51 protein-coding genes, 1 tRNA gene and 1 pseudogene (2 of these 53 cut by a window edge) are annotated in these 57,487 nt (G+C 64.2%); 33 read left to right on the top strand and 20 right to left on the bottom strand.

Annotated features, from left to right (window positions below):
• The 3 genes from AWB79_RS07630 to zwf all read right to left on the bottom strand — a co-directional run.
• Positions 1 to 1,092, bottom strand: partial view of a bifunctional transcriptional regulator/glucokinase gene (locus tag AWB79_RS07630; protein WP_061166781.1) — the 5' portion only. The gene continues 831 nt to the left of window position 1, outside the view; 1,092 of the gene's 1,923 nt are visible here — the first part of the coding sequence; its start codon is at positions 1,090 to 1,092; the stop codon falls past the left edge of the window.
• Entirely contained in the window at positions 1,073 to 1,783 is a 711-nt protein-coding gene (gene pgl, locus AWB79_RS07635; RefSeq protein WP_061166782.1) for a 6-phosphogluconolactonase, read from the bottom strand. Before pgl ends, AWB79_RS07630 begins: the two co-directional genes overlap by 20 nt.
• 128 nt (positions 1,784 to 1,911) lie before the next feature.
• Entirely contained in the window at positions 1,912 to 3,372 is a 1,461-nt protein-coding gene (gene zwf / locus AWB79_RS07640) for a glucose-6-phosphate dehydrogenase (RefSeq protein WP_061166783.1), read from the bottom strand.
• 606 nt (positions 3,373 to 3,978) lie between these two features.
• On the opposite strand from zwf, the gene AWB79_RS07645 reads away from it, so the two are divergent.
• The 8 genes and pseudogenes from AWB79_RS07645 to AWB79_RS07675 all read left to right on the top strand — a co-directional run bounded on the left by AWB79_RS07645 (position 3,979) and on the right by AWB79_RS07675 (position 15,089).
• Entirely contained in the window at positions 3,979 to 5,232 is a 1,254-nt protein-coding gene (locus AWB79_RS07645) for an ABC transporter substrate-binding protein (protein WP_061166784.1), read from the top strand.
• A gap of 196 nt (positions 5,233 to 5,428) precedes the next feature.
• Complete coding sequence (locus tag AWB79_RS07650) at positions 5,429 to 6,355, top strand: carbohydrate ABC transporter permease (protein WP_332459660.1); 927 nt, start codon at positions 5,429 to 5,431, stop codon at positions 6,353 to 6,355.
• Positions 6,345 to 7,202, top strand: a complete 858-nt coding sequence (locus AWB79_RS07655; RefSeq protein WP_061166786.1) for a carbohydrate ABC transporter permease — start codon at positions 6,345 to 6,347, stop codon at positions 7,200 to 7,202. Before AWB79_RS07650 ends, AWB79_RS07655 begins: the two co-directional genes overlap by 11 nt.
• Before the next feature lie 34 nt (positions 7,203 to 7,236).
• The gene (locus tag AWB79_RS07660; protein ID WP_061166787.1) at positions 7,237 to 8,355 is read left to right on the top strand and encodes an ABC transporter ATP-binding protein; all 1,119 of its coding nucleotides are present in this window, start codon (positions 7,237 to 7,239) and stop codon (positions 8,353 to 8,355) included.
• Positions 8,356 to 8,471: 116 nt separating this feature from the next.
• On the top strand, positions 8,472 to 10,586 hold the full coding sequence (locus AWB79_RS07665) for a prolyl oligopeptidase family serine peptidase (RefSeq protein ID WP_061166788.1): 2,115 nt from the start codon (positions 8,472 to 8,474) through the stop codon (positions 10,584 to 10,586).
• Between the two features lie 465 nt (positions 10,587 to 11,051).
• Positions 11,052 to 11,150, top strand: a pseudogene (locus tag AWB79_RS41000) (ESPR domain-containing protein); the annotation flags it as partial.
• A gap of 27 nt (positions 11,151 to 11,177) precedes the next feature.
• Complete coding sequence (locus AWB79_RS07670) at positions 11,178 to 13,604, top strand: YadA family autotransporter adhesin (protein WP_061166789.1); 2,427 nt, start codon at positions 11,178 to 11,180, stop codon at positions 13,602 to 13,604.
• A 198-nt stretch (positions 13,605 to 13,802) separates the two neighbouring features.
• The gene (locus tag AWB79_RS07675; protein WP_061166790.1) at positions 13,803 to 15,089 is read left to right on the top strand and encodes a mechanosensitive ion channel family protein; all 1,287 of its coding nucleotides are present in this window, start codon (positions 13,803 to 13,805) and stop codon (positions 15,087 to 15,089) included.
• A gap of 10 nt (positions 15,090 to 15,099) precedes the next feature.
• On the opposite strand, the gene AWB79_RS07680 is transcribed toward AWB79_RS07675, so the two are convergent.
• Positions 15,100 to 16,311: a Bcr/CflA family multidrug efflux MFS transporter gene (locus tag AWB79_RS07680; protein WP_061166791.1), complete on the bottom strand. Its 1,212-nt coding sequence runs from the start codon at positions 16,309 to 16,311 to the stop codon at positions 15,100 to 15,102.
• Positions 16,312 to 16,473: 162 nt separating this feature from the next.
• Between AWB79_RS07680 and AWB79_RS07685 the strand changes: the two genes are divergently transcribed.
• The 4 genes from AWB79_RS07685 (at position 16,474) to AWB79_RS07700 (ending at position 20,174) form a co-directional block, all read left to right on the top strand.
• Positions 16,474 to 16,956, top strand: coding sequence for a hypothetical protein (locus AWB79_RS07685; RefSeq protein ID WP_061166792.1), 483 nt, complete (start codon positions 16,474 to 16,476; stop codon positions 16,954 to 16,956).
• Positions 16,957 to 17,110: 154 nt separating this feature from the next.
• The gene (gene hemL, locus AWB79_RS07690; RefSeq protein WP_061166793.1) at positions 17,111 to 18,394 is read left to right on the top strand and encodes a glutamate-1-semialdehyde 2,1-aminomutase; all 1,284 of its coding nucleotides are present in this window, start codon (positions 17,111 to 17,113) and stop codon (positions 18,392 to 18,394) included.
• Positions 18,395 to 18,421: 27 nt separating this feature from the next.
• On the top strand, positions 18,422 to 19,516 hold the full coding sequence (gene ribD, locus AWB79_RS07695) for a bifunctional diaminohydroxyphosphoribosylaminopyrimidine deaminase/5-amino-6-(5-phosphoribosylamino)uracil reductase RibD (protein ID WP_061166794.1): 1,095 nt from the start codon (positions 18,422 to 18,424) through the stop codon (positions 19,514 to 19,516).
• Between the two features lie 43 nt (positions 19,517 to 19,559).
• Positions 19,560 to 20,174, top strand: coding sequence for a riboflavin synthase (locus AWB79_RS07700; RefSeq protein WP_061166795.1), 615 nt, complete (start codon positions 19,560 to 19,562; stop codon positions 20,172 to 20,174).
• Between the two features lie 7 nt (positions 20,175 to 20,181).
• Here AWB79_RS07700 and AWB79_RS07705 read toward each other — a convergent pair whose 3' ends face one another.
• A complete protein-coding gene (locus AWB79_RS07705) occupies positions 20,182 to 20,577 on the bottom strand; it encodes a hypothetical protein (RefSeq protein ID WP_061166796.1) in 396 nt (131 codons plus the stop codon).
• 180 nt (positions 20,578 to 20,757) lie between these two features.
• Between AWB79_RS07705 and ribBA the strand changes: the two genes are divergently transcribed.
• Genes ribBA through AWB79_RS07725 form a run of 4 tightly spaced genes read left to right on the top strand, consistent with a single transcriptional unit; the run spans position 20,758 to position 24,103 of the window.
• A complete protein-coding gene (gene ribBA, locus AWB79_RS07710; RefSeq protein WP_061166797.1) occupies positions 20,758 to 21,921 on the top strand; it encodes a bifunctional 3,4-dihydroxy-2-butanone-4-phosphate synthase/GTP cyclohydrolase II in 1,164 nt (387 codons plus the stop codon).
• Positions 21,922 to 21,973: 52 nt separating this feature from the next.
• A complete protein-coding gene (gene ribH, locus AWB79_RS07715; RefSeq protein ID WP_061166798.1) occupies positions 21,974 to 22,477 on the top strand; it encodes a 6,7-dimethyl-8-ribityllumazine synthase in 504 nt (167 codons plus the stop codon).
• Positions 22,474 to 22,908, top strand: a complete 435-nt coding sequence (gene nusB, locus AWB79_RS07720) for a transcription antitermination factor NusB (protein WP_061166799.1) — start codon at positions 22,474 to 22,476, stop codon at positions 22,906 to 22,908. The genes ribH and nusB overlap by 4 nt, the downstream gene beginning before the upstream one ends.
• Before the next feature lies 1 nt (position 22,909).
• Positions 22,910 to 24,103 carry a pyridoxal phosphate-dependent aminotransferase gene (locus tag AWB79_RS07725; protein ID WP_061166800.1) on the top strand — a complete coding sequence of 398 codons (1,194 nt, stop codon included), beginning with the start codon at positions 22,910 to 22,912 and terminating at the stop codon, positions 24,101 to 24,103.
• A gap of 70 nt (positions 24,104 to 24,173) precedes the next feature.
• On the opposite strand, the gene AWB79_RS07730 is transcribed toward AWB79_RS07725, so the two are convergent.
• On the bottom strand, positions 24,174 to 25,322 hold the full coding sequence (locus tag AWB79_RS07730) for a lytic transglycosylase domain-containing protein (RefSeq protein WP_061166801.1): 1,149 nt from the start codon (positions 25,320 to 25,322) through the stop codon (positions 24,174 to 24,176).
• A 115-nt stretch (positions 25,323 to 25,437) separates the two neighbouring features.
• Between AWB79_RS07730 and AWB79_RS39375 the strand changes: the two genes are divergently transcribed.
• The 4 genes from AWB79_RS39375 (at position 25,438) to AWB79_RS07750 (ending at position 29,186) form a co-directional block, all read left to right on the top strand.
• Positions 25,438 to 25,608 carry a hypothetical protein gene (locus AWB79_RS39375; RefSeq protein WP_157695711.1) on the top strand — a complete coding sequence of 57 codons (171 nt, stop codon included), beginning with the start codon at positions 25,438 to 25,440 and terminating at the stop codon, positions 25,606 to 25,608.
• Positions 25,609 to 25,921: 313 nt separating this feature from the next.
• Positions 25,922 to 27,517: a UbiD family decarboxylase gene (locus AWB79_RS07740; protein ID WP_061166803.1), complete on the top strand. Its 1,596-nt coding sequence runs from the start codon at positions 25,922 to 25,924 to the stop codon at positions 27,515 to 27,517.
• On the top strand, positions 27,517 to 28,512 hold the full coding sequence (locus AWB79_RS07745; protein ID WP_061166804.1) for an asparaginase: 996 nt from the start codon (positions 27,517 to 27,519) through the stop codon (positions 28,510 to 28,512). The genes AWB79_RS07740 and AWB79_RS07745 overlap by 1 nt, the downstream gene beginning before the upstream one ends.
• 5 nt (positions 28,513 to 28,517) lie before the next feature.
• Complete coding sequence (locus tag AWB79_RS07750) at positions 28,518 to 29,186, top strand: LysE family translocator (RefSeq protein ID WP_061166805.1); 669 nt, start codon at positions 28,518 to 28,520, stop codon at positions 29,184 to 29,186.
• A gap of 109 nt (positions 29,187 to 29,295) precedes the next feature.
• Here the strand turns inward: AWB79_RS07750 and AWB79_RS07755 are convergent, their stop codons facing one another.
• Entirely contained in the window at positions 29,296 to 29,598 is a 303-nt protein-coding gene (locus AWB79_RS07755) for a hypothetical protein (protein WP_061166806.1), read from the bottom strand.
• 1,360 nt (positions 29,599 to 30,958) lie between these two features.
• Here AWB79_RS07755 and AWB79_RS07760 point away from each other — a divergent pair.
• From AWB79_RS07760 to trmB, 3 genes are all read left to right on the top strand, one after another.
• Entirely contained in the window at positions 30,959 to 31,519 is a 561-nt protein-coding gene (locus AWB79_RS07760) for a YggT family protein (RefSeq protein WP_061166807.1), read from the top strand.
• Between the two features lie 52 nt (positions 31,520 to 31,571).
• Positions 31,572 to 31,646 (top strand) — tRNA-Gly (locus AWB79_RS07765).
• Between the two features lie 76 nt (positions 31,647 to 31,722).
• Positions 31,723 to 32,466 carry a tRNA (guanosine(46)-N7)-methyltransferase TrmB gene (gene trmB / locus AWB79_RS07770; protein WP_061166808.1) on the top strand — a complete coding sequence of 248 codons (744 nt, stop codon included), beginning with the start codon at positions 31,723 to 31,725 and terminating at the stop codon, positions 32,464 to 32,466.
• A gap of 68 nt (positions 32,467 to 32,534) precedes the next feature.
• Here the strand turns inward: trmB and AWB79_RS07775 are convergent, their stop codons facing one another.
• The 3 genes from AWB79_RS07775 to AWB79_RS07785 form a co-directional block, all read right to left on the bottom strand.
• Complete coding sequence (locus AWB79_RS07775) at positions 32,535 to 33,368, bottom strand: undecaprenyl-diphosphate phosphatase (protein ID WP_061166809.1); 834 nt, start codon at positions 33,366 to 33,368, stop codon at positions 32,535 to 32,537.
• Between the two features lie 63 nt (positions 33,369 to 33,431).
• Entirely contained in the window at positions 33,432 to 34,025 is a 594-nt protein-coding gene (locus AWB79_RS07780; RefSeq protein ID WP_061166810.1) for a DUF1439 domain-containing protein, read from the bottom strand.
• 88 nt (positions 34,026 to 34,113) lie between these two features.
• Complete coding sequence (locus AWB79_RS07785; RefSeq protein WP_061167016.1) at positions 34,114 to 34,392, bottom strand: YkgJ family cysteine cluster protein; 279 nt, start codon at positions 34,390 to 34,392, stop codon at positions 34,114 to 34,116.
• A 147-nt stretch (positions 34,393 to 34,539) separates the two neighbouring features.
• Here AWB79_RS07785 and hemN point away from each other — a divergent pair, with 147 nt between their 5' ends.
• From hemN to AWB79_RS07835, 10 genes are all read left to right on the top strand, one after another.
• The gene (gene hemN / locus AWB79_RS07790) at positions 34,540 to 35,922 is read left to right on the top strand and encodes an oxygen-independent coproporphyrinogen III oxidase (RefSeq protein WP_061166811.1); all 1,383 of its coding nucleotides are present in this window, start codon (positions 34,540 to 34,542) and stop codon (positions 35,920 to 35,922) included.
• Between the two features lie 158 nt (positions 35,923 to 36,080).
• On the top strand, positions 36,081 to 37,460 hold the full coding sequence (locus tag AWB79_RS07795) for an amidase (RefSeq protein ID WP_061167017.1): 1,380 nt from the start codon (positions 36,081 to 36,083) through the stop codon (positions 37,458 to 37,460).
• Positions 37,461 to 37,591: 131 nt separating this feature from the next.
• Positions 37,592 to 38,110 carry a disulfide bond formation protein B gene (locus AWB79_RS07800; RefSeq protein WP_061167018.1) on the top strand — a complete coding sequence of 173 codons (519 nt, stop codon included), beginning with the start codon at positions 37,592 to 37,594 and terminating at the stop codon, positions 38,108 to 38,110.
• Between the two features lie 266 nt (positions 38,111 to 38,376).
• Complete coding sequence (gene xdhA, locus AWB79_RS07805) at positions 38,377 to 39,897, top strand: xanthine dehydrogenase small subunit (protein ID WP_061166812.1); 1,521 nt, start codon at positions 38,377 to 38,379, stop codon at positions 39,895 to 39,897.
• On the top strand, positions 39,894 to 42,254 hold the full coding sequence (gene xdhB / locus AWB79_RS07810; RefSeq protein ID WP_061166813.1) for a xanthine dehydrogenase molybdopterin binding subunit: 2,361 nt from the start codon (positions 39,894 to 39,896) through the stop codon (positions 42,252 to 42,254). Before xdhA ends, xdhB begins: the two co-directional genes overlap by 4 nt.
• Before the next feature lie 53 nt (positions 42,255 to 42,307).
• Positions 42,308 to 43,324 carry a xanthine dehydrogenase accessory protein XdhC gene (xdhC, locus tag AWB79_RS07815; RefSeq protein WP_061166814.1) on the top strand — a complete coding sequence of 339 codons (1,017 nt, stop codon included), beginning with the start codon at positions 42,308 to 42,310 and terminating at the stop codon, positions 43,322 to 43,324.
• Positions 43,325 to 43,364: 40 nt separating this feature from the next.
• Positions 43,365 to 44,387, top strand: a complete 1,023-nt coding sequence (locus tag AWB79_RS07820) for an adenosine deaminase (protein WP_061166815.1) — start codon at positions 43,365 to 43,367, stop codon at positions 44,385 to 44,387.
• Positions 44,388 to 44,403: 16 nt separating this feature from the next.
• Positions 44,404 to 45,774, top strand: a complete 1,371-nt coding sequence (locus AWB79_RS07825; RefSeq protein WP_061166816.1) for an NCS2 family permease — start codon at positions 44,404 to 44,406, stop codon at positions 45,772 to 45,774.
• 30 nt (positions 45,775 to 45,804) lie between these two features.
• Positions 45,805 to 47,133: a guanine deaminase gene (gene guaD / locus AWB79_RS07830; protein ID WP_061166817.1), complete on the top strand. Its 1,329-nt coding sequence runs from the start codon at positions 45,805 to 45,807 to the stop codon at positions 47,131 to 47,133.
• A 153-nt stretch (positions 47,134 to 47,286) separates the two neighbouring features.
• Positions 47,287 to 47,730 (top strand): hypothetical protein, encoded by a 444-nt coding sequence (locus AWB79_RS07835; protein WP_061166818.1) that lies wholly within the window; start codon positions 47,287 to 47,289, stop codon positions 47,728 to 47,730.
• An 82-nt stretch (positions 47,731 to 47,812) separates the two neighbouring features.
• On the opposite strand, the gene AWB79_RS07840 is transcribed toward AWB79_RS07835, so the two are convergent.
• The 10 genes from AWB79_RS07840 to AWB79_RS07885 all read right to left on the bottom strand — a co-directional run.
• Positions 47,813 to 48,424: a hypothetical protein gene (locus AWB79_RS07840; RefSeq protein WP_157695712.1), complete on the bottom strand. Its 612-nt coding sequence runs from the start codon at positions 48,422 to 48,424 to the stop codon at positions 47,813 to 47,815.
• Between the two features lie 400 nt (positions 48,425 to 48,824).
• Positions 48,825 to 49,253, bottom strand: a complete 429-nt coding sequence (locus tag AWB79_RS40920; RefSeq protein WP_198398986.1) for a hypothetical protein — start codon at positions 49,251 to 49,253, stop codon at positions 48,825 to 48,827.
• Positions 49,254 to 49,515: 262 nt separating this feature from the next.
• Positions 49,516 to 50,580 carry a 2-aminoethylphosphonate aminotransferase gene (locus tag AWB79_RS07850; RefSeq protein ID WP_061166821.1) on the bottom strand — a complete coding sequence of 355 codons (1,065 nt, stop codon included), beginning with the start codon at positions 50,578 to 50,580 and terminating at the stop codon, positions 49,516 to 49,518.
• On the bottom strand, positions 50,580 to 51,761 hold the full coding sequence (aepY, locus tag AWB79_RS07855) for a phosphonopyruvate decarboxylase (protein ID WP_061167019.1): 1,182 nt from the start codon (positions 51,759 to 51,761) through the stop codon (positions 50,580 to 50,582). The genes AWB79_RS07850 and aepY overlap by 1 nt, the downstream gene beginning before the upstream one ends.
• The gene (gene aepX, locus AWB79_RS07860) at positions 51,754 to 53,451 is read right to left on the bottom strand and encodes a phosphoenolpyruvate mutase (RefSeq protein ID WP_061166822.1); all 1,698 of its coding nucleotides are present in this window, start codon (positions 53,449 to 53,451) and stop codon (positions 51,754 to 51,756) included. Before aepX ends, aepY begins: the two co-directional genes overlap by 8 nt.
• Before the next feature lie 17 nt (positions 53,452 to 53,468).
• Entirely contained in the window at positions 53,469 to 54,233 is a 765-nt protein-coding gene (locus AWB79_RS07865; protein WP_061166823.1) for a phosphocholine cytidylyltransferase family protein, read from the bottom strand.
• 24 nt (positions 54,234 to 54,257) lie between these two features.
• A complete protein-coding gene (locus AWB79_RS07870; RefSeq protein ID WP_061166824.1) occupies positions 54,258 to 55,274 on the bottom strand; it encodes a flippase-like domain-containing protein in 1,017 nt (338 codons plus the stop codon).
• Positions 55,271 to 56,083, bottom strand: coding sequence for a 2OG-Fe(II) oxygenase (locus AWB79_RS07875; protein ID WP_061166825.1), 813 nt, complete (start codon positions 56,081 to 56,083; stop codon positions 55,271 to 55,273). The genes AWB79_RS07870 and AWB79_RS07875 overlap by 4 nt, the downstream gene beginning before the upstream one ends.
• Positions 56,080 to 56,778, bottom strand: a complete 699-nt coding sequence (locus AWB79_RS07880; protein ID WP_061166826.1) for a CDP-alcohol phosphatidyltransferase family protein — start codon at positions 56,776 to 56,778, stop codon at positions 56,080 to 56,082. The genes AWB79_RS07875 and AWB79_RS07880 overlap by 4 nt, the downstream gene beginning before the upstream one ends.
• Positions 56,779 to 57,016: 238 nt before the next feature.
• Positions 57,017 to 57,487, bottom strand: the 3' portion of a protein-coding gene (locus AWB79_RS07885) for a DUF4136 domain-containing protein (protein ID WP_061167020.1). 252 nt of this gene lie beyond the right edge of the window; 471 of the gene's 723 nt are visible here — the last part of the coding sequence; its start codon lies off the right edge, out of view — the gene reads right to left on this strand; the stop codon is at positions 57,017 to 57,019.

Consider the following 57,487-nt stretch of genomic DNA (forward strand, 5'->3'; position numbering starts at 1 on the left):
ATCGGCCACGCGCCGCTCGGCCGGCGTCAATGCGTCGCGCATCTGGCGGATGCGCTCGAACACCGCCGACGAACCGCTGTTTGCGCGGTTCGACAATTGTTCCGAGAGAATCGCGGAGACGCCGAGAAACGCCGGATATTCCGCCGTGATGATGTACGTGGGAATCCCCGACAGATATTGCTGAAAACGCCCCTTGGCCTCGAAGCGCTCGCGAAACGGCGACTTGTGGAACAGTTCGCCCAGCTTGAGCACGATGCCCCCGCCGATGTAGATGCCGCCCAGCGCACCCAGCGTCACCGCGATGTTGCCGGAGAAAGTGCCGAGAATCGCGCAGAAGCAGTTCACCGCTTCGAGTGCGAGCGCTTCGCCTTCCTGCGCGCGGGTGGTGACGTCGGCGGCGGTGAAGGCGTCGGCGACCGTGACCGCGTCGCGCTCAGCGAGCGCGCGGTAGATCAGCTCGAGCCCCGGCCCCGCGCACACGCGCTCGAACGACACGTGCGGAAACTTGCGGCGCGCATAGCGCATCACGATGTCTTCGCGTTCGTCGAACGGCGAGAAGGTCGCGTGGCCGCCTTCGCTGCCGAGCGCGATCCAGCGGTCGTCAGCGGGAATCAGACCCGAAACGCCGAGACCCGTGCCCGGCCCAAGCAGACCGATCACGCTGTTCTGCCGGCGCGAGCCGCCGCCGACCTGCTCACGCTGCGTATCGGTGAGACCCGGCAGCGCCATCGCGAGCGCGGTGAAGTCGTTCACGACCAGCAGCGTGTCGAAGCCGAGCGCGCGGCGCGTCGCCTCGATCGAGAAACTCCAGTCGTGATTGGTCATCTTCACGTGATCGCCGTCGACCGGATTGGCGATCGCGACCGCCGCATGATTCACGCGGCCGACCTTGGTGTCCTTCAGGTATTGCTGCATCACTTCCGCGATGCCGGGGTAATCCGCTCCCGGATACACGCGGATCTGTCCGATCTCGCCGGGCGCCGTCTCGAGCGCGAAGCGCGCATTCGTGCCGCCGATGTCGGCCAGGAGCCGCGGTCCGTCGGCGTGCTGGTTGGCCGCGGCGGCCGTCTTGCTATGCACACCAGTAGACATCGAGCTTCACTCCCTGAGCGTGGACCAACGTCGAGATGGCGTTCTTTTGCGGTGCGGCGAGCGCCGCGTTGAGTACATCGAGTTTCTTCTGCCCGGCAATGAACAGATACAACTGGCCGACCTGCGTGAGCGCGGACATCGACAGGCTCACGCGCGCATGCGGCGCCGCGCCCGGATGCACGGCGACGAAGCGATCCGGCGTGGAAATGGCGAAGTCCCATTCGGGCGCGTCGGCGAAGATCGAGGCGGTGTGACCGTCCTCGCCCATGCCGAGCACGGCGACATCCGGCAGGCGGCGGCGCGCGTCGGCGTTCAGTTCGGCGATGTGCGTCTCGAGCGGCTTGTTTGTATCGACCAGCGGCAGGAAGTACGCCGACTCGGCCGCGTTCTGCAGCAGGGTGTTGCGCGCGAATTCCGCGTTGCTCGCCGGATCGGTTTCGGGCACCCAGCGGTCGTCGACCAGCGTCACGTCGATGTGCGCCCAGTCGAGCGGTTCATGCGAGAGCGCCTGCAAGAACGGCTTCGGGCTCGTGCCGCCCGATACCGCGAGCGTCGCGCGAGCGGTTTGTCCGGTGGCGTCGGCCGATGCCGCGCCCCTCGCCGCGAGGGACGCCTTAAGCGCGTCGCTCACGGCTTTCGCCAGCGCGTCCGAATGGGCGCGCGGGTCGTCGAAAGTGCGAAGCTCGATCACTGCTCCTCCTGCCTGTTCTGGTTTATCGATCCGCTGCGTGTTCGCGTCGTCGCGACATCGAACCGAGCGGTCTCCTGTATCCCCGCGTGCGCCGCGCGCCTCGTTCGGGCGCCGTCGGCGTCACGACGTCAATTCTCTTCTTCGAGCCAGCACGTGCCCGCCTGCGCGAGCATCGCGCTCGATGCCGCCGGCCCCCACGTGCCCGACGCGTATGGCTTGGGCTTCGTCGTGGACGACGCCCACGCGTTCAGGATCGGCTCGACCCAGCGCCACGCCGCCTCCTGCTCGTCGCGCCGCACGAACAGCGCGAGCCGGCCGTTGATCACGTCCAGCAGCAGACGCTGGTACGCCTCCATCTGTCCTTCCTTGAAGAACTGGTCGAAGGCGAGATCCAGATGCACGCTCGCGAGATTCATGCCCTCCCCCGGCTGCTTCGCCAGGCAATACAGGCGGATGGACTCGTTCGGCTGCAGCCGGATCACGAGCCGGTTCGCGCCTGCCCGCAACGGCATGGAGCCGAGCGACGAATGCGGCACCGCGCGGAAATTCACGACGATCTCGGCGACCCGGTCGGCGAGCCGCTTGCCCGTGCGCAGGAAGAACGGCACGCCCGCCCAGCGCCAGTTCTCGATCTCGACCTTCAGCGCGACAAACGTCTCCGTGGTGCTGTCGCCGCGCACGCCCGGTTCGGTCGCATACGCCGGCACGGCAGTGCCGCGGATCACACCCGCGTGATATTGCCCGCGCACGGCGACGCGGCTGATGTCGCGCTCATCGACCGGCTTCAGCGCGCGCAGCACGCGCAGCTTTTCGTCGCGCACGGAGTCTGAGTCCATCGAGTGCGGCGGCTCCATCGTCACGATGGAAAGCAGTTGCAGCAGATGGTTCTGCACCATGTCGCGCAGCGCGCCCGTATTGTCGTAGAAGTCGCCGCGCGCTTCCACGCCCAATTCCTCGGCGATGGTGATCTGAATGCTCTCGACCCACTCGCGCCGCCACAACGGCTCGAACAGCGCATTGCCGAAACGCAGCGCGAGCAGGTTCTGCACCGGCTCCTTGCCGAGATAGTGATCGATCCGGTAGATCTGCTCTTCCTGAAAAATTTCGCCGACGGCGTCGTTGATCGCGTTCGACGACTTCAGGTCATAGCCGAGCGGCTTTTCCAGCACGATGCGCGAATTCAGGTTCAGGCCGACATTGGCGAGCGCGCGGCAGATCGGCACGAACAGCGACGGGCCGGTGGCCAGATAGAACACGCGCGTGCCGTCGTACTGCGCGAGCGCATCGCGCAGCATCGCGAAGTCCTCCGGGCGGCCGAGATCGAGTCCGACGTACTGAAAGCGCTCCAGAAAGCTGCGCCATACAGCTTCATCGACGCCGTGCTTCGATACGTGCGGCTTCACGTGATCCTCGACCCAGGCCCGGTATTCGCCTTGCTCCTTGGCTTCGCGCGCGACCGAGACAATCCTGCCCGCTGGATTGAGCATGCCCGCGCGATGCGCCTCGAAGAGCGCGGGAAGAATCTTGCGCATGGAGAGATCGCCGGTGCCGCCGAAGAGTACGAAGGTGAAATTCGAATCGCTTTGCATGAGTCTGAACGTGGGTTGCAGGACTGGATGTGAGACGAAACGGGGCGGTCGCCCATGAGACCACCCGACGCCCGACAAGCGGGCCGTAGTCCGATAAAAATTTTTTTGACACTGAATTGTAGTTTAACTACAATCCAAATCAAGAGGAAATGTGATCGACAGAAAAATCGCCGGGTGAACAAGAGAAATCTGATTACACGTGCTTTTTTCGTCGAATCTGCTGAACGCATGTTAACGGAGCACGCGGCTCGCCGCTTTTTACAGAAAGCGCCCCGTCCGGTTCCTTCAGAGCATGCGCCGGGCCTCGCGCCTCGCCGTTCGCCGCGCTCGTAATTCCGGGCTCGCGCGGCCGGGCAAAAATCAAAAGAGGAGACAAGCCGTTGCGATTCAATCCACTCATCTCTTGAGAGCCGTGCGGCCGTACATCGGTTTGCCGGCTATGCACGCGCGTCGCGTTTCAGCGAGCCTCGCGCCTGCCGCTTCCCGCCGACACCGCCGATTTCCGGCCATCCAGTTTTGCCGTTTTTTAACCACCGCTTCCTAATACGCTTCCGGCGGCATCGGGAGCCAATCGTTTCTTGTTCAGGTGTCTGGAGGAGATAAACAATGAAAGTCCGTAAGCTCATGGGCGCGCTGTGCGCCGCAGGTCTTCTGTGCGGCGCGACGGCGTCGGCGGTTCAGGCTGCCGAGGCCGTTTCGGTGCTGCACTGGTGGACGTCCGGCGGTGAATCGAAGGCTGTCGGCGTGCTCAAGGACGACATGACGAAGCAGGGCTATCAGTGGAAGGACTTCGCGGTCGCGGGCGGTGCGGGTGCGGCCGCGATGACCGCGCTGAAGACGCAGGTGATCTCGGGCAACGCGCCGTCGGCGGCGCAGATCAAGGGTCCGCTGATCCAGGAATGGGCGGAGCAAGGCGTGCTGGTGCCGATCGATTCCGTCGCGGGTGACTGGAAGAAGAACCTGCCGCCGGAAATCGACAAGATCATCCACGCCGACGGCCACTACGTCGCCGCGCCCTTCTCGGTGCACCGCGTGAACTGGCTGTACATCAACAAGGCCGCGCTCGACAAGGCCGGCGGCAAGGTCCCGACCAACTGGAACGAATTCTTCCAGGTCGCCGACAAGATGAAAGCGGCGGGCATCATGCCGATCGCGATGGGCGGCCAGCCGTGGCAGGACCTGACGCTGTGGGAAGACGTCGTGCTGTCGCAGGGCGCGGACTTCTACAAGAAGGCGATCGTCGATCTCGACCAGAAGACGCTGACCTCGGACAAGATGGTCCAGGTGTTCGACACGGTCCGCAAGATCCAGGGCTACTTCGACAGCGGCCGCACCGGACGTGACTGGAACCTCGCCACGGCCATGGTCATCAACGGCAAGGCCGGCATGCAGTTCATGGGCGACTGGGCGAAGGGCGAATTCGCCGGCGCGAACAAGAAGGCGGGCACGGATTACATCTGCGCCCCGGTGCCGGGCACGGAGAAGGCCTACACCTTCAACGTCGACTCGTTCGTGTTCTTCCAGCAGAAGGGCCAGAAGGCCGCGACCCCGGGCCAGCTCGCGCTCGCGAAGACCATCATGACGCCGGACTTCCAGGAGCAGTTCAGCCTGAACAAGGGCTCGATCCCGGTGCGTCTGGGCGTCTCGATGGATAAGTTCGACGACTGCGCCAAGAAGTCCTACGCTGATGAACAGACGGCGATCAAATCGGGCGGCTATGTTCCGTCGCTCGCGCACGGCATGGCTCAGGGCGATGCCGTCGCCGGCGCCATGACCGACGTCGTGACCAAGTTCATGAATTCGTCGCAGGATTCGAAGAGCGCGGTCGCGGCTCTCGCGAACGCCGCCAAGACGAAGTAAGGCGGTTACCGTCCGGCGCGTGTGCACATGCACGCGCCGGGCGGGCGCAGGACAGAGCAGGACTGCGTCTGTAACGTCGCATCATTCAGCGCCAGCAGGCATTCGCCACAGAAGCGCCAATCAGTGCAACTAAACGCACCGATAGTTCACTCATCGCGCCGGCACATCTTCCAGGAGTCGAGTCGTGACTGCCTCCATCACCGCGGACAAGAAACCGCAAAATCCGCCCCGTCGCGCCTCACCGACGGCGGCGCTCGCCGATCGCCTGATCCCGAAGCTGGTGCTCGCTCCCAGCGTTCTGATCGCGCTCGTTTTCGTGTACGGCTTCATTGCCATTACAGGGTATCTGTCGCTCTCGGAATCGCGGCTGATGCCGCGTTATGACTTCGCCGGCTTCGACCGGTACAAGCAGCTCTTCGCCAACGACGTCTGGTGGACTTCCGCCGCCAACCTCGGCTGGTTCGGCATTCCTTTCATCGGTATTTGCGTCTTTCTCGGGCTGTTCCTTGCGATCCTTCTGGACCAGAAGATCCGCAACGAAGGCGCATTGCGCGCGATCTTCCTCTACCCGATGGCGCTCTCGTTCATCGTGACGGGCACCGCGTGGCAGTGGATTCTGAATCCGGGCCTCGGTCTGGAGAAAGTGTTTCATGACTGGGGCTGGACGAGCTTCTCGTTCAACTGGCTCGGCGACCCGGACAAGGCGATCTTCTGCGTCGTGATCGCGGCCGTGTGGCAATCGACCGGCTTCGTGATGGCGCTGTTTCTCGCCGGACTGCGCGGCGTGGACAGCGAAATCTTCAAGGCCGCGCAAGTGGACGGCGCGACGCTGCCGACCATCTATCGCAAGATCGTGATTCCGAGCATGCGTCCGGTGTTCTTCTCCGTGCTGCTGATTCTCTGCCACATCACGATCAAGACCTTCGACCTGGTTGTCGCGTTGACGGCGGGCGGTCCGGGCACCTCGTCGTCGCTGCCCGCGATCTTCATGTACACGTTCTCGTTCAACCGTGGCCAGCTGGGCGTGGGCGCGGCGTCGTCGATGATGATGCTCGCCACCGTGGTCGCGGTGCTCGTGCCGCTCATGTATCTCGAATCGAGGAGCACTCGCAATGCAGCCTAAGATGACTTTGAGCCGCGCCGTCATCTACGCGGTGCTGATCCTTTTCGCGCTCTACTTCCTGTTTCCGATCTACGTGATGCTCTCGACGTCCTTCAAGGATCTCGATCAGCTTCGCACGGGCAACCTGCTCACGCCGCCGACGCACTTCACTTTCGCGCCATGGGTGAAGGCGTGGCAGGAAGCGTGCACCGGCGTGCGTTGTGACGGCATGCAGCCGTTCTTCATGAACTCGGTGCGCATGGTGATTCCGGCCGTGCTGATCTCGTCGTTCGTCGGCGCGTTCAACGGCTATGTGCTCACGCACTGGCGTTTCCGTGGCGCGGACGGCCTGTTCACGATGCTGCTGGTCGGCTGCTTCATCCCCTTCCAGGCGATCCTGCTGCCGATGGCGCGCCTGCAAGGCTTTCTCGGCCTCTCGAACACGACCACCGGCCTCGTGCTGGTTCACGTGATCTACGGCATCGCGTTCACAACGATGTTCTTCCGCAACTTCTACGTGAGCATCCCGGCTGAACTGGTAAAGGCGGCGCGCATCGACGGCGCAGGCTTCTTCACCATCTTCACGAAGATCCTGCTGCCGGTTTCCCTGCCGATCTTCATGGTGTGCCTGATCTGGCAATTCACGCAGATCTGGAACGACTTCCTGTTCGGTATCGTGTTCTCGGGCGTGGATTCCATGCCGATCACGGTCGCGCTGAACAACCTCGTGAACACATCGACGGGCGTGAAGGAATACAACGTCGACATGGCGGGCGCGATCATCGCCGCATTGCCGACGATTCTCGTCTACATGATCGCCGGACGTTATTTCGTGCGCGGGCTGACGGCCGGCGCGGTGAAGGGTTAATCGACCTCGGTCGACAGAGATATAGAGGATTCACATGGCAAGCCTTTCCATCCGTGACGTGTACAAGACCTACCCGAACGGGGTGCCGGTACTCAAGGGCGTCAACATCGACATCGAGGACGGTCAGTTCCTGATCCTCGTCGGCGGCTCGGGCTGCGGCAAATCGACCTTGCTGAACATGATCGCCGGTCTCGAAGACGTGACCCAGGGCGACATCATGATCGACGGCAAGACGGTGAACAACCTGTCGCCGAAGGACCGCGATATCGCGATGGTGTTCCAGTCCTACGCGCTCTACCCTTCCATGAGCGTGCGCGACAACATCTCGTTCGGCCTCAACATCCGCAAGGTGCCGAAGGACGAGCAGAAAAAGATCGTCGATCGTGTTTCCGAGACTTTGCAGATCGGTCATCTGCTGGATCGGAAGCCCGGGCAGCTGTCGGGCGGTCAGCGTCAGCGCGTGGCGATGGGCCGCGCTCTAGCTCGCGATCCCGTGATGTTCCTGTTCGATGAGCCTTTGTCGAACCTCGACGCGAAGCTTCGCATCGAAATGCGTTCGGAAATCAAGCTGCTGCATCAGCGCCTCGGCACGACGATCGTGTACGTGACGCACGATCAGATCGAGGCGATGACGCTCGGCGACCGCATCGCGGTGATGAAGGACGGCATCGTGCAGCAGTTCGGCGCACCGCAGGAAATTTACGATTCGCCGTCGAACCTGTTCGTCGCGGGCTTCATCGGCGCGCCGCCGATGAACTTCATCACCGGCAAGCTGGTGGATTCGGGTTCGGGCGTCGGTCTGCAGCTCGATACGGGCGTGTCGCAGAAGGTGCTGAACCTGCCCTTCGATGCGGCGCGTCTGCGCGGCAAGGTCGGTCAGGACGTGATTCTCGGGCTGCGTCCGGAACGCATCACCGATTCGCGCAGCGCGCACGACGTGTCGGACACGAGCCTGCAGCCGATCGAAGTCCGCGTCGACGTGATCGAGCCGACGGGCCCGGACACGCTCGTGTTCGCGCATGTGAACGGCAAGCGGATCGTGTCGCGCGTGCATCCGGCGTCGAATCCGCAGCCGCTTTCCAACATGACGCTGCTGTTCGACGTATCGAAGGCGGTGTTGTTCGATCCGCAAACGGAAGAGCGGTTGGCCTGAAGTCACGGGTTGGTCGCAGTCGGGCTGAGTGAATGCGCCACGGTTCGCCGTGGCGTTTTTCATGACAGGGCGTTACAGGCACAATCGACCTTTTGCATTTCGACTCCCTGCGCCGCATGACTTTTCTCGACCAGCATCCCGACCTCGCCTGGCCCGCCGCCGATGGCGCCGATCCCTTCATCGGACTCGAAGCGCTCGACGACGCCCGCGCACAAGCCTGGGTCGATGCCCAGAACCGCCGCACCGAAGCCGCATTCGGCGACACCGCCGACGCGCGTGCGCTCGCGGAACGGCTCGAAACCGCTTACACGTCGAAGGACCGCATCGTCACCTGCTCGCGGTACGGCGACTGGGCCTACAACACCTGGCAGGATGACGCGCATCCGCTCGGCATCGTGCGCCGCACGCCGTGGAGCGCGTGGCTTGCCGGCGCGGCCGTCTGGGAGACCATCCTCGATGTCGACGCGCTCGACCTGAACGCCGACAGCCGCGACGACACGCGCTGGGCGCTCGCCGACTTCGACATGCGCTATCCGGACTACGAACGCGCGCTCGTGAGCCTGTCGCCCGGCGGCTCGGACGCGTGCATCGTGCGCGAGTTCGATATCGCATCGAAAAGCTTTGTCGCAGATGGCTTCGTGCTGGCCGATGTCGGCAAGCACGACATCTCGTGGATCGACCGCGACACGGTCTATGTCGGCTGGGACGACAGCAAGACCAATCCGCACCCCGCTCTCACGACCTCCGGCTTTCCGCGCCAGGCGCGCCGCTGGCAGCGCGGCACGCCGCTCGCCGATGCGCCCGTCGTGTTCGAGGGTGCGCGGCGCGACGTATCGGCCGGTGTCGACTACGATCCGATCGAGAAACTGCATCTCGCCTCGCGCGCGGTGAGCTTCTACGACACGCTCAATTACTGGCTCGACGAGACATCGAACGAATGGCGCCAGTACGATTTGCCGACGCACGCCGAAATCGAGCACTGGAACGGCTGGCTTTTCGTCACGCCCCGCAAGCACTGGAACGCGGGCGGACGCCGCCATGCGCCTGGCGCGCTGATCGTCATCCGCCGCGATGCGTTTCTCGCCGGTTTGCGCCATTTCACCACGCTGTTCACGCCGACGGAGCGTCTGGTGCTCGCGGGCATCGACTTCACGAAGCACTGGCTGATCGTCTCTCAGATGGACGACGGCACGCCGCGCGTCGGCCTGCTGCGCCCGCCCGTGCAGTACGACGCGGCGTGGGAATCGCGCGAATTCGCGCTGCCCGACGCGAGCCAGTCCTGGGTCGATTCGATCGACGGCGAACGCGACGACACCGTGCTCGTTCACGTCGAGCATTTTCTGACGCCGCCGTCGCTCTATCACGCGGATCTCGCGAACGACGCGCCGTGGCAGCTGCTTGCGCGCCTGCCCGCGCAATTCGACGCGACGGGTCTCGCCGCCGTGCGCCGCCACGCGATCGCGCCGGACGGCGAGCGCGTTCCGTATTGGCTGATCGGCCGAGACATCGAGACGAGCACGCACGCGCGCCCATGCCTGCTCTATGGCTACGGCGGATTCGAAGTGGCGCTGGACCCCGGCTATGACGCGACCACCGGCATCGCGTGGCTCGAGCGCGGCGGGCTGTACGCGGTCGCGAACATCCGCGGCGGCGGGGAGTTCGGACCGGCATGGCATCAGGCCGCGCTGCGCGAGAAGCGCCAGATCTCATTTGACGATTTCATCGCGGTCGCGCAGGCGCTTATCGACACCGGCGTGACCACGCCCCGGCAACTCGCGATTCGCGGCGGCAGCAATGGCGGCCTGCTGACCGGTGTGTGCATGGTGCAGCGGCCGGCGTTGTTCGGCGCGGTGCTCTCCGAGGTGCCGTTGCTGGACATGGCGCGCTTTCACCTGCTGCTGCAAGGCGCATCGTGGATCGACGAATACGGCGACCCCGACGACACCGACGATCTGCGTCACCTCATGGCCTACTCTCCCTATCAGAACGTGAAGGCGCAGGTCGAATATCCGCCGGCGCTGTTCACGTCGTCGACGAGCGATGACCGCGTGCATCCCGCGCACGCGCGCAAGATGGCCGCGAAGATGCAGGCGCAGGGACATCAAAACGTGTGGTATCAGGAAACCGGCGACGGCGGTCACGGCGCGGGTGTCGAGCCTGAAGCGATCGCGCAGGCGGAAGCGGCGGCGTTCACGTTCCTCGTCGCCAGCATTGGTCCGCTCGTGAGTTGAGCGCACCCGGACCCGGAAGCGCTGCTTTCTGAATCGCCCGACGGCCCGCCCACTGCGGGCCGTTCTTTTTTCGTGCCTGGAAACTGAAGCGGATCTCAAGTCTTCGATTTGATTTGCCTCTTAATATCCGTGCGCATTATTAATTCACGGAGCATCTAGATAATCCACTCCTTAATTGATTATAGACGCACGGAATATTCATCGATATCGATCCCAAATATGCCTTTATATCGACTTACTCGCCGAAGAAGCCCAACCCCGCATAAAACCGCACGCCACCCGCCAGAAGCCTGCCTGGCGGACCGCCCACAAAACAACATTACGGCCAAACCAATACCCAACAGGCAACGACTTTAACGGCTAGACAGCAATATTTCATTATTTCAATTTCGGAGATTCCTTATTCTGAGAAACAGGAATGAAACTGCACCATAGAGCCTCCTTCGAGAAGCTTTAACTAAAAAAATGAATAAATCCTTTCGCGTCATCTTTAACGAAAGCACAGGCACTTTCGTTGTCGCTCCCGAAACTGCTGCTGCCACCGGCCGAACCTCGCGTCACGTCCGGACAATCCGTCCGTTCGAAACTGCCGTGGCAGCGCTCGTTGCCGGTCTGATCGGCGTGCCAGTTCAGGCACAGGTTTCCATCAACGGCATGTCCGGCTCCGCCACCAACGCCAATTCCGGCACCAGCTACAACCAATTCCTCTACCGCGACAGCATCTATTACCCTGGCTCGACGTGGAACTCCGCCACGTCGCTGGGCTTCTCGACGGTCATCGGCGACTTTGCGCGCACGGCGTCGAACACAACTGACGACGCTATCTTCGGTCGCGATGGCAGTGCCCTCAACGGACGTGGCGGCGAGACTGCTCTCGGTTCCATGTCGCTCGCGAGCGGCGAAACCGCCACCGCGCTCGGCACTTGGGCTCAGGCCACGCGCGCGTTCTCGCTGGCAGTCGGCGGCAATGCCACGGCATCGGGCATCGGCGCGATGGCGCTCGGCCGTGAGGCGCTCGCGTCAGGACACTACAGCATCGGAGAAGGCTTTCTCGCCACGGCCACGGGCGTCGGCTCCATTGGCGTGGGCGCGTCGGCGAACGCGAGCGGCGCGCGCTCGATCGCCATCGGCACATCGGGCCAACTGACAACCGGTGACACGGCGGCCGATGCAAGCTTCCGCGGAACCTCCTCGGCGCGCGCTTCGGGCGCGGATTCCGTGAGTATCGGAACCAATGCGGCGGCGACGGCCGACAACAGCGTCTCGCTCGGCAAGGGCGCGATCGCAAGCGCCATGAACTCCGCCGCCCTGGGTGCGGGATCGACGACCACGGCAAATCTGACCGCGAGTGGTTACAACCCGGGTTCGGGCGTGCTGTCGGGCATCGCGTCGACGGCGAGCGGCGAGATCTCGATCGGCTCCCCTGCCAACGAGCGCCGTCTGACCAACGTCGCGGCAGGCGCGGCGGCAACGGACGCCGTGAATGTGAGCCAGTTGCAGTCGCAAAACGCCAAAGTCGACAAAACGGGCGCCGATATCGCCGCCACGCTCGGGGGCGGCACGACTTACGATCCGGCGACCGGAACCATCTCCGGAACGCGATATACGGTCGCGGGCGGCGCACAGTCGAACGTCGGCGAGGCGCTCCGCGCACTCGACAGCGCCACGGTGCAGTTCAATGGGCTCGGCGGCGCGGCGAACGTCAAAGGACAAAAGATCGTGAATGTCAGCGGGGGAACGATCTCCGCCAGCAGCACGGACGGCGTGAATGGCTCGCAACTCTACGGCGTGAGCTACTCCGTGGCGAGCGCGCTCGGCGGCGGTTCGGCCGTGAATCCGGATGGTTCCATTTCCCAACCGAATTACACGGTGGGCGGCAAGGCATTCCGCAACGTCGGTGACGCGCTCAGCGACATCGACACGCGCACAGCGGGCAACACCACTGACATCAACGATATCAATAACATCCTGAACAACATCACGAAGGGTGGAACCGGCATCAAATATTTCCACGCCAACTCGACCCTGGCCGATTCCCAGGCAAGCGGAGCCGATGCGGTGGCGATCGGCGGCAACGCCCGGGCTGGCGCGGTGAACTCGGTCGCGCTGGGCTCGAACTCAATCGCCGATCGCGTCAATACCGTGTCCGTGGGTGCTGCGGGCGCAGAGCGGCAGATCACGAACGTCGCGGCCGGCACCGCGGACACAGACGCGGTCAATGTCGCACAACTGAGGGCGTCCGGCCTCGTCGGCCCGGATGGCAAGACCAATGCCGCAGTCACGTACGACCGCAATGGCGACGGCTCGACCAACTACGGCAGCATTTCGCTCGGCAACGGCGCAGCCGGCGGCACGGTCATCCACAATGTTGCAGCCGGCGTAGCGAACACGGATGCCGCCAACGTCGGTCAGGTCAACGCGATGTTCGAGCAGGTCAGGAACGCCGCCGCGACAGGCAACCCCATGTTCGCGGCGGACGGGAACCGCGATACCGAAGCGGCGCTCGCGAGCGGCGCGCGTTCGACGGCAATGGGCGCGAATGCGGTCGCGGCTGCAAGCAACGCCGTCGCGATCGGAGCGGATTCGGTTGCGAGCCGCAATAACACGGTGTCCGTGGGCTCCGCCAGCAATGCGCGCCAGATTACCAACGTCGCGGCCGGAACCCAGGGCACGGATGCAGTGAACCTGGATCAACTGAACGCATCGATGACCAAGTCGGCCAGCCAGGCTCAGAACTACACCGACCAGCGTTTCAACACCCTGCAAAACAACATCAACGACGTCGCGAAGAACTCGTATGCCGGTATCGCGGCGGCCATGGCCATGCCGAACCTCACGCCTGCCACGCCGGGCAAGACGATCGTTGCAGCGGGCGCGGCCGCATACAAGAACGGTTCCGCGGTCGCCGCTGGCGCAACCTATCGATCAGCGAGCGGAAGGTGGTTGACGAACGGCGCTGTATCCGTCACCAACACAGGGGACGCCGGCGTGCGTGCTCAGGTGGGCTACGAGTTCTGACCATCGAGCCGGGGGAAGCACGAGCAGTCCGTGCTCCCCTCGCCTCCATTCGTTGCCTCTGTGGTCCGCCGTGACATTTCTTCACGGACGATCGAGCCGTTCGCGCAACCGCGATACGCGCGTTTTGGGAACGGTCTGATCGCTCAGGCAAATCGGATTGAGCAGGATTGCCCGCCGAGCAATACGCGACGCCCGACCATGCTCAATTCGATTCTGCCAACCATCCTATTCTTCGACCACGCAACCTATGCACGCGCGTGCCACCAGGCGCTCTGCGGCGCCTCGCCCAACGAGTTCACCGCACTCGGGCTGATCGCGGCGATCGGCTGCATCGGCGCGTATTTCATCCTGCACTGGCTACGCAAACGCCTCTGGGCGGATTGGCGGCGAGTCTACGTCGTATGTCTTTATTTCGTGCCGCCGCTCTGCGTGCTACTTCTGTTCGCGCTGTCAGTGGCGATTCTGGGCGAGTGGCCAAGCACTGCGCTGTTGTCGATCGTCTCGCTCGGCACGAGCCTTCTGTTCACCATGCAGATTCCTGCGGTCGCCCTCGAACTCGTCTTTCGTCCAGTACGGCCGCTGCGCCTGTCGCTGCGCTGCCTGACCGTGCTTCTCGCGGCGAGCGGGTTCTTCGCGCTTTCACAGCCCGAACGCGACATCAATGAGGTCGTGGCAGCCGCACGCGCGCTCGACATCGACATCGGCTTCTTCAGGCTCAATCTGGCCTCGCTGGCGGAGGGGGTGGCGACGGGCGTGGTCGTCGTGGTGATTGCGCACGGCACGGTCAACTGGCTCGGCGCCAGGCTGCGCAGCAGCATGCACCTGCCACCGAACTTCTCGTTGGCGATCCGCCGCATTCTCGACATCACCGTCTGGACGATCGCCGCCACCATCGTGCTGCAACGCGCGGGCATCGACGTGAAGGCAATCGCGACCTTCGTGGGCGCGCTGGGCATTGGCCTCGGGCTCGGCCTGCAGCGGCTCGCCGCTAGCTACGTGAGCGGTCTGATCGTGTTGTTCGAACAGTCGGTGCGCGTGGGGGACGTCATTTCGGCGGGCGGCATCAAAGGCCGCGTCACGCAGATGACCGTGCGCTACACGACGCTGATGGGCGCTGACGGCGTCGAAGCGCTCGTGCCGAACGACGCGCTGACCCTCAACACCGTGCTGAACCAGTCATGGTCCGATGACAACCTGCGGCTCTCGAGCTCCGTGCATATCGATATCGCCAGCGACGTCGCAATGGCGAAGCAGATCGTCGTCGGCGTCCTGCGAGAACAGGCGCGCGTGCTCGCCGAGCCGCAGCCGGCTGTCTATGTTGCCGATATCGCGGACGGGCGAATCCGGCTCGAAGCGCAGTTCTGGGTCGCCGATCCGGCCAACGGCCAGCTCAATCTGATCTCGGACATCAACGAAGTCGTGCTGCGGTCATTCGGCGAGCATCGCATCCGGCTCGCCCCGCCGCTGCCCAGGCTTGCAACTTGACGCGGCGCGCTCACACCTTCACCGGCGCAGCATGCGAGCGCAACACCAGCGTGCGCCCGCCGAAGGTCAGCACGCCGGACACGCCGATCACGACGCCCATGCCGTGCGGCGAGACATCGTGGAACAACCCGACCGCGAGGCTCGCGACCGCGCCGAGCGCGAGCTGCATCGCGCCGAACACCGCGGCGGCGGCGCCGGCGTTGCGCGGATAGCGGTGCATCAGTTCGGTCGTGCAGTTGGCGGACAGCAGGCCGACCACGCCGACCACGAAAAACAGCGAAAAGACGATCGACCAGAGTCCGCCCAGCCCCGTCAGCGACACGAACGCGACGACCAGCGCCGCGACGACGCTCACGAACGACGCCGCCGATATCATCTTCATCGCGCCGAGCCGCCCCACCAGTTTCGTGTTCAGCACATTCCCCGCGATGATGCCGACGATATTCAGGCCGAACAGCAACCCGTAGTGCTGCGGCTTCACGTGAAAGTAGTCGATATAGACGAACGGCGTCGCGGTGATATACGCGAACATCGACGCGAAGGCCATGCCGCCGCACATCATGTGGCCCCAGGTGACCGGATCGGTCAGCAGATGACCGTACGCCGCGAACGACTTGCCCACCGCCGCGCTCGCGCGCTTTTCCTTGGGCCAGGTCTCGGGCACGCGCAGGAACGCGGTCACCGCGCACGTCAGGCCGAACAGCGTCAGCGCGACGAACACCACACGCCAGCCACCCAGCAGCAGCAATTGCCCGCCAATGAGCGGCGCGAGCAAGGGCCCGATGGACGTGACGATGGAGAGCATCGAGAGCACGCGGGCGGCGTCGGTCGGCTCATGGGCGTCGCGGGCGATGGCGCGCGCGAGCACCGAGGCCGCACCCGCGCCGAGCGCCTGCAGAAAGCGGATCAGGATGAGCGCATCGATCGAGAACGCGATCGCGCAGCCGATGCTCGCAAGCGCGTACAACGCGATGCCGCCGAGCAGCACGGGGCGTCGGCCGTAGGCGTCGGAGAGCGGTCCGTACAGCAGCATGCCGAACGAAAAGCCGAACATGAAGCTCGTCAGCGTGCTTTGCGCTGCGGCCGGGCTCGTGCCGAAGGAAGCGGCGAGCGACGGCAGGCTCGGCAGATACATGTCGATCGACAGCGGGCCGCAGGCGGCGAGCGCGCCGAGCAACAGGATCAGCCGGCCATCGGGCCGGCGCCGGGTGGTGTCGGGCATGGGGTTCGCAAGACGGGATGGATGAAGGGCGACGCGGCGCTCAGGCCACGTAAGCGAGCGCTTATTGTACGTGACGGTGCGCGACGCATCGTCGGGATCCGGCCCTCTGCAGCGCGTTACGCTAAGCTCTTCCGCACTTTCGCCTTCCGTCCGATCGATCCGATGACCGCCTTTCTGCTGATCTGGAGCCCCAAAAAATGGCCCTGGCCCGAGTTGCCGGACCTCGCGCGGCGCGTGGCCGACGGTGTCGCCGTCGCCGATGTCTGGGGCTGCGGGACGGCGCGCGGGCTGATGCCGGGCGATCGCGTGTTCGTGCATCGCGTGTCCCAGGAGCCGAAGGGCGTGTTCGCGTCGGGCTGGGTGACGCGCGCGCCGTACGAGGTGCCCGATACGGGCAGCAAACGCGGCTATCGGCTGTGCATCGACTTCGCGTACGACTGGCTCGTCGACGCCCACGAGAAAGTCGTCGTCACGCGCGACGAGCTGCGCGCACATCCGTTCTCGGTGCAGACCTGGGACGCGCAGATGTCGGGCACGCTCATCAAGCCGATGGCCGAAGGCGCGCTCGAAAAACTGTGGACGGAACGCACGGGCCGGCGCTCACGGTCCCCCTCGGCATCCGCGGCGCCTCCACCATCGGCCTAGGTCCGACGCGGCCCCTTCGCATCGACTCCGGTACAATTTCAGCCATGTTTTGTCGCGTCGGAGCGCGCGTCTTGCGCGCCGCGCCGCCGCGTTTCGGGCGACGCGCCCGTCCCTCGCGTTTCCCGCATCCACTTATCAGCGCAGGCCTTCATCCATGTCCAAGAATCAAGTCCTCTTCGAACGCGCCCAGCGAACCATTCCCGGCGGCGTGAATTCGCCGGTGCGGGCGTTCCGCTCGGTCGGCGGCACGCCGCGCTTCATCGAGCGCGCGGAAGGCGCGTATTTCTGGGATGCAGAGGGCAAGCGCTATATCGACTACATCGGCTCGTGGGGTCCGATGATCGTCGGCCACGTTCACCCCGAAGTGCTCGAGGCCGTGCAGCGCGTGCTCGTGCACGGCTTTTCGTTCGGCGCGCCGACGGAAGCCGAAATCGAGATCGCCGAGGAAATCTGCAAGCTCGTGCCGTCGATGGAACAGGTGCGGATGGTGTCCTCCGGCACCGAGGCGACCATGAGCGCGCTGCGTCTCGCGCGCGGCTTCACGAACCGCAGCCGCATCATCAAGTTCGAGGGCTGCTATCACGGTCACGCGGACAGCCTGCTCGTCAAGGCGGGCTCGGGCCTGCTCACGTTCGGCAATCCGACTTCCGCGGGCGTGCCGGCCGATATCGCCAAACACACCACGGTGCTCGAGTACAACAACGTCGAGCAACTGAACGAGGCGTTCGCCGCGTTCGGCAATGAAATCGCGTCGGTGATCGTCGAGCCGGTCGCGGGCAACATGAACCTCGTGCGCGCGACGCCCGAATTTCTGAACGCGCTGCGCGAGCGCTGCAACGAGTATGGTTCCGTGCTGATCTTCGACGAAGTGATGTGCGGCTTCCGCGTCGCGCTCGGCGGCGCGCAGGAGGTCTACGGCATCAAGCCGGATCTCACGTGCCTGGGCAAGGTGATCGGCGGCGGCATGCCGGCGGCGGCGTTCGGCGGCCGGCGCGACATCATGGCGCATCTGGCGCCGCTGGGCGGCGTCTATCAGGCGGGCACGCTGTCGGGCAATCCGATTGCGGTGGCGGCGGGCCTCAAGACGCTGCAACTGATCCAGCGCCCCGGCTTTCACGACGACCTCGCAAAGCAGACCCGCAAGCTCGTCGACGGCCTCACCGCCGCCGCGCGCGAGGCAAAGGTGCCCTTCTCGGCCGATTCGATCGGCGGCATGTTCGGCCTGTACTTCATGGATCAGGTGCCGGGCAGCTTCGCGCAGATCCAGCAAGGCGACACGAAGCGCTTCAACGCGTTCTTCCACGCGATGCTCGACGCGGGCGTGTACTTCGCGCCGTCGGCGTTCGAGGCCGGATTCGTATCGAGCGCCCATGACGATTCGATCATCGACGCGACCATCGACGCCGCGCGTGGCGCGTTCGCGTCGCTCGCCGCTTAACGTCACCTCACGCCGCGGGCCGCGCCGATGTTCTCGCAAACCGACTTCACGCACATGGAGCGCGCGCTCGCGCTCGCCTCGAAGGGCATGTACACGACGACGCCGAATCCGCGCGTCGGCTGCGTGCTCGTCAAGAACGGCGAAGTAATCGGCATGGGCTTCACGCAGCCCGCCGGGCAGGATCACGCCGAAGTACGCGCGCTGAAGGACGCGCGCGCTCGCGGCAAGGACCCGCGCGGCGCCACTGCCTACGTGACGCTCGAACCGTGCAGCCATTTCGGGCGCACGCCGCCCTGCGCGCACGCGCTCATCGACGCGCGCGTCGAAAAGGTCATCGCCGCGATGGAAGACCCGAACCCGTCGGTTTCAGGTCGCGGTCTCGCGATGCTGCGCGACGCGGGCATCGACGTGCGCTGCGGGCTGCTCGCGAACGAAGCGCATGAAATGAACATCGGCTTCGTGTCGCGCATGACGCGCCGCCGGCCGTGGGTGCGCATGAAAGTCGCGGCCACGCTCGACGGCCGCACCGGCCTGCCCACCGGCGAAAGCCAGTGGATCACGGGCGAGGACGCCCGCGCCGACGGCCACGCGTGGCGCGCCCGCGCCTGCGCGATCCTCACGGGCATCGGCACGGTGCGCGAGGACGACCCGCAACTGACCGTGCGCGCGGTGGACACGCCGCGCCAGCCGCAGCGCGTGCTGATCGACAGTCGCCTCGACGTGCCGATGCAGGCGCGCATTCTCGACGGCGCGCCGCTCTGGATCTTCCATTCGGCGAACGCCGAAGCCGCCCGCATCGACGCACTGCGCGAGAAAGGCGCGGACCTGATGGAGCTTTCCAACGAGCACGGCAAGGTCGATCTGCCCGCCATGCTCACCGCGCTTGCCGATCGCGGCATCAACGAACTGCACGTGGAAGCGGGCCACAAGCTCAACGGCTCGCTCCTGCGCGAAGGCTGCGTCGACGAACTGCTGATCTATCTCGCGCCGAGCCTGCTCGGCAGCGCGCCCGGCATGTTCGATTTCGCGCCGCCGGATACCCTCGATGCGCGGCCACATCTGAAGTTTCATCGCATCGACCGGCTCGGCGACGATCTGCGCATACTCGCCCGCAACGCCTGAGCAAACGTCACCCGGTAATCAGCACCGACAAGGAAGGAAACCGATGTTCACAGGAATCGTCGCGGCAGTAGGCCGCATCGAAAACGTCACGCCGCTGGGCGCGGAGCCGGAAGCCGGCGTTCGCCTGACGGTCGCCGCGGGCAGTCTCGATCTTGCCGACGTCGAACTCGGCGACAGCATCGCGATTCAGGGCGCGTGCATGACGGTGATTCAAAAATCAGCAAACGCGTTCGATGTCGAAGTGTCGCGCGAAAGCCTCAACAAGACGGCCGGGCTGGGCGACGCCGGCGCGCAGGTGAACCTGGAAAAGGCGCTGCGCGCGCACGACCGGCTGGGCGGCCATCTCGTCTCGGGTCACGTGGACGGTCTCGGCGTCGTGTCGAAGTTCGAACCGGTGGGTGAATCGCACGAGTTGCGCGTGGTGGCCCCGAAGGACATCGGCAAGTATCTGGCCTACAAGGGCTCGGTGACCGTGAACGGCGTCAGCCTCACGGTGAATGCCGTCAGCGACCGCACCGACGGCTGCGAGTTCTCCATCAACCTCATTCCGCACACCGTGGAAGTCACGACGCTCAAGGCGCTGAAGCCCGGCGCGAAGGTCAATCTGGAGATCGATCTGATCGCGCGTTACGTCGAGCGCATGATGAACGCGAAGTAAGCGGCACTCATTGCCGCATGCGGATCGACAGCAGATAGACGGTGTCGTCGACCAGCAGGTAAAAAAGCACGTAGTGATCGGGCGGCGTGTGACCGAACGTGTACACGCGCAACTCGCCGCCCGCCGCCTTTCCGCGTTCGAGCAGGTCGGTGAGAAGCGGGCTGGCGACCGCCCGCTCGAACGGACCCTGTTTCTCGTCGACGAAGCGGCAACCGATTCGCGGCGTGCCCTGCAGCAGCGGAATCGTCTGCTTATTCAACAGGTCGAGCAGAGCATGGTACGCCGTTGGCCGCCCCGCCTCGGATAACTGCCGCTCGATATCGAGGAGTCGCGCCGCGAAATGCGTGGTGATGCGCAGTGCGGCGACGCGGTCCGCCGCTTCCGGTGCTGAGATGCCGATCATTTAAGTCACGCCTCGATAGTTGGAGTCCGGCCAGTTTCCCAGCCGCGCCGCCTTCGCACCATTCGTCCGAACGGCCTAGGAAAACTCCACACGACCCGGGCCACCGATTTCAGCAACGGTCCATCGGCCGTGGCGTAAAATACGCGCTTTCCCCAAACCGGACCCGCACGGGACGTCATCATGTCGCTCGCCTCCACTCCTGAGATCATCGCTGAACTGAAAGCCGGCCGGATGGTGATCCTCGTCGACGAAGAAGATCGCGAGAACGAAGGCGATCTCGTCATCGCCGCCGAATTCGTCACGCCCGAGGCCATCAACTTCATGGCGAAGCACGGCCGCGGCCTCATCTGCCTCACGCTCACGCAGGAGCGCTGCAGGCAATTGAACCTGCCGCTGATGACGCATCGCAACGGCACGCAGTACGGCACGGCGTTCACCGTGAGCATCGAAGCGGCAGAAGGCGTCACGACCGGCATTTCGGCCTCGGACCGCGCCCGCACGATCCAGGCAGCCGTCGCGCACGACGCCCGCGCCGAGAACATCGTGCAGCCGGGCCATGTGTTCCCGATCATGGCGCAGCCGGGCGGCGTGCTGGTGCGCGCGGGACATACGGAAGCAGGCTGCGATTTCACCGCGCTCGCCGGCCTCACGCCCGCCGCCGTGATCTGCGAAATCATCAAGGACGACGGCGAGATGGCGCGGCTGCCCGATCTCATTGAGTTCAGCCAGCAGCACGGCATCAAGATCGGCACGATCGCCGATCTGATCCACTATCGCAGCCGCACCGAATCGATCATCGAAAAAGTCTGCGAGCGCACCATGCAGACCGCGCACGGCCCGTTCCGCGCGGTGCTGTATCGCGACGAGCCGACGCATTCGCCGCATATCGCCCTCGTGCGCGGCTCGCCGCATCCGGATCGCGCAACGCCGGTGCGCGTGCACGAGCCGCTCTCGGTGATCGATCTGCTCGAAATCGACTCGTCCACACACTCATGGACCATCGACGCCGCGATGAAGGAAATCGCCGCGCGCGATCTCGGCGCGGTCGTCATGCTCAACTGCGGCGACACGAAGGAGCATCTCGTCGACGTGTTCCGCGCCTTCGACCAGAAAGAGAAGGCGGCGGAACTGCAACGCCGCCCGATCGACTTCAAGACTTACGGCATCGGCGCGCAGATCCTGCGCGACCTGGGCGTCGGCAAGATGGAAGTGCTCGCGAATCCGCGCAGACTCGGCAGCATGTCGGGCTATGGGCTCGAAGTCACGGGCTTCATTCCGATGCCCGGCGGCCCCACGACCGCCGCGCCCGCCGAGCCGCCCGTCACCCAGTTGCGCTCGGCCTGAGACCGCCGGCCACTCAACCCAATCCCAGACCATTCCACGCGAAGGACAATTCATGGAAATCGGACAATACCAGCCGAACCTCGACGGTGACGGCTTGCGCATCGGCATCGTGCAGTCGCGCTTCAACGAACCGGTGTGCAACGGCCTGGCCGACGCGTGCATCGAAGAGCTGGAACGCCTCGGCGTGATCGGCCAGGACGTGCTGCTCGTCACCGTGCCGGGCGCGCTGGAAATTCCGCTCGCGCTGCAAAAGCTGGCGGAATCCGGCCAGTTCGACGCGCTGATCGCACTCGGCGCCGTCGTGCGCGGCGAGACTTACCACTTCGAACTGGTGTCGAACGAAAGCGGCTCGGGCATCTCGCGCATCGCGCTCGACTTCGGCATTCCGGTGGCCAACGCCGTGCTGACGACCGAGAACGACGAGCAGGCCGTGGCCCGCATGACCGAAAAAGGCCGCGACGCCGCGCGCGTGGCGGTCGAAATGGCGAATCTGTCCGTCGCGCTCGAGCAGCTCGGCGGCGATGATGAAGACGAAGAAGACGAGGACCGTGCATGAAGAGCGCACGACGCCGGTCGCGCGAACTCGCGACGCAAGGGCTTTACCAATGGTTGCTGTCGGGCGCGCCCGCCGGTGAAATCGACGCGCAGTTGCGCAATTCGCAAGGCTTCGACAAGGCCGACCGCGAGCATCTCGATGCGATCCTGCACGGCGTGATCAAGGAATCGGACGATCTCTCCGCGCAGTTGCAGCCGTGCCTCGACCGCCCGATCGAGCAGTTGTCGCCGGTCGAGCGCGCGGTGCTGCTGGTCGCGGCGTTCGAGTTCAAGCATCACATCGACGTGCCGTATCGCGTCGTGATCAATGAAGCGGTCGAGCTGACGAAGACCTTCGGCGGCTCGGACGGCTACAAGTACGTGAACGGCGTGCTCGACAAGCTCGCCGTCGCGATGCGCCCGACCGAAGCGCAGGCGCGCGGCCGTCACTGACATGAACCAGGCGTCAGAGCCGTTGATGCGCCTCGCATCCCGCGTCGGTCAGATCGAGCCCTTCTATGTGATGGAGCTGATGAAAGAGGCTCAGGCGCTCGAGCGCGGGGGCCGCGACGTCATCCACATGAGCATCGGCGAGCCGGATTTCACGGCTCCGGAGCCGGTGACGCACGCCGCCGCCGAAGCATTGAAGCGCGGCGTCACGCAGTACACCAACGCGCTCGGCATCCACGCGCTGCGCGAAGCGATCGCGCGGCATTATCGCGATACCTTCGGCCTCACGGTCGATCCGGAGCGCATCGTCGTGACGGCGGGTGCGTCAGCGGCGCTGCTGCTGGCGTGCATGGCGCTCGTCGACAACGGCGACGAAGTCCTGATGCCCGATCCGTGCTATCCGTGCAACCGGCACTTCGTATCGGCGGCGGATGGCAAGCCGGTGCTGATTCCGAGCGGTCCGGCCGAACGGTTCCAGCTCACGGCCGCGCACGTCGAGGAAAACTGGAGCGACAAGACGCGCGGCGTGCTGCTTGCGTCGCCTTCGAATCCCACCGGCACGTCGATCGAGCCGGACGAGTTGCGGCGCATCGTCGACACGGTGCGTGCACGCGGCGGCTTCACGATCGTCGACGAGATTTACCAGGGATTGAGCTACGACGCGAAACCCGTCTCCGCCCTCTCCTTCGGCGACGACGTCGTCACCGTGAACAGCTTCTCGAAGTATTTCAACATGACCGGCTGGCGGCTCGGCTGGCTCGTCGTGCCGCAGGCGATGGTCAGCGCGGTCGAGAAGCTCTCGCAGAATCTGTTCATCTGCGCGTCGGCGCTGGCGCAGCACGCGGCGCTCGCGTGTTTCGAGCCGGAGACGATCGCGATCTACGAAGCGCGCCGGCTCGAGTTCAAGCGGCGGCGCGACTACATCGTGCCGGCGCTGCGCTCGCTCGGTTTCGGCGTGCCGGTCGTGCCGGACGGCGCGTTCTACGTCTACGCCGATACGACGACGGTTCATCACCCCGCTGCCGGCAATAGCGACGCCCTCACGCATTCGATGCTCCACGACGCGGGCGTCGTACTCGTGCCGGGCGCGGACTTCGGCTTTCATGCGCCGGAGCGCTACATCCGTCTTTCGTATGCGACCTCGCACGCGAAGCTGGAGGAAGCGGTGCAGCGGCTGGGCTCTCTTTTCAGCCGATAAAACGCGGGCGCAGAGAAAGAAAAAGGCACCCGAGGGTGCCTTTTTTCATCTGAAGTTCCGCGCGCGATTGTTAAGCGCCGAATTCCGCCGACGCCACATGCTTGGCGTCGCTATCGCCATCGTCCTGCGACGCGGACTTCTTCGACGTATCGATCGTGACGTGCACGCGCTTGTCCGCCGCCGCCGACGCCAGAACCTGCTTCGGCGCGGCCTGGACCGGCGCCTGTGGCGCGTTGATCGGCACGTTGCGGCCGCGCGCGACATCGCGCAGACGCGAACGCTCGGCCATCACCTTGGCGCCGTAGCCGCCATCGTCCTGCGTGCTCGAGCCGACGTAATAGCGCAGGCCGCCCGCCACCGAGCCGCCGCGCGCGATGCAATCCTTCAGCACCAGCGCGCCGACCTTGATGTTCGCGAGCGGATCGAGCGCCGCGTGCGAGCCGCCGAAATACTCGAACTTGTCGGAATGGACCTTCGACATCACCTGCATCAGGCCCTGAGCGCCGACGCCGCTTTCCGCATACGGATTGAAACCGGATTCGATCGCCATCACTGAGAGCAGCAGGAGCGGATCGAGGCCGACTTCGCGACCGGTGTCGAACGCAGCGCGGACCAGATCGGCGACCGGCTCTTCCGCCACGCGATAGCGGCGCGCGATGAAGTTCGCCACCAGCTTCTGCTCACGCGAGGAGACCAGCACGCGGTCGTCGCGCGCATCGGCTACGACGCGTTGCGCCGGAATCATGCTCGCGAGCATGCCGACGGAGGGCATGGTGCGCGGATCGAGACCGTTCGGCGAGACAGCGAGGCTGATGCCGCCGGTGAGTTGATGCGTGCTCGCGTCGTCGGACGCGGCGGCGCCGAGCGAGGGCGTGAGTGCGCCCGGCGCATTTTTCCCCGCCGCAGGCGCGTTGGCTGCGAGATTCACCGGCAGCATCGGATCGCTGGGCTGACGATGCACCGCCGAGAACGGCGGAAGCGGCTGGCCCGCGAGCAGCCGCGCCGGACCGGCCTGGACCGCCGCCGACACGAACGGCATGATCCTTGCGGCGAACGTGGTGCGCCACGACGGCAGCAGCCAGAGCGCGAGCGCCGTGACCATGGCCGCGCCGCCGACCACGGCGAAGAGATGGTGACTCAAACGGCGTCCGCGACGTAGCACTACGCGTATGATCTGCGCGGCGCGGGTGTCGGAACCCCACCAAACTGATGCGTTCATCGATACTCCCAATGTTGCATGATTTGCGCAGATGAATACGAATGAAGCACGTATTCGAAACACAAATCAGACACCGCCGGCTCAAGGCAAGCGTAAGCGGCATCGGGGATACGGCATGAGCCGTCTGGAAAGCCGATCCGGCAAGCGTCACCGGTTTGCGCGGCACGAACAACATGCCCTGAGTGCGCAGATGGCCTTCCACGCGAAAAAACCGGCGCGAGAAACGCCGGCAGTGACAACCAACAGCCATGAATCGCCGGGCAGGAGCGGCGCAGGCGACGCATGAGCGTCTGAAAAACCTGAGGCAGCGGTAAAAAATTTCAAAACCTGCAATAGATGCCAAGCGATTCTAACAGGGTTTAATGATCCGTCAATGCTATAGACTTCAGTTTCAATTACTTACAGTTATATTGAACAGTGTTCAGCGTCCGGAACGCACGTCGGTTGGGGCGTGGCCAGCGGATTTTGCTGAATGTCCCCGAACGCACGGACGCCGACGCAGGTAAAATCGACAATCGCTTGGCGCGCAGCCGTCCCGTCCTTCGAGTCCAGCGCCTCAAGCGCCTTCGAGTCTCCTCCGAGTCCCTTGACGACCATCGATGAAATACAAAGATCTGCGCGACTTCACCGCCCGCCTCGAAGCGCTCGGTGAACTGCGCCGCATTCGGCAGCCCGTTTCCCCCGTTCTCGAAATCACCGAAGTCTCCGACCGCGTGTTGCGTGCGGGCGGGCCAGCGCTTCTGTTCGAAGCACCCACCGGCCATTCGATGCCCGTGCTCGCGAACCTGTTCGGCACGACGCGGCGCGTCGCGCTCGGCATGGGCATCGAAACCGAGGCGCAGACTGGTTCCGATGTGAGCCTCGGCAGCGATGTCGCCGCGCTGAGTTCGCTGCGCGATGTCGGCAGGCTGCTTTCCGCGCTCAAGGAGCCGGAGCCGCCCAAGGGTCTGAAGGACGCGGGCAAGCTGCTGTCGCTCGCCAAGGCCGTGTGGGACATGGCGCCCAAGTCGGTGAGTTCGCCGCCTTGCCAGGAAATCGTGTGGGAAGGCAAGGATGTCGATCTCGGCCGTCTTCCCATACAAACCTGCTGGCCCGGCGACGCCGGACCGCTGCTCACCTGGGGACTCACCGTCACACGCGGACCGAACAAGCCGCGTCAGAATCTCGGCATCTACCGGCAGCAGCTGATCGGGCGCGACAAGCTCATCATGCGATGGCTCGCGCATCGCGGCGGCGCGCTCGATTTCCGCGAATTCGCGCTGGCCAATCCCGGCAAGCCTTATCCGGTCGCGGTCGTGCTCGGCGCCGATCCCGCGACGATTCTCGGCGCCGTCACGCCGGTGCCCGATTCCCTGTCGGAGTATCAGTTCGCGGGCTTGCTGCGCGGATCGCGCACCGAGCTCGCCAAATGCATCACGCCAGGCGTCGATACATTGCAAGTGCCCGCGCGCGCGGAAATCGTTCTCGAAGGATTTATTTATCCGCACGAAGGCAATGTGCCGCCCGTGCCCGCCGGCGCACCGCCGCGTCCGTCAAGTGGCGCTGCAGCGAAATACGAGCACGCGCTCGAAGGCCCTTACGGCGATCACACCGGCTATTACAACGAGCAGGAATGGTTTCCGGTGTTCACCGTCGAGCGCATTACCATGCGTCGCGACGCCCTCTTCCATTCGACCTACACCGGCAAGCCGCCGGACGAGCCCGCGGTGCTCGGCGTCGCGCTGAACGAAGTGTTCGTGCCGCTGTTGCAGAAGCAGTTCACCGAAATCACCGACTTCTATTTGCCGCCCGAGGGTTGCAGCTATCGCATGGCGATCGTGCAGATGAAGAAGAGCTACCCCGGCCACGCGAAGCGCGTGATGTTCGGCGTGTGGAGCTTTCTGCGTCAGTTCATGTATACGAAGTTCATCGTCGTCGTGGATGAGGACGTGAACGTGCGCGACTGGAAGGAAGTCATCTGGGCTATCACCACCCGGGTCGATCCGACGCGCGACACCGTGATGGTCGACAACACGCCGATCGACTATCTCGACTTCGCCTCGCCGGTCGCGGGTCTCGGCTCGAAGATGGGACTCGACGCGACCAACAAGTGGCCCGGCGAAACCAGCCGCGAATGGGGCCGCCCGATCGTCATGGACGAAGCCGTGAAGCGGCGCGTCGATACTCTCTGGACTGAACTCGGACTGGATAAATAATGATCGCTGCCACGCTCTATCGAGGTGATGTCATCGAGAACACGCACGCGGCGCATGTCGCCGTCGTCGATGCGGATGGCCGTCTCGTGCATTTCTTCGGCGATCCGTCTCGCGTGACTTTGCCGCGCTCGGCGGCGAAGCCCGCGCAGGCGCTGGCCGTCATCGAGACCGGCGCGCTCGAGCGCTTCGGCTTCACCGACGAAGACCTAGCGCTGATGTGCGGCTCGCACAGCAGCGAGCCGCGCCATATCGAACGCGCCCGCGCGATGCTCGCGAAGTCGAACGCGAGCGAAAGCGATCTGCGTTGCGGCGGCCATCCGCCGATTTCGGATGCGGTCTATAAAGACTGGATCAGACGCGACTTCACGCCGACGCCCGTGTGCAGCAATTGCTCCGGCAAGCACGCCGGCATGCTCGCGGGCGCACGCGCGATGAACGCGCCGCTCTCCGATTACCACTTGCCCGGGCATCCGTTGCAAGCGCGCGTCAAACGGACGATGGCGCAGGCCATCGACCTGAGCGAAGACAAAGTGCAATGGGCCATCGACGGCTGCAATCTGCCGACGCCCGCGTTCCCGCTCGAACGTCTCGCGCGGCTCTACATGAAGATCGCAGCGGCGCCGGAAGGCTCCGCGCTGGCGCGCATTCATCGTGCGATGACGTCGCATCCGGAACTCGTCGCGGGAGAAGGACGCTTCTGCACGCTGCTGATGCAGGCGTTCGGCGGCGCGCTCGTCGGCAAGACCGGCGCGGATGCGAGCTATGCGATCGGCGTGCGTGGTCCCGAAGGGGCGCGCGGCATCGCGGTGAAGGTGGAGGACGGCAACACGGCCGTGCTCAACGCGGTCGTCATGCATGTGCTCGATCTGCTCGACATCGGCTCGCGGCAGCAACGTGACGCCCTCGCCGCCTTCCGCGATCCGCCACTGCGCAACACAATGAACGTGCCGACCGGCCGTCTCGACGTGAGCTTCACGCTTCAAAACCATCAATAACAAACATGCATTCGTGGTCGTTGCTGTCGGACGGATTTTTTCTGTCGCTGTCGCTGTGTCTGGATATCGGGATCGCCAATGTCGCGATCATTTCGCTCGCGCTGTCGCATGGATTCAAGCCGGGACTCGTGCTCGGCCTGGGTACCTGTTTCGGCGATCTGTTTTACGCGGCGCTCGCGCTCGCGGGCATGTCGGCGCTGCTGCAGTTCGAGACCGTGCGCTGGGTCGTGTGGATCGGCGGTGCGATCGTCCTGCTCTTTCTGACCTGGAAGATGGCGCGCGAGGCGCTCTATCCCGCTTCCGCGCCGCCCGTCGAAGGTGAGGCGGACCTGAGCGCGCCGCGCCCGAAGCACTGGAAAAGCTTCGTGCGCGGATGTCTGCTCGCGGTGTCGTCGCCGAGCGCGATCCTCTGGTTCGCGGCGGTGGGCGGCGCGCTCATCGCAAAGGCCGGCGCGACGAGTCCCGTCTCGGCCTCCGTGTTTCTCACTGGCTTCTTCTGCGGCGGGCTCGGCTGGACACTCCTCATCTGCTCGCTCGCGAGCCACGGCAGAAAGCGCGCCGGCACGCAGCTCCTGCGCGCCTGCCACGTGATGTCCGCCGCGCTCTTCGCCTACTTTGCGTATAGCGTGATCGTCAACGGCTACCGCGATCTGATCGTCAACGCGGCATCGTGATAATTCATTCTCGCGCGACGAATTGCGATCGTTTTTGCGGTGGACGTCACAAATGAAAAAAGGCGATGCACGCATGCATCGCCTTTTTTGATTTCGAACCGCCTGCCGATCAATAACGATAGTACGGCCCGTGGCGGTAATAACCGTGATGCCGGTAGTACGGACGGCCATAGTAGCCGTACCCGCCATAGCCGCCGACGACCACAGCGGGCGGCGGCGCATACACGACAGGCGGAGGCGGCGCGACATACACCGGCTGCGGCGGAGCCATGTAAACCGGCGCGGGAGGCGCCGCGTAGACCGGATAGGCGGGCACCCCGATACCCACGCCGATTGACACATGCGCCTGCGCTGCGCCGACCAACCCCACGCCGAGCGCGCCAGCGACCAGAAAACCACCGAGCTTTTTCACTTTCGTTCTCCTCGTCGCTTCCCGTGTCTGCCGATCCAGGCGGCTCACGAGCGACGGTATGAATCGAATTTAACGAAAAAGCGCGGATCTCGTTGACGGCATTTGTTGCAAATTGCAAGTTCTTTAACCGGCCGACGGTTAGAAAAGGAAAGCAATGCGCGTCGATTGTCTCCTATAGACCGTTCGGCGGACCTCGGCAGAACGTAATACGCATGAGTCGCGGCGCGCTGTGAAAAGCACGTAACGTCTATTTACAAATGAAAGGAAAAGCCCCGCCGGACGAACGTCCGGCGGGGCTTCCAAAGCGCTCGCGCCGTGTGGCTGAAAAACCGCGAATCAGCCCACTTTCACATAAGCGAATTCACGCGTGACATTCGGCGGCACATACGCTCCGCTTATCACGACGCGTGGGGTGAGGCGCTTTTTCTGATCCCACCACCGGCGCCGCTGGGTCTGGCTCAAGAATCGCAGATGCTTTCGATAAGAGAAAATGCTCATACGACCTCCGAACGTAGCGAATGAAACCTCGGGGAAAACCGACAGACTTGCAGTGACGCCTTTCCCGCTGAATCCGTATTCTCTTTAGTATTTGCGCCCTGTTCGTTCACCGATGTTCGCCAGGAAACCAACTCCCGGCCTCGATGTGCGTTGAACCACATTCAGCAGAGAGCATGTCGTTCCGGCACGAAAGCGACTTTCACACCGCGCCCGTTCTGCTTCCCCGCATGCGTTGCAATGTCCCGTTGTCGCGCGCATTTCAAAATGAGTTGCCGTGCGCTTCGGGGTTTCGCTCTTTCATTTTCCGTTGCCATATCCTGCCAGTTTTGCGTGAAATGCGCTTTTCGAGACCGTCTCGCTTTGGCAACACTAGGGTTTTCCGATGCACGTGTTTGCGCAAGCATTTACCTTACGTTATGCTTTCTCGCCCTTTCTCCCTGTCGACGCATCAAACGCGCGTGGCGCGTGCGACAACGCCCCCAAGCTGTCTCGAAGCCGTGTTAAGGTGACGTCCGGCACCCATCGGGCAAGCCCGACGGGCGGGGAACGCAGGCTGCCGCAATCAGAAAATCGCGAAGTTCATCGAAAGGAAAACGCGAAAACGGGCGAACGCGCAGGCGCCGTTCTGCCGTTGCGCGCGGCGATGACTTCGGCACGACACTCAAGTCCAGAGAACGAACAATGATCAAGGTCAGCATTCATGATCCGCGCGGCCCGGACGGCCGCTCCGACACCACGCGCGTCCCTCGTCGCACACGAGGGCGGCACGGCGTGCGCTAGCGCGACTGTCGCCCCTCACCTGTTTCGCTCATTCGACCTGGCGCAAGTCAAGACACTGCGCACGATTTCTAGAGGACCCGAGATGTTCGGCGATATCGCCCGTTTTCTGCTCAATACCGTTTTCACCCTGTTCGGTGCGGCGCTTCTGCTGCGCGCATGGATGCAGGTCGTGCGCATGCCGCCCTACAACCCGGTTTCGAATGCCGTGATGCAGGCGACCAACTGGATCGTGTTGCCGCTGCGCAAGATCCTGCCGGGCGGCAAGATCGATTGGGCCAGCATTCTCGCCGCGCTGATCGCGGCGGCCGTTTATGAAGTGCTGATGGTGCTCGTGGCGGGCATCGATCCGACGATCATGCTGCCCGGACTCGCCGTGTCGGCGGTGCTGGACGTCGTCAAGTGGGCGCTGAATCTGATCATCTGGATGACGATTCTCATGGCGCTGCTGTCGTGGCTCAATCCGCAGTCGCCGGCCATGCCGCTGCTCTATCAGATCACCGCGCCGTTCCTGGATCCGTTGCGGCGCATCCTGCCGCGTCTGGGAGGCATCGACATTTCGCCGATCCTGCTGTTCGTCATCGTGCAGGTGTTGCTGATGGTCGTGACGCGCGTCGAGTATTCGCTGAAGTTCATCGGCATCTGAAAGGCGCGCGATTGCGCCTCGGGACGCGTTGCGCTTACAATATGCGGCTCACGCGGGCGTCGTATAATGGCTATTACCGTAGCTTCCCAAGCTACTGACGTGGGTTCGATTCCCATCGCCCGCTCCAGAATCACCGCGAAAGCCGCCCTAAGTCATGCTTGGGCGGCTTTTTAGTTTTCAGCATCGCATTCCAACGTTTCGCCATGAACCACGATCCCCGGAACGAAGCCGACCACAACGGCGACAACGTCCAACCCGATACGAACGCAGAGACGACGCTGCATCATCGCCGCATCCGCAGCTTCGTCACCCGCGCGGGGCGTCTTTCCCCCGGTCAGCAACGCGCCATCGACGAGTTCGGCCCGCGCTTCGTCGTGCCTTATTCGCCCGGACTGGCCGACTGGGACGCGCATTTCGGCCGGAAGGCGCCGCGCGTGCTCGAGATCGGCTTCGGCATGGGCGCGACCACGGCGGAAATCGCGGCGGTGCGCCCCGGAGACGACTTCATCGGCGTGGAAGTGCACGAGCCGGGCGTCGGCGCGTTGTTGAAGCTGATCGGCGAGCAGGCGCTCGGCAATATCCGCATCCTTCAGCATGACGCCGTTGAAGTGCTCGAGCACATGATCGCGCCGGACAGTCTCGACGGCGTGCACATCTACTTCCCCGACCCGTGGCACAAGGCGCGCCATCACAAGCGCCGGCTGATCCAGCCGAAGTTCGTCGCGCTGCTCGTGTCGCGCATAAAGCCGGGCGGCTATATCCATCTCGCGACCGACTGGCAGAACTACGCCGAGCAGATGCTCGAAGTGCTGTCCGCCGAGCCCGCGCTCGCAAACACCGTCGACGGCTACGCGCCGCGCCCGGACTTCCGCCCGGTCACCAAGTTCGAGCGGCGCGGCCTGCGGCTCGGCCACGGCGTCTGGGATCTGATGTTCCGGCGCCGCTGAAAAGCGTCATGGAAAAGCAAAACGCCACGGCATGCCGTGGCGTTTTGCTTTGGAGCGATGCGCGAAATTCAGTCGGCCCAGCTCAGTCCGCCGCTGTAGCCGACGATCAGGATCAGCAGGCCGAAGCCGATGCGATACCACGCGAACGCCGTGAAATCGTGCGACGCGACGTAGCGCAGCAGCCAGCGCACGCAGACGAACGCGCTCACGAACGCCGCCACGAGCCCGATGGCGAACAGCCCGATATCGTCGGCGGTGAGCGCGCGCCAGTACTTCGCCATTTCGTAGATCGTCGCGCCGAAGATGATCGGAATGGCGAGGAAGAACGAGAACTCCGTTGCGACGCGCCGTTCCAGCCCGAACAGCATCCCGCCGATGATCGTCGCGCCGGAACGCGAGGTGCCCGGAATCAGCGCGAAGCATTGCGCGAGGCCGACCTTGAAGGCGTCGGCGAGCGAGAGATCATCGACCGAGGTCACGCGCGCCGCGGCGCCACGCTCGCGCTGACGCGCTTCGGCCCACAGGATCACGATGCCGCCGACGATCAGCGCCACGGAAACCGGCACCGGCGAGAACAGCACCGACTTGATGTGCTTCTCGAACAGCAGGCCGAGCACGACGGCCGGGATGGTCGCGATGATCACGTTCACCGTGAAGCGCCGCGCGTCGCTGCGCGCGGGCAGCCCCGTGACCACGGAGGCGATCTTCGCGCGAAATTCCCAGCAGATCGCGAGGATCGCGCCAAACTGGATCACGACGTCGAAGGTTTTCGACTGTGCGTCGGTGAAATTCAGCAAGCTGCCCGCCACGATCAAATGCCCCGTGCTCGAAACCGGCAGAAATTCGGTCAAGCCCTCCACGACGCCTAGAATCAGCGCCTTGATCATTAGTATCCAGTCCATCCTTCAGCCCTTGTTCGCCGTTGCCGCTGTGAGTTGTGGAGCACATTGCGCAGCGATTTCGATTTACTTCTCGACGATCTGCACACGTATGCCGTTTGTAAGGACTGTGATTGTACCGGGTTCGTAAGACACTCCGGCGAACTGGAGTTCCTCGGGCTTGAAGGTGTGAATCGGATAGCGGTCGAGCAGTTGCGCCGCGAGTTGCGCGCCCACCGACGCGATCTGCTGGTTGTACTGCGCGGCGTCGCCGGAAAACTGTGCGTCGTCAACTGTCGGGGAGACGAGGATGACGGAGCGGCTCGGCGCATCGTAGCCGAGCTGGGTCGACAGCGTGAATGCGCCGTTCACCGGATTCGGCATGAAGGGCGATGCGAGTCGCGCATCGACGCGCACCGTCACGCGGTTGCGGTCAGGCGCCATGCCGACGACCGGATTGCTCAGGACGACGTCGAAAATCTGCGAAGCCGTGCGTTGCAGCGGGAACTTGCGCGCGACGGCGGCCTGGACCTGCTGCGTCGAAAATGTGTAGTGGTCCGGAATGAAGGGGAATATCGAGTTCGATGCGGCAAAGGCCGTCGAGGTGAAAGCGAGTGCGGGGAGCGACATCAATCCTGCCAGCACGATCCGGCGCCGCAGCGGCGCGACGGGTTCCGTCATGCGTGATCCTCCAGTTCTTTTTGTTCAGGTCTGCGCGGCGCGGAGCGCCTGGCGTCATTCGTGGGTTGGTCCATTGGACCGTGAAATCTCAGTGCGGTTGCGTCAGTCGCTCCAACCTCTCGATCCACACCATCGCCTGCTCCCGCGTTTCCCCGCACATCTCCACGGATGGCTGCAGGCCGCCGCAACAGGCCGGCCTGCGCGGATCGCCGAAAATCCTGCAGCGCAGATCGTCGTCGAGCTGCACGCAGCGTTCGCCCGCGCGCTTGCCTTCCGGCATGCCCGGAATGGGACTCGAAATGGAAGGTGCGATACAGCACGCGCCGCAACCCTCGCGGCAGGCATGAGGCGATGAATCGATCGGCATGACGCTACTGAAAAATGACAGCGAAAGCGACATTCTCCCATGCCGCACCTTTGCGTTTCGTCAAAGCGCAATGATCGGCTGCGACCTTATCACGCAAGAACGGCGCGCAACGTCGCCTTACACTCGGTCGATCCCCAGAGGCACACCATGACTCCCGCCGCAACGCTCTTCCGCCCCGACCTCCTCGAACGCTACAACTCGAACGGCCCGCGCTACACGTCCTATCCGACCGCCGTCCAGTTCACCGATTCCTTCGACCCCGCGCACTATCGCGAAGCGGCACGGCAAGGCAGCGCGGCTGCCGATCTCTCGCTCTATTTCCACATTCCGTTCTGCGACACCGTCTGCTTCTACTGCGGCTGCAACAAGGTCGCGACGAAGAACCGCGCGCACGCGCGTCCCTATCTCGATCGCATGAAACGCGAACTGGCGCTGCAGGCCGCGCTCTTCGACACGTCGCGCCCGGTCACGCAGCTTCACTGGGGCGGCGGCACGCCGACCTTCCTCTCGCACGACGAGATGTCGGAACTCATGGCCGCTACCCGCGAGCACTTCAATCTCGTGCCCGACGAGCGCGCCGAATATTCGATCGAAGTCGATCCGCGCGAGGCGTCGGCGGACACCATCGCGTTGCTGCGCGAACTCGGCTTCAATCGCCTGAGCCTGGGCGTGCAGGACTTCGACGAGCGCGTGCAGCGCGCCGTCAACCGCATCCAGCCGCGCGCGCTGACCGAAACCGTGCTCGACGCCGCGCGCGCGAACGGCTTCAAGTCGGTGAGCGTCGATCTGATCTACGGCTTGCCGCATCAGAGCGTCGAGAGCTTCTCGGAGACGCTCGACGCGATCATCGGCATGAAGCCGGATCGCGTCTCCGTGTTCGGCTACGCGCACATGCCCACGCTCTTCAAGATGCAGCGGCAGATCGATGAAAGCGCGCTGCCCTCGCCCGCCGAGCGGCTCGCGATTCTCGAACGCGTAATCGCGCGCATGAGTGAGGCGGGTTATGTGTACATCGGGATGGATCACTTCGCGCTGCCCGGCGACGAACTCGCGCGCGCCCACGCAGCCGGCACGCTGCAGCGCAATTTCCAGGGCTACAGCACGCACGCGGATTGCGATCTGATCGGCATCGGCGCGTCGTCGATCGGCAAGGTCGGCCAGGTCTATGCGCAGAACGCGCGCGAGCTGCCCGACTACGCCGCGGCGATCGACGCGGGCCAACTCGCCATCGCGCGCGGCGTGCGCCTCTCCGCCGACGACGTGCTGCGCCGCGATGTGATCATGCGCATCATGTGCGGCGGCGAGCTGCGTTTCGACGATGTCGCACAGGCCCACGGCGTCGAATTCCCCGACGCTTTCGCCAACGAACTCGCGCGCCTCGCGCCGATGGCGGGCGACGGTCTCATCGACCTCTCGCGCGACGCGCTGCGCGTGCTGCCCGCCGGACGCATGCTGGTGCGCAACGTCGCATCGGTATTCGACCGCTATCTGGGTCAGGCGAGTCTCACGCGCTTCTCACGTACGATCTGAAACGATCCGCATCGGCCTCGGTGGCTTAGAATGACAGCCACCCCGGGCGGCCTCGTTTTCGCTTCGAGACAAGGCGCGCCCATCCATTCACTGCCGCGATGCGAAGCGCCAGGCGCGGGCCGGCCTTCTCGCACGCGGCCACGCCACTGCACGACGCCATGCCGACCACTTCGCCGCAGTTCGCTCCCCTCGCCCAACTCGCCGCAGATTTGCGCGCCGGCCGCACGACCAGCCGTGCGCTCGTCGAGGCGGCGCTCGAACGCATCGCCGATCCGGCGGGTCAGGGCTCGACGGTCTTCCTTCAGGTCGACGCCGACCACGCCCGCGCCGCCGCCGACGCCCACGATGCGCTGCGCCGCTCGGGCACCGTGCTCTCGCCGCTCGCCGGCATTCCGGTGTCGATCAAGGATCTCTTCGATATCGAAGGCCAGGTGACGCGCGCCGGCTCGAAAGCGCTGAACGACGCCGCGCCCGCCAAAACCGACGCCCCGGCCGTCGCGCGCCTGCGCCGGGCCGGCGCGGTGATCGTCGGGCGCACCAACATGAGCGAGTTCGCGTTCTCCGGCCTGGGCCTCAATCCGCACTACGGCACGCCGCGTTCGCCCTGGCGCGCCGATGCGCCCGGCGACGAGCGAATCGCGGGCGGCTCGTCGTCGGGCGCGGCGGCCTCGGTCGCGGACGGCATGGCCGCGGTCGCGCTCGGCACCGATACCGGCGGCTCGATCCGCATTCCCGCCGCGCTCTGCGGCATCACCGGCTTCAAGCCGACCGCGAGCCGCATCCCGAAGCAAGGCGGCATTCCGCTCTCGAAAACGCTCGACTCGTTCGGCCCGATCGGCATGTCGGTCGCGTGCTGCGCGCTGGTCGACCGGATTCTCGCGGGCCGCGATCCCGGCGTGCCCGCGACGCGCCCGCTCGATGGCGTGCGTCTCGGCGTGCTCACCCACTACGTGACCGATGGCGTCGAGCCGCCGGTCGCGAACGCGGTCGCCGCGGCGATCAACCATCTCGCTGCGGCGGGCGCGCTCGTGGAAGACGTGCGTTTCGCGCCGCTCGATCGCCTGCCCGAGATCAACCGCATCCCGCTGGTCGCGATCGAAGCGCACGCGTGGCATCGCAAGCTGATGGCCGAACGCGGCGCCGAGTACGATCCGCGCGTGCTCGCGCGCCTGCAGCGCGCGGAAGCGGCGAGCGCGGCCGACTACATCGACTTGTGCGAAGCGCGCGCCGCGATGATCGAGGAAGCGCGCACCACGCTCTGGCAGCGCTTCGACGCGATCCTGTGCCCGACCGTGCCGGTGCTGCCGCCGCGCATCGCCGATCTCGAAACCGACGACGACGCCTTCACGCGCACCAACGCGCTGATCCTGCGCAATCCGACCGCGTTCAATTTCCTCGACGCCTGTGCGTTGTCGCTGCCGTGTCATCCGCGCGGCGAGGCGCCGGTTGGCCTGATGCTCGCGGGTGCGCCGCACTCGGACGACGCGCTGCTGTCGATCGGCCGCGCGGTCGAAGCGGTGCTCGAAACCACGCGCTGAAGCCGTGACGGCCGTCGCGTTTTTTGCGCTTCGGCCGTTCGCGCTAGAATTCCTTCCCGATACCCCGCAACTCAGGTGCTTCCTTCTCGAATCGTTGCGAAACAATGAACAACTCTTTACATCACTTCACGATGCATCAGGACGACCGGACGATGCGACGCGAGCGGCGGCTGCTTCTGCTGCTCGGTTTCGTCAGTCTCGGTCTGGTCGGCGGCGCGCTCTATCTGCAGTTTTTCCATAACGAAGACCCGTGCCCGCTGTGCATCATCCAGCGCTATTTCTTCGTGCTGGTCGCGGTATTCGCGTTCCTCGGCGCCGCCTTCAATAACTGGCGCGGCATCGCGCTGCTCGAAACGCTCGTCGCGATTTCCGCGCTCGGCGGCCTCGTCACCGCGATACGCCACGTCTACGTGCAGTCGCATCCCGGCTTCAGTTGCGGCTTCGACGCGCTCCAGCCGATCGTCGACGGGCTGCCGCCCGCGCGCTGGCTCCCGCAGGTGTTCAAGGTCGCGGGCCTGTGCGAGACGCCGTATCCGCCGATCCTCGGGCTGTCGCTGCCGCAATGGTCGCTGATCGCGTTCGCGGTGATCTTCGTGCTGGTCGCAGCAAGCCTGCGCTTCAAGCGCAAACTGCGCTCGACGGTTCGGTAACTTCTTCCGGGCGGCCTCTCGCGCCGCCCGTTTTTCCCCGCCGCATAGCCTTTCCCGCGCTTTTTCTTCCGCGCATCAGCGCATCCGCATAACCTTGATACGTACCGGACAATATTTTTGAGATATTGCGGTGTTAAGGTCGTGTCTGGATGGCGATCTACGTGCGCGCAGTCCGTTTCACTCAGAGGCAGCCGATTTTCACGGCAACCCATGAAGCGAACGGAAACCGCGTAACGCGCGCCCGGTCCGCAATGTCTCCCTGAATTATGACAACGCAAACCATCCGCTTCCTTCAGCGCGGCGCCGTGCGCGAGATCGGCGACGCGCCCGCCACGCGCACGGTGCTTCAGCATCTGCGCGAGACCGCGCTTTGCACCGGCACCAAGGAAGGCTGCGCGGAAGGCGATTGCGGCGCATGCACCGTCGTCATCGGCGAACTCGACACTTCTGGAGCGCTCGTGTTCAAAGCCGTCAACGCCTGTATTCAGTTCCTGCCGACGCTCGATTCGCGCGCCCTTTTCACCGTCGAGGATTTGCGCGGCGCGGATGGCGCGCTGCATCCGGTGCAGCAGGCGCTGGTCGACTGTCACGGTTCCCAATGCGGCTTCTGCACGCCCGGCTTCGTCATGTCGCTGTGGGCGCTTTATCACAATCATCCGGCTGACGCGGGCCCGCCTTCGCGCGATGAAATCGCCACTGCGCTGTCCGGCAATCTGTGCCGTTGCACGGGTTATCGGCCGATCGTCGATGCCGCGCAGCGCATGTTCGATTATCCGCGCCCGCCCTTCGATGCCGACGCGATCAAGCGGCAGCTCGTCGCGCTCAAGCGCACGCAGACCTTCGAATACGCCGCGCCCGACGCGCGCGGCGCAGCCTTCGGCACGCCTGCCTTTCTCGCGCCCGTCACGCGTGCCGAATTCGGGCGCCTGCGCGCCGAGCGTCCGCATGCGCGCCTCCTCGCGGGCAGCACCGACATCGGCTTGTGGGTGACGAAGCAGTTCCGCGACCTGGGCGACCTGCTCTTCATCGGCAACGTCGATGAACTGAAGACCATCGAGCACGATGCGCAATATCTGACGATCGGCGCGGCGGCTTCGCTGGAAGACGCCTACGCCGCGCTCGCCGCCGATTATCCCGAGCTCGCCGAACTGTGGACGCGCTTCGCGTCGCGGCCGATCCGCAACGCGGGCACGCTCGGCGGCAATGTGGCGAACGGCTCGCCGATCGGCGATTCGATGCCCGCGCTCATCGCGCTGAATGCGGAACTGGTGCTGCAAAAAGCCGAAAAGCTTCGCACGATGCCGCTCGACGCGTTTTATCTCGGCTACCAGAAGACCGCGCTCGAAGCGGGCGAATTCGTCGCGCAGATTCGCGTGCCGCGCCCGGTCGCCGCGCTGCGGTTTCGCACCTACAAGGTGTCGAAGCGCTACGACCAGGACATTTCCGCCGTGTGCGCGGCGTTCGCGATCCGGCTCGACGACGATCATCGCGTGACCGATGCGCGCCTCGCGTTCGGCGGCATGGCGGCGACGCCGAAACGCGCGACGCGAGCGGAAAGCGCGCTCGTCGGCCAGACGTGGGACGAAGATCACGCGTGCGCCGCGATGGCCGCGCTCGACGCCGATTTTCAGCCGCTCACCGACATGCGCGCGTCGAGCGCCTATCGCGCGAAGGTGGCGCGCAACGTGCTGTGGCGCTTCTATCTGGAAACGCGTCGCGACGCGCCGCTCGCGCTCGCCGACGTGAACGCATTCGCGTACGGCGCGCACGTCGAGGAGGCGCCATGAACCTGATCACCGAACCGGTGACGCTGGAAGCCGCCGGCGCCGCGCTGCCGCACGAATCGGCGACGCTGCACGTGAGCGGCGAAGCAACCTACACGGACGATATCCCCGAGTTGCGTGGCACGCTGCACGCGGCGCTCGGACTGTCGCGGCATGCCCACGCGCGCATCGTCTCGCTCGATCTGGACGCAGTGCGCGCCGCGCCCGGCGTCATCGCCGTGCTCACGGCCGAGGACATTCCCGGCGAGAACAATTGCGGCCCCGTGCTGCACGACGACCCCATTCTTGCCACGAGCGAAGTGCAGTATCTCGGTCAGCCGGTGTTCGCCGTCATCGCCGAATCGCACGATCTGGCGCGCCGCGCCGCCGCGCTCGCGAGAAGCGAGGACGTCGTCCGCTACGAACCGCTGGAAGCCGTGCTCACGCCCCACGAAGCCAAGGCGCGCAATCAGTTCGTGCTGCCGCCGCTGCATCTGAAGCGCGGCGATCCGGCCGGGCGCATCGCGGGCGCGCCGCATCGGCTCAAGGGCGAGTTCGAAGTCGGCGGGCAGGAACAGTTCTATCTCGAAGGACAAGTCGCCTACGCCGTGCCAAAGGAGCAGGACGGCATGCTCGTTTATAGCTCGACGCAGCATCCGAGCGAGATGCAGCAGGTCGTCGCCCACATGCTCGGCTGGCCGACGCACGCGGTGCTGTGCGAATGCCGGCGCATGGGCGGCGGCTTCGGCGGCAAGGAATCGCAGTCGGCGCTGTTCGCGTGTGTTGCGTCGCTGGCGGCGCATCTGCTCAAGCGACCGGTCAAACTGCGCGCCGATCGCGACGACGACTTCATGATCACCGGCAAGCGCCACGACGCCGTCTACGAATACGAATGCGGCTTCGACGACGACGGACGCATCACCGGCGCGCGGGTCGAAATCGCGCTGCGGGCGGGCTATTCGGCGGATCTGTCGGGCGCGGTCGCGACGCGCGCCGTGTGCCACTTCGACAACGCGTACTACCTGCCCGATGTCGAAATCCGCGCGCTGTGCTGCAAGACCAACACGCAGTCGAACACGGCGTTTCGCGGCTTCGGCGGACCGCAGGGCGCGCTCGTCATGGAAGTCATGCTCGATGAAATCGCGCATCGGCTGAAGCGCGATCCGCTCGATGTGCGGCGCGCGAACTACTACGGCATCGGCGAGCGCGACGTGACGCCGTATGGCCAGCCGGTCGCGGACAACGTGATCGCGGCCTTGACCGATGAACTCGTCGCGTCGAGCGAATATCAGGCGCGCCGCGCCGCCATCGCCGCCTTCAACCTGACGAGCGCGGTGCTCAAGCGCGGCATCGCGTTCACGCCGGTCAAGTTCGGCATCTCGTTCAACGTGCCGTTCCTGAATCAGGCGGGCGCGCTCGTGCACGTCTACAAGGACGGCTCCGCGCTGGTGAATCACGGCGGCACGGAAATGGGCCAGGGTCTCAACACCAAGGTTGCGCAGGTGGTCGCGAGCGTGCTCGGGATCGGTCTTTCGCGCGTGCGGGTGACGGCCACGGATACGTCAAAAGTCGCGAATACCTCGGCGACGGCGGCATCGACCGGAAGCGATCTGAACGGCAAGGCCGCTGAAGCGGCCGCGCTCGCGATCCGCGCGCGTCTCGCCGATCTCGCCGCGAAGCAGCTCGGGGGCGCGGCCTCGGATGTGAAATTTCATGGCGGCGTGGTCGAGGCGAACGGCGGGCAAATGCCGTTCGACCAGCTCGTCGCGGCCGCGTATCTCGCGCGCGTGCAACTGTGGTCCGACGGCTTTTACGCGACGCCGAAAGTCCACTGGGACGCCAAGACGCTGCAGGGTCACCCGTTCTATTACTTCGCTTATGGCGCGGCGGTGTCGGAAGTCGTCGTCGATACGCTCACCGGCGAATGGAAGCTGCTGCGCGCGGATCTGCTCCACGACGCGGGCCGCTCGATCAATCCGGCGATCGACATAGGCCAGGTGGAAGGCGGCTACATTCAGGGCATGGGCTGGCTCACGACCGAGGAACTGTGGTGGAACCGCGACGGGCGCCTGATGACGCACGCGCCCTCGACCTACAAGATTCCCGCCGTCTCCGATGCGCCCGCGAGGTTCAATGTCGCGCTGTTCCGCCAAGCAGGCAACGACAACGCCGAGCCGACGATCTTCCGCTCGAAGGCGGTCGGCGAGCCGCCGCTGTTGCTGTCGTTCTCGGTGTTGCTGGCGATCCGCGCGGCGGTCGCGGCAACGCAGCCCGATGCGCCCGACGCGCCCAAGCTGCGTGCCCCGGCGACGCCCGAAGCGATTCTCGACGCGCTGGACGCGCTCACGGTCGGAACCGAAGAAGCCGCGCCGGTAAACTAGCGCCTGCGACGACGCAACCCTCGCAAAACGCGATCATTTCTGGAGCTCACTCGATGCAAGATTGGCTGAACGACCTGCAACACCTGCTCGCGCACGGCGACGCCGTCGTGCTCGTGACGGTCGCGCGTGTCGAAGGCTCCGCGCCGCGCGAGCCGGGCACGAAGATGATCGTCACGCGCGAGGACGCGCGCTACACGATCGGCGGCGGCCATCTGGAATGGAAGGCCATCGAAACCGCACGGCAGGTGCTGAAGGACGGCATGCGCAGCCCGCGCATGAGAAGGCTCGAGCGTTTCGCGCTCGGGCCGAGCCTCGGCCAGTGCTGCGGCGGCGCGGTCGTGCTGGCCTTCGAGCGGCTCGACGTTTCGGACCTCAACTGGGTGACGACGTTGTCGAAGCGTACCGCGCAGGGTCTCTCGACCGTGCGCAGCGTTTCCTTCGCGCCGATGCCCGACGCCGTCATGCTCTCCGATCCCGAACCGGGCGCAACCGATGCCGACTGCCTGCTGTGGGACGGCGCCGGTTTTGACGAGAGCGGCGCGCTTCTGACCGAAACCATCGCGCCGCGCGACTTCCAGGTCGTGCTGTTCGGCGCGGGTCATGTGGGCGCGGCGCTCGTGCGCGTGCTCGCCACCCTGCCCTGCCACGTGACCTGGGTCGACGAGCGCGACGCCGCGTTTCCCGCGCCGCAATTCGTGCCGGACAACGTGACGATCGAACCCAACGACGCGCCCGACGAAGCCGTCGACAATGCGCCGCCCAACGCGTACTACATCGTGATGACGCACAACCACACGGTGGATCTCGCGCTGGCGGAGTGCATCCTGAAGCGCGGCGACTTCGCGTTCTTCGGCATGATCGGTTCGTACACGAAGAAGAAGCAGTTCGAGCACCGGCTCGCGGCGCGTGGCATCGACCCCGCGAAGATCGAGCGGATGGTGTGTCCGATCGGCATCGACGGAATCGTGGACAAGGCGCCCGAAGTGATCGCCGTTGCAGCGGCAGCCCAGTTGCTGCAGGCGGTCGAAGCCCACGCCCACGCGCGCGCGTCGTCGCAACAGACCGCCTGACCCACAGGCGGACCGCAAGCCCCAACACAAGAAAGCCCACATGAATCCCACACTCGCCGACAAGATTGCGCGCGCGCCAAAGGCCGAGCTGCATATCCATATCGAAGGCTCGCTCGAACCCGAGCTGATCTTCGAACTGGCAAAACGGAACAACGTGAAGCTCGCGTACGAGTCCATCGAGGCTTTGCGCGCGGCCTACGCGTTCACCGACCTGCAATCGTTCCTCGATATCTACTACGCCGGCGCCAGCGTGCTGCTCACCGAGCAGGACTTCTACGACATGACGATGGCCTACGTCGAGCGCGCGCTCGCGGACCACGTCGCGCACACGGAAATTTTCTTCGATCCGCAGACGCACACGGAGCGCGGCGTGGCCATCGAAACGGTGGTCGCGGGCATCGATGCCGCGCTGGCTGAAGCCGAAAAACGCGGCCTTTCGAGCAGGCTGATTCTCTGCTTCCTGCGCCATCTTTCCGAGGAAGACGCGCTCGCCACGTTCGATGCCGCGTTGCCGCTGTTCGACAAGTATTCGCACCGGCTGATCGGCGTCGGGCTGGATTCGTCGGAGCGCGGCCATCCGCCTTCCAAGTTCGAGCGCGTGTTCGCGAAGGCGCGCGAGCGCGGCCTGAAGCTCGTCGCGCATGCCGGCGAGGAAGGTCCGCCTTCGTACGTGTACGAAGCGCTGGATCTGCTGAAAGTGGATCGCGTCGATCACGGCGTGCGCAGCATCGAGGACGCCGCGCTGGTCGCGCGTCTGGCGGATGAACGCATCGCGCTGACCGTGTGCCCGCTGTCGAACCTCAAGCTCTGCGTGTTCGACGACATGACCAAGCACACGCTCAAGGACCTGCTCGATCAGGGCGTCGCGGTGATGATCAACTCCGACGATCCCGCGTACTTCGGCGGCTACGTCAACGCGAACTACTTCGCCATCGTCGATGCGCTGAAGCTCAACGATCACGAGGTCTACACGCTTTTGAAGAACAGCCTCGAAGCCTCGTTCGTCAGCGAAGAAGAGCGCGACGCGATGATCGCGCGCCTGGACCAGCACTGGAAGCAATAAGCAACGCGCAATAAGAATGGATACGACAGCCACTCCACAACGCGACACGACCGCGCTCGAACGCTTCTTCGGCATTCGCGCGGCCGGTTCGCGCACCAAGACCGAAATCGTCGCGGGCATCACGACCTTCCTCACGGCGATGTACATCATCGTCGTCAATCCGGGCATTCTGTCGCAAGCCGGCGTGCCATTTCCCGCCGCGCTGACGGCGACCGTCATCGTCAGCTTTCTGGGCAGCTGCGCGATGGGCCTGTATGCGCGCAACCCGGTGCTCGTCGCGCCCGGCATGGGCATGAACGCGCTGTTCGCGTTCGTCATGGTTCACGGCGGCAAGATGCCGTGGCAGACGGCGCTCGGCTGCGTGTTCTGGTCCGGCGTGATCTTCGCGATTCTCGCGGCGTTCAACGCGCGCAAGCTCGTCGTCGACGCGATTCCGGCGAACCTGCGGCATGCGGTGTCGTGCGGCATTGGCCTGTTCATCAGCCTGATCGGTCTGGTGAACGCGAAGTTCGTCGTCGGCGATCCGGTGACGATCGTGCATTCGGCGTCGCTCAATCCCGTGGTTATCACGTTTCTCGTGGGCCTGGCCGTCACGACGATCCTCGTCGCGCGCAAGGTGACGGGCGCGCTGATGCTGGGCATTGTGTTCACGACGATCATCGCGATTCCGATCGGCCGCTTCTACGGCGACGGCACCGCGTACTGGCCCGCCGCCATCGCCACGAAGACGCTCGTCAACTGGAACGGGTTCGTAGCCGCGCCGGACTTTTCGGCGGTCATGCAGCTCGACTTCATGGGCTCGCTCAAGGTCATCTACTGGCCGTTCATCTTCGTGATGCTGTTCACGTCGTTCTTCGACGCGCTCTCCACCTTCATGGCGATTTCGGAAGCCGGCAAGCTCTATGACAAGGATGGCAACCCGCGCAACATCCGCCAGTCGATGATGGTCGATTCCTTCTCCGCGCTCGTTTCCGCGCCGCTCGGCACCAGCCCGGCGAACGCGTATATCGAATCGGCGGCGGGCATTTCGGCGGGCGGGCGCACGGGTCTCGTCGCAGTGGTCGCCGGGCTGTGCTTCCTGCCGTTCCTGTTTCTTTCGCCGCTGCTATCGCTCGTGCCAGCCATCGCGACCGCGCCCGCGCTCGTGCTCGTCGGCGTGTTCATGATGGAAGCGATCACGCAGATCGAATGGCATCGCTTCGACGAAGCCATTCCCGCGTTTCTCGCGATGATCCTGATTCCGCTGACCTATTCGATCACGGACGGCGTCGCGTACGGCTTTCTCGCGTTCGTCGTGCTGAAGTCGGCGACCGGACGCGCGAGGGAAATCAAGCCGGCGATGTGGATCATCGCGGCCTTTTCGTTAGTGCTGCTTTCGCAGTTGTAGACCTTTTATAGAAAACGGAGACGTTGCATCATGACTCAGACCGCCTACCGCGCCCAGTTGCTGACCTTCCGGGAAGATCCCGCGCATGCCGCTGACGGCGCGGTCCATGAGGCCGATGGCCTTCTGATCGTCGAGGACGGCAAGGTGGTCGCGGCAGGCGCGTATGCGTCGATCCGCGATCTGTTGAGCCCCGACGCGACCGTCCACTCCATGCGCGACAAGCTGATCGTGCCGGGTTTCATCGACTCGCACATTCACTATCCGCAGACGGACATGATCGCTTCGCCCGCGCCGGGACTCTTGCCGTGGCTCAACACGTACACGTTCCCGACCGAACGCGGCTTCGAGAATCCTTCCGTGGCGCGCGAGACGGCGAGCTTTTTCATCGATGAACTGCTTGCCTGCGGCACGACGACGGCGCTCGTCTACTGCACTGTGCACAAGCAGTCGGCGGACGCGTTCTTCACCGAAAGCGAAGCGCGCAACACCCGCATGATCGCGGGCAAGGTGCTGATGGATCGCAACTGCCCCGAGTTCCTGCGCGACACCGCGCAATCCGGCTATGACGACAGTGCCGAGCTCATCGGGCGCTGGCACGGACGCGGCCGTCAGCAGTACGCGCTGACGCCGCGCTTTGCGCCGACATCGACCGAAGCGCAGCTCGAAGCGTGCAGCGTGCTCGCGCAGAAGCATCAGGACGTGTTCGTCCAGACGCACGTTGCGGAGAACACGGACGAGATCAAATGGGTCGAGAGCCTGTTTCCGGGGCATCGCAGCTATCTCGACATTTACGATCACTACAACTTGCTGCGCCGTCGCGCGGTGTACGGGCACTGCATCCATCTCGACGAGCGCGACCGCGAGCGCATGGCGGAAACGGGCGCGGTGGCATCGCACTGCCCAACGTCGAACCTGTTCCTCGGCAGCGGCCTGTTCGACTTCGAGAAGGCCGGCGCGTCGAACATGCCGGTGGCGCTCGCGACGGACGTCGGCGGCGGCACGTCGTTCTCGATGCTGCAGACGATGGGCGCCGCGCACAAGATCGCGCGCCTGACCGGCCATCACCTGAGCGCGACGCGCATGTTCTGGCTCGCGACGACGGGCGCGGCCCAGGTGCTCGAACTCGACGACAAGATCGGCACGCTGGCCGCCGGAAGCGAAGCGGACTTCGTCGTGCTCGATCCGGCCGCGACGCCGCTGCTCGCGCGCCGCACGTCGCGGACCGAGACGCTGGAGGAACTGTTGTTCGCGTTCGCACTGCTAGGCGACGATCGCGCGGTGTTCGAAACCTACGCGGCGGGCAAGCGCGTGCACGCGCGCGATTCGCGCAAGACGGCGAAGCTGGAGCTGGCGGCTTGAGCGCCCTCTTCGCCCGATGAAAACCCGACGCCCTTCGATCGAAGGGCGTTTTTGTATGACGGCTGACGGGCGATGCAACGATCCACTCGACGAACCAAGCACATTTAATGCATTCTCGTTAAAGTGCTGGCTGCTTCGAAAAAACGCGTCGCCATGATCGCACACCGAATCGTTCGCCTCGTTCTGCCGATGACGCTCGCGTCGCTTGGCACGCTCGCGCACGCCGAAGCGATCAAGTCGATCGACGCGCCGCTCGATTGCAGATCGAGCGCGCACGATTTCATCGCGCCATTGCAGGAAAACCATCTGCTCGAAACGAAGCCGATGCGCATCGAGCCCAACCACGTCAACGCGTTCAAGCCGACGCACGGAACCACGCTCACGGCGTACGGTTTCAAGGTGTATGTGGTCGTCGGCTATCAGAAGGACGATCCGATCTTCAAGCCGGGAAAGGGACAGCCGATCGCGGATTCGGCTTACGGCGTGGTGGTCATCGGCAGCGACGACGCCGTGCAGGAAAAGGTGAGCGCCGCAGGCAGCGACGCGGATGTGCACCACGTCGCGCCCTTCATCACGGCGATTTTCTGCAAACAGTAAGGGTATGGGACTGGTCTTCTGTTGAACGTCCGCACTCAAGATCATCCGTCACGTGACCCGCATATGGCATTCGAATGAGTTTTCAATGATGTGTAGTCTTATCCAGCCGTTCCGGCAGAAAATTAAAAGATGAGAACAGCTCTTGATAGATACGCTGCTTCCTAATTTCGGTCCGAGTTTTTCCCGATGAGTAATCGTAGAAGGTAGCCGAATAAGTCCCATTGCCGAAAACATAAATAGTAAGCGCGTGCACTATCAGAAGCCTCATGTTCTCGGTCCGCCGGATCGCCTTGAAATTCAACGTATATAGATCGCCGCCACCCGTCAATTCAGTTCGCGACTTAGATGTCAATTCGAAAAGACCAGACTGCGCTCCGCCGTCTGGAGCTTCGACTTTCGCTACTGCCTCAGTCAAGGGACCACGTTCAATGGTGACAACAAAGTCTGTGAACCGACGCCAATCTTCGACCGTCCCCGGCAACTCGACTCGCTTCTGTTTGAGGGCGCCTGTGAAGAGAAAGGGAAGATAACAGACGATGCCTCCAAAGTATATATTGTCAGGGAGTTCAACATACTGTGTGAGCGCCGGCGTGATGAAAGAAACGTGACAGTGCTCCTTCCTGATCCTATCTTCTTGAGTGGCATGAGCCTCGTTTGCATTCATCCAAACCAGAATCAAAAATAATGCCGTCAAAAAAAAGTTTTTTCATCACTTTTATTCCACCGGCTTGTAGTCGCTGCAGGACATCACATCGTCGTTGAGTTGATGAAACGCGGAGAGAAATCCCGGAACTCGCCAATCAATATGTATGTAACGTCGCAGGATTGATACATTTGGTCACCTGCACAATGGCTTCTTGGTGGAACCCTTGATCAGCCCAATAATTTATAGATTGCTTTCCCAGCTCAAAAAATTTTTCTGAGATCTTTCTCCATCTTTGCTTCCAGATCCAATACCAGCCTGCTGCTCAACTGCCCGAACAAATGTGCAAGACGCAGTTTGCTCGCCGAGATTCCATACTTTCTCGTCATCTCGTGAAAAGCCGGATGAAGACTCGCCGGCCGTTTCGCAGTCCCGTCGCTAAGCCTATTCCTCACTGTGGCGTGCGATATCGCCACAACTTCCTTTCCGTTTTCCCGGATCGTCCGACGGATGCATCGAGCCGTTTCGTCCATGCTGAGCCACCCGCATCTTCTGAAGTGCCGAATGAACGCGAGCGGGTGAAAAAACCAGAGCTTCTGTCCAGCCGGCGCAGGTGCATGTAGAGCGAATAAAACGTCAACGCGCGGCCGGCACCCGTCTCTGTGGAATGTTTGAGGAGCACAAATCCTGCATTGCTATCGCCAGAATCAATGCCGTGCTGGCAGACCCGATACGCCACGACTTCACCGTCCGCGATGGCATAAACCGGCCCGTGCATGTCAGGACCGAGGTGCGTCCGGCAATGCCTGCGTCGGTCGAATGCAATTGGGAAGACGCCGTGTGCGAACTCGAATGTATCGAACGCCACGACGTCGAACATTCGCGACCAGTCTAGCGTTTTAACCCGTGCGGAGATCCCGAACAACGCCCTGACATCAGAGAAACGTCATTTATGTTTCCAATGCACGCCGACGGACGATCTCGCGAGTCGATGATGGCCGTTCTCCAACCCGACAACAGCACGGACCGAATCGGAAACGAAAAGGGCTTACGGCATGACACCGTAAGCCCTTGATCCTTCGTTGAGTGGAAGACGTCCAGCGACCTGCACTCCATGCAGACTTGGCCGGAACCAGACTGCCCTATCGCACGACTTCCAGAACCGCGGAAATCAGCCGGTCCATGTCGTTCGCATCGAGCGCGCCCATCGTCGAGATGCGGAACAGTTCCTTCGACAAGCCGCCCTGCCCCGCGTAGATCACGAAGCCCTTGGCCTTGAGCGCGTCGTGCAGCGTTTCATACGTGACGCCCGCGGGCAGCCGATACGCACGCAACACCACCGACGATTCCTCGGGCGCGAGCGCGCTTTCGATACCGAGCGACGCCAGACCCGCACGCACCTGTTCCGCGAGCTTCGCGTAACGCTTATGCCGCGCGCGCCAGCCGCCTTCTTCCTCGAACTCGCGCAGCGCCTCGACGAGCGCGTAATACGCGTGCACGGAAGGCGTGAACGGCGTGTTGCGCTGGTCCTGCAGCTTCGCCAGCCGCGCGATGCCGAGGTAATAGGTGCGGCTCGCGGCCTGCGCCAGCGCATCGCGGCGCGCGATGACGAACGCCGCGCCCGGCACGCCGTGCAGGCACTTGTTCGCGGTCGCGGCGATGCCCGCGATGCCGCCGCCGTCGAAATCGATCGCCTCGGCGCCGAAGCTGCTCACCGCATCGAGCAAGAGGCCAATGCCGCGTTCGCCGCACGCACGCGACAATTGATCGATCGCGTTCAGGCGTCCGGTCGTCGTCTCGTGATGAATGATCGCGACGTTGGTGAACTTCTTCGCATCGAGCAACCGGACGATGGCGTCGATATCCGGCGCCTGCATCCACTCGTACTTCACGACTTCATGCTCGATGCCGTACTGCTTCGCGATCTGCGCAATGCGGTCGCCATACACGCCGTTCTCAACGACGAGCAGCCGCCCGCCTTCCGGCACGAGGCCCGCGATCATGCTCTCGACGGCGGCGGTGCCGGAGCCCGTCATCAGCACGGCGCTCCACTTTGCCGGATCGAGTTCGTAAGCAGCGACGAGACGCGCGCGCGCTTCGTCCTGCAAATCGAAAAACTCCGGCTCGCGATGACACAAGTCGGTTTGCAGCAGACTCTTTCTCACGCGTTCGGTCAGCGTGACGGGACCCGGATTCAGCAGCAGCATCAACGGCCTCCAATATGGTGTTGCAAGCGCGCGCGCACGTCTTCCGGCGTGATCTTCGGGCGCGGCAGATCGCCGGGCGTGCCGGTGTTGATCGACAGACGCGCGAAGCGCACGCCATCGACATTCTTCGCATCGAACAGACGATCGATCACGCCGATGTCGTCGCCGTCGAGCGCGAGTGCATAGCCGCACGCCGACGCAACCGACGCGAAATCGACGCCGCGCGACACGGTCGCCTGGCCACCCGTCGATTCGTGCGCGCCGTTGTCGAGCAGCAGATGAATCAGATTCGGCGGGCCGTATGCGCCGAGCGTCGCGAACACGCCCATGCGCATCAGCGCGGCGCCGTCGCCGTCGAGCGCGACCACGGTAAGGTCGGGGCGTGAGAGCGCGAGACCCAGCGCCATCGGCGTCACGCAGCCCATCGAGCCGACGAGATAGAGCTGGTTCTCGCGGTCGTCGATTGCGTACAACTCACGTCCGCAAAAACCGGTCGATGCGAGCACGACCGTCGAATCCTTCGGCGTATGCGCGATGACTTTCTCGAGCGCGTCGTGACGCGTCACGCGCTCGCCTTCGAAGCGCTCCACGCGCGCCGCTTCGGTGCGGGCACGCACGCCCGACAAGCCGGTCTTCTTCAGCTCGTAAGGCGCGACGCTGCCCTTCTGCATGACGAGAGCATAAGGACGGCCGGTGCTGTCCATGAACTCGGTGGCGCGATCGAGCGCCGGGCCGATCTGGTCGGCTTCCGTCGGGAACAGCTCCCACGGAATTTCCATCGTCTCGAGCATCTGCGGCGTGATCGGGCCCATCAGCGCGTGCTGTGGTTCGTCGTGCACGCCCGGCTGGCCGCGCCATGTGACGATCAGCAATTGCGGCAGACGGAACGTCCACGTAAGCGATGTGAGCGGACTGACCGCGTTGCCGAGGCCCGAGTTCTGCATCATCGCGATGCCGCGTCTCGGCTGCTGCCCGAGCGTGCCGCCGGAACCCGCCGCGCCCAGCGCCACGCCCGCGATCAGCGCGACGGCATCGCCTTCGTTCGCCGCCGACACGTAATGCAGCGATTCGTCCTGCAGCACGTAGTTGATGAACGGCGTCAGAAACGAGCACGGCACGCCCGCGTACCAGTCGAAGCCACGCTCGCGCGCCGCTTCGACGAACTGAGCGGCTTCAATCACGCGCACTCTCCTGGCCTTCCGAGCCGATGGGCGTCTGGCCATGCGCGAAATCGCCCGCGCGACGGAAGTCGTCGAGATCGTTCACGCCGCGCCAGTGGCCATGCACGTATTGCACTTCGATCTTGTGACCGGCGGCGATCAGCGCGTTGAGCAGCGCGGCCATATCGAGCTTGTCGAAACCTTCGCGCTGCTGAAGCTGTTCGAGCGTCGCGGCGAAGGCCTCGCGCGCGCCGCCGCGCACCTTGATGAGACCCATCCATCGGCCTTGCGGCGCGCGGTCATCGGTCAGACTCTGGCCCGCGCCGACCACGCTTTCCAGCCACACCTTCTGGCCGAACAGCGCGCGGTCGTCGGCGGTCGAGCAGTACGCGAAGTCGGTCGCGGCAACGCCCGCGTGCGGCGCCTGCGACGAATCGACCACGACGCTGAAGTCGCTGTCCGATTCCATCAGATCGCGCAGGATATAGCTGCGGAACAGCAGGTCGCCGTAGGAGATGACCGTATCGCCGTTCATGTGCTTCACCGCGCACGCGAGCGACGCGAGCTCGCCCGTCGTCGCGTGCTGCTCGTTGACGACGAGACGAATGCCGCCCTTCTCGATCGCGTCCGCGCGATAGCCGCCCACCACCGTGATGTCGTTGATGCTTTCCTTCTTGAACGCCTCGACGAGATGGCGCAACAGCGGCTTGCCCGCGACCGGCAGCATGACCTTCGGACGTTCTTTGGTCAGCGCTTCGAGACCCGCGCCCCGGCTCGCCGCGAGCACGACCGCGCCGCGCTTTTCGTTCGCCGCGCTGAGATAGATGTTCTCGGCGGCAGAATATTCATCCGCGTCCTGCAGACGAAAAATCTCGTTCACGGCCGCGATGCGGTCTTCCACATTGACGAGCGTCTCGCTGTCGTGAATTTCCTTGGCGATGGCCTGCATCGCGGACACGGCGCCGCGAATCAGATGGTTCGCCCAGATCACGCAACTGATGCCCGCCTGACGGAACGCGTCGGTCGGCGTGCTGTAGTACTTCGTCGGCACGATGACAAGCGGGCCCCGCCCGGCCCATTCGCGCGCGAAGGTGAGAATTTCGTCGGGCTTCGAGAGCTTCGAGTGAATCAGGATTGCATCCGCGCCCGCCTGCCGGTACGCCTCGGCGCGCTTGAGCGCCTCTTCCATGCCCCAGCCCGCGATCAGCGCTTCCACGCGCGCCACGATCGAGAAATTCGGATCGCTCTGCGAGTCCTTGCCGGCCTTGATCTTGCCGCAGAATTCATCGATATCCGCGAGCGGCTGCGCTTCGCCGTTGATGAAGCTGTTGGTCTTTGGAAACTGCTTGTCCTCGATGCACACGCCCGCGATGCCGCGCTGCTCCAGCTTCCTCACCAGACGCCGCACGTTGTTGAAGTTGCCGTAGCCGGTGTCGCCGTCGAGCAGGATCGGCAGATCGCTCGCGTCGGCCATGAATTCGAGGTTGTCGACGACCTGCGTCCAGCTCGCCTCGTTGTTGTCGCGCACGCCGAACTGCGCGGAGATCGACAGGCCCGAGCCCCAGATCGCCTTGAAGCCCGCTTCCTTCGCGATGCGCGCCGAAATGCCGTTGTGCGCTTCCATCAGGAATTCGAGGCGATTGCTTTGCAGCATTTCGCGCAGACGCATGGTGCGCGAATAACCGACGGGAATTTGTGTAGGTGCGTTCATTTGTCGTGCGGCTCCTCTTATCCTGCGAACTGATTCAGCGCGTTGAGCGACGGCAGCACTTCGTCTGCCGCGCGCTTCACGTCGTTCTGAAAATCGATTTCGATCCACGGCGCGCCGGTCACATCGGCGATATCGAACACGTGGGACTTTTCCAGCAGCAAATCGCGCACCGCTTCTTCATGCGGCATCTTCGCGCGGCCGCTTTCGACGTAATCGGCGCAGATTTGCGCGAGGCGCGTGGCGGTCGCGTGATCGAAGCGGAAGAAGCCGACCGATTCGCCGATCGTGTCGTACTTCAGACCCGCCGCGACCTGCTTGCGCAGCTCGACCGGCACGCCGTTCTCGACGCACAGTTTCACCGGCTCGTCGCCCGCTTCGAAATCGCGGTCGATCAGAAGACGATTCACCGAAGCGCCCGCCACCAGCGGCTCGAAAATGCGCTCGTCGTAGAGCACGTCGGCGTCCATCAGCAGGACATCGCCGCCGCGGGTCATCGCGTCGCGCGCGGTGTGCACGGACAGCACGCTGCCGAGCGTGAACTCCTCGTTGACGACGACTTCGCTCGCAGGCTTCCAGTCGATCGCCGCCAGCTCTGCTTCGATCTGCTCGCTCTTGAAGCCGGTCACGAAGACGACTTCATCGACGCCCGCGGCTTTCAGAAAATGCAGATGACGTTCGAGCAGCGAGAGCTCGCCAAAGCGCAGCAGACATTTCGGCTGTTGCTGGCCTTCGGGCTGAACGAGGCGCAAGCCCATCCCGGCCGCAAGAATAATTGCGCGCATGGTTGTGTTCCCTTCGTGTGTGATTCAGTCGATATCCGGCACGCGCGCGAGACGGCGGCGCTGCCAGCCTTTTTCAACGAAATGCAGATAGACAATGCCCGGCACGCCGAGCAGCAATTCACGCGCGCGCTTGGCGAGCGACAGCGCGAGCGCCGCCTCGGGCGGCAAGCCGATCAGACGCGCGAGCAGGAGATAACCGCCTTCCTGCACGCCTAGCGAACCCGGAATGGCGAAGGCCGCGCCGCGAATCGCCTGGCCGAGACTTTCGAGCAACAGCGCTTCGGCCCAGCCGACCGGGTGGCCCAGCAGATGCAGCGCAAGCCACACTTCTCCCGTGCCGACGATCCAGCCGACGAGGCTCAAGCCGAAGCTCGCCGCGACCTTGCCACGTTCGCGATAGAGTTCGTGCACGGCGGCATCGACCGCTTCGGCGCGCGTGACGAGCGACGACCAGTCACGCTTGGCCGAGAATTTCGCGGCGATGCCGGAGGCGAAGCGCATCGCGCGGCCGAACAGCCCGCGCCGCTGCGCCAGATAGAAACCGAAGATCAACAGGCCGATCACGGCGATCACCGAGAGCACCGCGTACGTCACGCCCGACGACGAGCCGCCCGCCGCGTAACCCGTCAGCAGCACAACGCCGATCAGCGCGAAGATCAGTTGCGCGACGGTCTGCATCGTCGTGCTGATTGTGATGACCGCAGCCGCGCCGCGTGCGCGCATGCCGCGCTGCGCGAGATAGCGCACCATCAGCATCGGCCCGCCGATCTGCCCGGCGGGCATCAGGCTATTGACCGATTCGCCCGCCCAGCGCGCGAGCAAAGCATCGCGCAGGGAGACGTCGCGTTCGTTACGGGAGAAGAGCACGCTGATCGCGCCGGCGTCAATCACGAGCGGCACGAAATGAAACGCGGCGACCGCAAGCAGACCCCAGCCGGCGGCGGCGAGCGTCGCCGCCACGGAACCGAAACCCTGCCAGCCGAGCAGCGCGATGAACAACACCACGCCGACCGACAGCAGAAATGTGCCGGCGCGGCTCATGCCCGTCCGTTCTCGCCGCCCTTGCGGCGAAAAACCTGTCCGAAACCGAAATAGGCGATCGAATCCTTCATGTTCGAAATGAAGCGCTTGAACGGCTTCATGTTCGGGTTCGTCACGTACTCGAACGTGAGCGACACCCGCATTTCGTTTTCGCCGAGCGGCGTCACGCGATGGCGCAGTTTGTCGCCGTCGAAGAACACGAACGCGCCCGGCGGATAGCGCACCGAGCCCGGCTCATCCGGCACCGCCGGATTCTTCGTGTGCAGTTCGTAGTCGAGCGCACACGAAGAATCGTCGATTACGCCGAGCAGCAGCGTGTAGCGCCGGCCTTCGTAATACGAAGTGTCGTAATGCCAGCCGATGTGGTCGCCCGGACGCGTGTAGAAATAGAGCGCGTAGGCGTGCGGATCGTCTGCCGGCGAGAGTTGCAGCTTGTCGCCGGTGATCGCTTCCAGCCACTTGATGAGCGCTTCCGAGCGATACAGATCCGCGATGAACGGCGCGAGCTTGTCGAGCGTGTGACGGCTCACGCTGCCGCCCGCCTTATGGCCCGGCAGATAATTGCGGTTCACGGACGGCGTGACGTCGTGCACGGCGGCGATCAGGCGCTCGGTGTAGTCGCGCGGGAGGAAGTCCTCGATATACAGAAACGAACCTTGCTGGCCGTATTCGTCGCGTAGTTCAGGCGTTTGCAGCGTGGCCAAGCGCGCCTTCATCGTCGCGTCGATATCGCGCTGCGACAGACGAACGGCGCTCGCCGCATGCGCGGGTTGAGCCAGCGTGTTGTCCGGAGTTGCCGTGTCGCTCATCTCACCGCCTGGAAATCTTTGTCGTCTTTTGCGTGGGACGCCTGCGCGCGGCGCTTCATCTGCGCGCTGACGCGCTGATAGTCCACCGCGACGTATACGGCGAAGAGCGGCGCGCCAATAGCGGCGGCGATCAGAAACGGCGTCATGCCATTCAGGACGGTGACGACCGGCAGCAGATAAAGCACATCTTCCGTTTCGAAGCCAGCCATCGATGCCTGTTTCGTGCCGGTCTTGCCGACCATCGACTCGATGCGCATGCGCAGGAAGAAGATCAGCGCGACCGCCACGCCAGCCAGCGCGCCGAGCCATTGCGCGGGCACGATCATGGACGGGTGATGCACGGCCACGTAGAAACCCAGCCCGACGAACAGCAGCACGGTGACGAGCGCGTCGCACGCGAGGTCGTAAAAGTGCCCGATCTTGCTGGATTGCCCGCTGATGCGCGCGAGTTCTCCGTCGGTGTGATCGACGAGATTCGACAGCGCGATGAGCAGCGCGCCGAGCGTGCACATCCAGAACTGACCGAGCGACAGATAGTACGCGCCGGCAAGACCTATGGCGAGGCGCAGGGTCGTCAGATGGTTGGGCGTAACCGGCGTTCCGACGAGCGGCGTAACGAGGCGGCGGGCGAGCCGTGCATCCCACGTGGTGGGCTCGGGAACGGCTTTAGGATCGGGCGGACACGATTTTGTCATCCCGCGAATATAGCTCTAATTCGCCGAAGCTGCATATATTGCGGCCTGCCTGCGACGCGGCTTTTCCCTGATGGCTCAAGCCCTGAAAGACGATCTCGCGCGGAGCCTTGCGAACGCCAAAACAGTGCCTGCCCTTGCCCCGGAAATTTTTTCCTGCCGATGCAATTCGCGAGCGATGACGCAAAGAAGGCGGCGCCGGATGGAATCCGCGCCGCCTTCGCATCGAGATGCCAGAGAGTCAGTCGACCGCTTTCGCGCCCGACGCCGGTGGTGGCGGCGGTACGCTGCGCTCGTTCGAATTGACTGCCGCCGCTTCATTCGACACGCCGCCGTTCTTGTCCACCGGCAAGGTCACCGTGCGCACCGTGCCGTTGCCGAGCGGGAAGTCGGCGAGCGCGCTGCGCACGAGGAAAGGCATCGCCTGATAGAGAGAGGGATCGCCCGTCGAATTGACGGCCGTGACCTTGTAGGCTTCGCGGCCGGTGCTGCGGTCGGTCATGCGGATCTGCAGCGCATGGATGTAGACCGGATACGTCTGGTCGACGTAGCCCGTCGGGCCCCACGGACCGTACGGACCCCAGCCGCCCCACGGACCGCCCCAGTACGGGCCGCCCCACGGTCCGTACATCCACGGATCGTAGAAGACCGGCTGACGCACGGTCACCGTGTCGCCGCGCACGGCGTAGGCAATCGCCACCTGATAATTCGC

The sequence above is a fragment of the Caballeronia hypogeia genome, from assembly GCF_001544875.2.
GTDB classification, from domain to species: domain Bacteria; phylum Pseudomonadota; class Gammaproteobacteria; order Burkholderiales; family Burkholderiaceae; genus Caballeronia; species Caballeronia hypogeia.

Bases quoted from the DNA above. Each gene is read 5' to 3' on its own strand.
- zwf (WP_061166783.1), bottom strand. From the start codon at position 3,372: ATGCAAAGCGATTCGAATTTCACCTTCGTACTCTTCGGCGGCACCGGC.
- AWB79_RS07645 (WP_061166784.1), top strand. From the start codon at position 3,979: ATGAAAGTCCGTAAGCTCATGGGCGCGCTGTGCGCCGCAGGTCTTCTG.
- AWB79_RS07655 (WP_061166786.1), top strand. From the start codon at position 6,345: ATGCAGCCTAAGATGACTTTGAGCCGCGCCGTCATCTACGCGGTGCTG.
- AWB79_RS07660 (WP_061166787.1), top strand. From the start codon at position 7,237: ATGGCAAGCCTTTCCATCCGTGACGTGTACAAGACCTACCCGAACGGG.
- AWB79_RS07665 (WP_061166788.1), top strand. From the start codon at position 8,472: ATGACTTTTCTCGACCAGCATCCCGACCTCGCCTGGCCCGCCGCCGAT.
- AWB79_RS07675 (WP_061166790.1), top strand. From the start codon at position 13,803: ATGCTCAATTCGATTCTGCCAACCATCCTATTCTTCGACCACGCAACC.
- AWB79_RS07680 (WP_061166791.1), bottom strand. From the start codon at position 16,311: ATGCCCGACACCACCCGGCGCCGGCCCGATGGCCGGCTGATCCTGTTG.
- AWB79_RS07685 (WP_061166792.1), top strand. From the start codon at position 16,474: ATGACCGCCTTTCTGCTGATCTGGAGCCCCAAAAAATGGCCCTGGCCC.
- hemL (WP_061166793.1), top strand. From the start codon at position 17,111: ATGTCCAAGAATCAAGTCCTCTTCGAACGCGCCCAGCGAACCATTCCC.
- ribD (WP_061166794.1), top strand. From the start codon at position 18,422: ATGTTCTCGCAAACCGACTTCACGCACATGGAGCGCGCGCTCGCGCTC.
- AWB79_RS07700 (WP_061166795.1), top strand. From the start codon at position 19,560: ATGTTCACAGGAATCGTCGCGGCAGTAGGCCGCATCGAAAACGTCACG.
- AWB79_RS07705 (WP_061166796.1), bottom strand. From the start codon at position 20,577: ATGATCGGCATCTCAGCACCGGAAGCGGCGGACCGCGTCGCCGCACTG.
- ribBA (WP_061166797.1), top strand. From the start codon at position 20,758: ATGTCGCTCGCCTCCACTCCTGAGATCATCGCTGAACTGAAAGCCGGC.
- ribH (WP_061166798.1), top strand. From the start codon at position 21,974: ATGGAAATCGGACAATACCAGCCGAACCTCGACGGTGACGGCTTGCGC.
- nusB (WP_061166799.1), top strand. From the start codon at position 22,474: ATGAAGAGCGCACGACGCCGGTCGCGCGAACTCGCGACGCAAGGGCTT.
- AWB79_RS07725 (WP_061166800.1), top strand. From the start codon at position 22,910: ATGAACCAGGCGTCAGAGCCGTTGATGCGCCTCGCATCCCGCGTCGGT.
- AWB79_RS07730 (WP_061166801.1), bottom strand. From the start codon at position 25,322: ATGAACGCATCAGTTTGGTGGGGTTCCGACACCCGCGCCGCGCAGATC.
- AWB79_RS39375 (WP_157695711.1), top strand. From the start codon at position 25,438: ATGAGCCGTCTGGAAAGCCGATCCGGCAAGCGTCACCGGTTTGCGCGG.
- AWB79_RS07740 (WP_061166803.1), top strand. From the start codon at position 25,922: ATGAAATACAAAGATCTGCGCGACTTCACCGCCCGCCTCGAAGCGCTC.
- AWB79_RS07745 (WP_061166804.1), top strand. From the start codon at position 27,517: ATGATCGCTGCCACGCTCTATCGAGGTGATGTCATCGAGAACACGCAC.
- AWB79_RS07750 (WP_061166805.1), top strand. From the start codon at position 28,518: ATGCATTCGTGGTCGTTGCTGTCGGACGGATTTTTTCTGTCGCTGTCG.
- AWB79_RS07760 (WP_061166807.1), top strand. From the start codon at position 30,959: ATGTTCGGCGATATCGCCCGTTTTCTGCTCAATACCGTTTTCACCCTG.
- trmB (WP_061166808.1), top strand. From the start codon at position 31,723: ATGAACCACGATCCCCGGAACGAAGCCGACCACAACGGCGACAACGTC.
- AWB79_RS07775 (WP_061166809.1), bottom strand. From the start codon at position 33,368: ATGGACTGGATACTAATGATCAAGGCGCTGATTCTAGGCGTCGTGGAG.
- AWB79_RS07780 (WP_061166810.1), bottom strand. From the start codon at position 34,025: ATGACGGAACCCGTCGCGCCGCTGCGGCGCCGGATCGTGCTGGCAGGA.
- AWB79_RS07785 (WP_061167016.1), bottom strand. From the start codon at position 34,392: ATGCCGATCGATTCATCGCCTCATGCCTGCCGCGAGGGTTGCGGCGCG.
- hemN (WP_061166811.1), top strand. From the start codon at position 34,540: ATGACTCCCGCCGCAACGCTCTTCCGCCCCGACCTCCTCGAACGCTAC.
- AWB79_RS07795 (WP_061167017.1), top strand. From the start codon at position 36,081: ATGCCGACCACTTCGCCGCAGTTCGCTCCCCTCGCCCAACTCGCCGCA.
- AWB79_RS07800 (WP_061167018.1), top strand. From the start codon at position 37,592: ATGCATCAGGACGACCGGACGATGCGACGCGAGCGGCGGCTGCTTCTG.
- xdhA (WP_061166812.1), top strand. From the start codon at position 38,377: ATGACAACGCAAACCATCCGCTTCCTTCAGCGCGGCGCCGTGCGCGAG.
- xdhB (WP_061166813.1), top strand. From the start codon at position 39,894: ATGAACCTGATCACCGAACCGGTGACGCTGGAAGCCGCCGGCGCCGCG.
- xdhC (WP_061166814.1), top strand. From the start codon at position 42,308: ATGCAAGATTGGCTGAACGACCTGCAACACCTGCTCGCGCACGGCGAC.
- AWB79_RS07820 (WP_061166815.1), top strand. From the start codon at position 43,365: ATGAATCCCACACTCGCCGACAAGATTGCGCGCGCGCCAAAGGCCGAG.
- AWB79_RS07825 (WP_061166816.1), top strand. From the start codon at position 44,404: ATGGATACGACAGCCACTCCACAACGCGACACGACCGCGCTCGAACGC.
- guaD (WP_061166817.1), top strand. From the start codon at position 45,805: ATGACTCAGACCGCCTACCGCGCCCAGTTGCTGACCTTCCGGGAAGAT.
- AWB79_RS07835 (WP_061166818.1), top strand. From the start codon at position 47,287: ATGATCGCACACCGAATCGTTCGCCTCGTTCTGCCGATGACGCTCGCG.
- AWB79_RS40920 (WP_198398986.1), bottom strand. From the start codon at position 49,253: ATGTTCGACGTCGTGGCGTTCGATACATTCGAGTTCGCACACGGCGTC.
- AWB79_RS07850 (WP_061166821.1), bottom strand. From the start codon at position 50,580: ATGCTGCTGCTGAATCCGGGTCCCGTCACGCTGACCGAACGCGTGAGA.
- aepX (WP_061166822.1), bottom strand. From the start codon at position 53,451: ATGAACGCACCTACACAAATTCCCGTCGGTTATTCGCGCACCATGCGT.
- AWB79_RS07865 (WP_061166823.1), bottom strand. From the start codon at position 54,233: ATGCGCGCAATTATTCTTGCGGCCGGGATGGGCTTGCGCCTCGTTCAG.
- AWB79_RS07870 (WP_061166824.1), bottom strand. From the start codon at position 55,274: ATGAGCCGCGCCGGCACATTTCTGCTGTCGGTCGGCGTGGTGTTGTTC.
- AWB79_RS07875 (WP_061166825.1), bottom strand. From the start codon at position 56,083: ATGAGCGACACGGCAACTCCGGACAACACGCTGGCTCAACCCGCGCAT.
- AWB79_RS07880 (WP_061166826.1), bottom strand. From the start codon at position 56,778: ATGACAAAATCGTGTCCGCCCGATCCTAAAGCCGTTCCCGAGCCCACC.